The following is a 57,181-nucleotide window of genomic DNA, read 5'->3' as shown; positions in this document are numbered from 1 at the left end:
CCTGCGAACGCACCGGGCGTCGGAACGGCGACTTTGATATCAGACGGGTTGCTTTTCGACATGACGTTCGCTCCTTAAAGCGGCTTCCATCACCTGCTCCTGCGTCAGGTTCTGGTTAATCAGGTTGGCTTTCAGTTTTCCCTCGTGCATGACCAGTACACGGTCGCTCAGGCCGAGCACTTCGGGTAACTCAGACGAAATGACAATGACGGCAATCCCTTGCTGTACAAGCTGATTAATCAGTTTGTAGATTTCATATTTGGCACCGATATCAATTCCGCGCGTCGGCTCATCAAGGATTAATATGCGTGGATTGAGAAGCAGGCAGCGCGCCAGAATCGCCTTCTGCTGGTTGCCGCCGCTCAGGCGGCCAATGGCCAGTTCCGGTGAGGAGGTTTTGACCTTCAATCGGGCGAGTGACTGAAGGATGCACTGCTGCTCGGCGGCATCGTCCAGGCTGCTCAGCGCGCCGGAGAAGCGATCGAGCGCCGCCAGCGTAATGTTTTTCCCCACCGCCATAACCGGCACGATGCCGTCTTTTTTGCGGTCTTCCGGCACCATAGCAATGCCGCGGGCGATCGCCTGCTGGCAGTTGTCGATTTTCACCGGCTGGCCGTCGATATAAATCGTGCCCTCCCAGCGCCCTGGCCACACGCCAAACAGACACTGTACGGCCTCCGTGCGCCCGGCGCCGACTAACCCGGCGATACCGAGGATTTCGCCGCTGTGCAGAGAAAACGAGACGTTATTCACACGCTTGATGTGGCGGTTAACGGGGTGCCACGCGGTCAGATTTTCCACGCGCAACACTTCATCACCTTTGGTGTGAGGCTCATTCGGGTAGAGCGCCGTCAGCTCGCGTCCTACCATCATGGTGATGATGTCATCCTCACTCATGCCCGCGGCTTCACGCGTGCCGATGTGCTGCCCGTCGCGGATCACGCAGATGGTGTCCGAAATGGCTTTAACCTCGTTCAGTTTGTGCGAAATGTAGATGCAGGCGATGCCGTGATTTTGCAGATCGCGAATGATATCGAGCAGTACCGCAGTTTCCTGTTCGGTGAGCGAGGCCGTGGGCTCATCAAGGATCAGCAGCCTGACCTGTTTATTGAGCGCTTTAGCGATTTCAACCAGCTGCTGTTGCCCCAGTCCCAGGTCGCCCACGCGGGTGTCCGGTGAAATGCTGAGGCTCACCTGCGCGAGCAGCTTTTCACAACGTAGCGTCATGGTGTCGTAATCCAGCACGCCGTGGCGGGAAATTTCGGCCCCAAGGAAAATGTTCTCCAGCACGGTGAGATGCTTCACCAGCGCCAGTTCCTGGTGGATGATGGCGATGCCTTTACGTTCGGTATCACGAATGTGAGTCGCCTGGATAACTTCGCCAGCAAAAACGATTTCGCCTTCGTAACTGCCATACGGGTAGATCCCGCACAACACTTTCATCAACGTTGACTTGCCTGAGCCGTTCTCGCCACACAGCGAAACGACTTCGCCGGGGTTCAACCGGAGACTGACGTTATCGACGGCTTTCACCGTGCCGAAGCGCTTGGTGATGCTTTTCATTTCAAGTAAATAAGGCATAACTGCTCCACATAAACCGAGGGAAGAACAGTACAACGTGATGCGCCCCTGCAAAGCAGGGGCCGCGCCGGATTACAGTTCGCTCTTCTTGTGGAAGCCGTCTTTAATGACGGTGGCGTCAATGTTCTCTTTATTGACTTCAATAGGGGTGAGCAGGCGAGCCGGAACGTCTTTCAGCCCGTTATTCAGCGTTGCGTCTGCGTTAGGTTGCTTGCCATTGCCCAGTTCCACGGCGATTTCCGCCGCCGTATTGGCAAGCTCGGTAATCGGTTTGTAGACCGTCATGGTTTGGGTGCCTGCGATAATGCGTTTTACGCCAGCCAGATCGGCATCCTGTCCAGAAATGGCGACTTTACCCGCCAGCCCCTGGGCGCTTAATGCCTGAATCGCACCGCCTGCGGTGGCATCGTTGGAGGCCACAACCGCATCAATTTTGTTGTTGTTGGCCGTCAGCGCATTTTCCATAATCTTCAGCGCGTTTTCTGGCAGCCAGCCGTCGGCCCATTGATCGCCAACCACTTTAATTTTCCCGTTGTCGATGTACGGTTTAAGGACCTTCATTTGCCCTTCGCGGAACAGCTTGGCGTTGTTATCCACCGGAGAGCCGCCCATCAGGAAATAATTGCCCTGAGGCACTTTGTCGATCAGGCTTTGTGCCTGTAATTCGCCGACTTTTTCATTATCGAACGAAATATAATAATCAATGTCCGCATTATTAATCATGCGGTCATAAGCCAGCACTTTTATGCCTTCTTGTTTGGCTTCTTTCACCACGTTACTTAATACCTGGCCGTTATAGGGGATAATGACCAGCACATCGACGCCACGGTTAATCATATTCTCGATCTGCGACATTTGCGTTTCTTCGTTGCCGTTAGCCGACTGAACAAACACGTTGGCGCCGAGGGATTCCGCTTTTTTTACAAAGATATCGCGATCTTTTTGCCAGCGTTCCAGGCGCAGGTCGTCAATCGCCATGCCAATTTTGACCTCTTTGGCATGACCGGCAAAACTGGCAAGCAGGAGCGTAGTGCAGAGCGTTAGGGGCAGGTTCTTTATCTTCATAATTATTAGGCCTTTTTGTAGGGGTATGTGTTGCTGAGATAAAAGAAACATTCACTGCTGAGACGCAGCAAATTTTTAACGCGGAAAGGCGGGCTGGCAATTACAGATTTTTATCTTCTCATTACGATATTTGGTTTATTTCTGAATTTATGACCGCGATCGGATTTTAAAATACGTAACGTCTTAATTACATTTGATTCTGGAATCCGCGCCGAAAAATAGTTTGTCTGCGCATTATTTTGCGAGCCAGCGCACAGTTGTGCATTCTCTCAATAGCAGTGTGAAATAACGTAATTGAGCAACCCAAAATGTCTATTCACTATTACTCCTGTATCAACGACTCGCCGCATACCCTGATTATGGAGCTCAATATGCAAGCTTATTTCGACCAACTCGATCGTGTTCGTTACGAAGGCCCGAAAACGACCAATCCTTTAGCATTTCGTCACTACAACCCGGATGAGCTGGTGCTGGGTAAGCGCATGGAAGATCATCTGCGCTTTGCCGCCTGTTACTGGCATACCTTCTGCTGGAACGGTGCCGATATGTTCGGCGTGGGCTCCTTTGACCGCCCATGGCAGCAGCCGGGTGAGGCCATCGAACTGGCAAAGCGCAAAGCCGATGTGGCGTTTGAGTTCTTCCACAAGCTGAACGTGCCGTACTACTGCTTCCATGACGTCGACGTGTCACCGGAAGGCGCATCGCTGAAAGAGTATCTGAACAACTTTGCGCAGATGGTGGATGTACTGGCGGCAAAGCAGCAGCAAAGCGGCGTGAAGCTGCTCTGGGGCACGGCAAACTGCTTCACTAACCCACGCTACGGCGCGGGTGCGGCAACCAACCCGGATCCGGAAGTGTTTAGCTGGGCAGCCACGCAGGTGGTGACGGCAATGAATGCCACGCATCAGCTGGGCGGCGAAAACTATGTCCTCTGGGGTGGCCGTGAAGGATATGAAACGCTGCTGAACACCGATCTGCGTCAGGAGCGCGAGCAGATTGGCCGCTTTATGCAGATGGTTGTCGACCACAAGCACAAAATTGGCTTCCGCGGCACGCTGCTGATTGAGCCGAAGCCGCAGGAGCCGACGAAGCATCAGTATGACTACGACGTGGCGACGGTGTATGGCTTCCTGAAGCAGTTCGGTCTGGAAAAAGAAATCAAAGTGAACATTGAAGCCAACCACGCCACACTGGCGGGCCACTCTTTCCACCACGAGATCGCGTCTGCGATTGCGCTGGGCATCTTTGGCTCGGTCGATGCTAACCGCGGCGACGCGCAGCTGGGCTGGGACACAGACCAGTTCCCGAACAGCGTGGAAGAGAATGCGCTGGTGATGTACGAAATCATCAAAGCGGGTGGTTTCACTACCGGCGGCCTGAACTTTGACGCCAAAGTGCGTCGCCAGAGCACCGACAAATACGATCTGTTCTACGGCCACATTGGCGCGATGGACACCATGGCGCTGGCGCTGAAAGTGGCGGCACGTATGATTGAAGACGGCGAGCTCGATAAACGCGTGGCGAAGCGTTACAGCGGCTGGAACAGTGAGCTGGGCCAGCAAATTTTGAAAGGTCAGTTATCACTTGCGGACATCGCGAAGTACGCTGAACAACATCAGCTGGCACCGCAGCACCAGAGCGGGCACCAGGAGCTGTTGGAAAATCTGGTCAATCACTACCTGTTCGATAAATAACAGCACGTAGGCCCGGTAAGCGTTAGCGCCACCGGGCATTTCTGTTAAAGGAGTCACCGTAATGTATATCGGGATCGATCTTGGCACATCGGGTGTGAAAGCCATCCTGTTAAGCGAACAGGGCGAGGTGTTAGCAACGCAGACGGAAAAGCTGCAGGTTTCACGTCCGCATCCGCTGTGGTCGGAACAGGACCCGGAGCAGTGGTGGCAGGCAACGGATCGTGCAATCAAGGCGTTAGGTGAACAGCATTCTCTGCGTGACGTGAAAGCGCTGGGGATTGCCGGTCAAATGCACGGTGCTACCTTGCTGGATAGCGAACATTGCGTGTTGCGACCCGCCATTCTCTGGAACGATGGCCGCTGTGCGGAAGAGTGTGCGCTTCTCGAGGCGCGCGTACCCACGTCTCGTGAGATTACCGGCAACCTGATGATGCCCGGCTTTACCGCCCCCAAGCTGCTGTGGGTGCAGCGACACGAGCCGGATATTTTCCGGCAGGTGGCGAAAGTCCTACTACCGAAAGACTATCTGCGCTTTCGTATGACGGGCGATTTTGCTTCCGACATGTCCGATGCCGCCGGCACGATGTGGCTCGACGTGGCGAAACGTGACTGGAGCGAGGCGATGCTGGATGCCTGCCACCTGACCCGTGAACACATGCCCGCGCTGTTCGAAGGTAGCGAGGTAACAGGCACACTGCTGCCAGACGTTGCGGAACGCTGGAATATGCCTGCCGTACCGGTGGTTGCCGGGGGCGGTGACAACGCTGCGGGTGCCGTGGGCGTCGGCATGGTTGAGGCAGGGCAGGCGATGCTGTCTCTGGGAACCTCTGGCGTCTATTTTGCCGTCAGCGACGGCTATCGCAGTAATCCCGAAAGCGCGGTGCACAGTTTCTGTCATGCGCTGCCAGGAAAATGGCATTTGATGTCAGTGATGCTGAGCGCGGCGTCCTGCCTGGACTGGGCGGCGAAACTGACCGGGATGGCTGATGTTCCTGCGTTGATCGCCGCAGCACAGCAGGCGGATGACGCTGCGGGTGCCGTCTGGTTTTTACCGTATCTTTCTGGAGAACGTACGCCGCACAACAACCCGGAAGCGAAAGGGGTGTTCTTTGGCTTAACCCATCAGCATGGCCCGGCAGAACTGGCGCGTGCGGTTCTGGAAGGAGTGGGGTATGCGCTGGCCGACGGAATGGACGTGGTCCATGACTGCGGCCTGAAACCCGCAAGCGTCACCCTGATTGGCGGCGGTGCGCGAAGCCCTTACTGGCGACAGATGCTGTCGGATATCAGCGGGTTGCAGCTGGATTTCCGCACCGGTGGCGATGTTGGCCCCGCGCTCGGCGCCGCGCGTCTGGCGCAGATAGCCATTCATCCGGAACAACCGCTTTCGCAACTGCTGCCGCAACTTACCCTTGAGCAGGCGCATTTCCCTGATGCGGCAAACCATGCGCGGTACGCGGAAAGGCGCGACGTGTTCCGCAAAATCTACCAGCAGCTGCTGCCGCTGATGTCGTAAACACGCTTGTCCGACCGCGGCACGAGGATGTCCTTTTTTGGTCTGTGCGTGCCTTTATTTCCTTGCCAGTATGGTGTCACACCCACTGGCGAGGAGATCCACCATGTCACGCATTGCACTCATCAATATTGATACTCAGCAGTCGTTCCATCATCGCAATTACTGGCAGGAGGACGACATTCCTGCCTTTCAGCAGGCGATGCTGGGGCTGATTGAAGGCTGCCAGGCGCGCGGTATTCCGGTCGTTGATATTTTCCATGTAGATGAAGACGGCCCCTTCACGCTGCAAAGCGGCTTTGTTAAACCCATGGCCTTTTTGCGTCATCAGCCGGATGTGGTTTTCCAGAAACACGTCCATAATGCCTTTACGGATACCGGGCTCGATCGCTGGCTGCGTGAACGTGATATCAACCAGTTGATTATCTGCGGCATTCGCACGGAGCAATGCTGCGAAACCACCGCCCGGGTGGCATCCGATCTGGGTTATGCTGTGACCTTTGTTAGCGAGGCCACGCTGACGTTCCCCATGACGTACAGGGGCATTACCCTGAGTGCAGCGGAAATTCGCCACCGTACCGAAACGGTACTGTCCGGGCGTTTTGCCGACATTAAAACGGTAGCGGAGACGCTGGAGTCACTGTAATGAGCATCGACGTCTGGTTCGTCATGTTGCCCGGGGTGCTGTCATTAGATATGACTGGCCCGGCAGAGACCTTTGTGCTGGCTGGCGACGCGTTTCGTCTGCATTACATTGGGCCGCAACCGGACGTTCCGACGTCGATAGGCCTGACAATGAGCGGCATCCAGCCGCTACCGGAAAGGCTTCCTGAGGGGAGCCTGCTGGTATTACCCGGCGTGAGCGACTCCCGCGCTCAATTTTCGACGCCACAGGCGTTACGGATACAGCACTGGCTGATGCGCCTGCAGCCGGTCATTCAGCGCCGGGGTATCACGGTGATGTGCGTCTGTTCTGGCGCGCTGCTGGCGGCGAAATCGGGCCTGCTGAACAACCGGCAGTGTACAACCCACCATGACGTTATCAGTCGTTTACGCACCGCAGCCCCCACAGCGACGATTAAAGAAAACCGCATCTTTGTGCAGGATGAGAACATCTGGACCAGCGCGGGGATCACGTCTGGCATCGATCTGGCGCTGCATATGATTAACCGCCTGTGCGGTCCCGAAAAGGCGCTGGCCGTGGCGCGCGAGATGGTGGTCTGGTTCCGCCGTTCCGGTGACGATCCCCAGCTCTCCCCGTGGCTGCGCTACCGCAATCATCTTCATCCGGCGATTCATCGGGCGCAGGATGCGCTCACCGCCGAGCCACAAAAAGCCTGGAGCTTGCCTGCTATCGCCGCGCTGGCGCACGTCAGCCCGCGCCATCTCACCCGGCTTTTTCAGTCACATTTAGGGATTAGCGTTCGCGATTATCTGGAGCAGCTGCGTCTGGCGGTGGCGGAGCAGTGGCTATTGCAGGGGCGCGGCGTGGAGCAGGCTTCACTGGCGGCAGGGTTTTCCTCCCCGCGCCAGTACCATCGCGCCCGGCAGCGAAGCATTAGCTGACGAAGCGGCGAGTGTCGATTTTTTGCAGCAGCATCGACAGCAGCAGGCTGATCGCCAGGGTCGCGGAAAAAATCCAGACGATATCCAGCATCGGCCAGCTTTTAAGCTCAACGCCTCTTGTCCGAAGCGCGTGGATCACCAGCGCGTGAAAACCGTAAATCCCGAGAGAGTGTCGTGAAATGACGCTCAGTACAGGAAGGGGACGCGTATTCAGGGTATTTTTAACGAGCATGAGCAGCGATACGGCACAGATAAAGACCATCGGCCCGCAGTAGAGATACCAGGTATCGGCAAAATTGCCGCGCCACTGCAGCTCATGCAGCGTCCCGCGTGAAATCACCGCCACGCCAGCGATAAACAGTGCCCCGCAGAGCCAGTTCAGACCACGTTTTTGCGTGTCCATCATTCCGATGGCGCGCCCCAACATGCCGTAAAGCACGTAATAGAAGGTATCGCCGTTGATATAAAGGTTGACCGGCAACCACTCAAAACCGTCGATTTTCTGCGAGACCGTATTTGGGTTGGCGAAAATGCCAATCACCACCATCAGGGCCAGAAGCATTTTTCCGCTGACGTTTTTCACCTGAATGAGGGGGGAGACCAGATAGATCACGATAATGGCGAAGAAGAACCACAGGTGGTAGAACACCGGCTTTTGCAGCACGTATTTTAGCGATAGTCCGGCGTTTATTGAGGTGAACAGCGTGATATAGAGCAAGGCAACGGCACTGTAGAACCCCAGGCAGGCCGCGATGCGGATGAAGTGCCTTGGCTGCGCGCTGCGTTCACCAAAAAAGAGAAAGCCGGAAATCATAAAGAACAGCGGCACGCTGACCCGCGACGCAGAGTTGAGAATATTGGCGATATCCCAGTTAACGGGGCTGATGCTGTGCGCATTCGTGACGTACCAGGTCGTCGTGTGGATCATGACCACCATCAGACAGGCTATTCCTCGCAGGTTATCAATCCAGTTAATTTTTGACTGCATCAGTTCCTCGTATTCCCTGTAAATTGAGTGTGACTCCCATTGTCCAAATGTCTTCGTTTGGAAAATTCTGAGTTTTATTCCGCAGGCTTGTCGGGAGGCCACGAGATTCGCAGAATGCCGGACCATAATCTATAAAAGCGTTGATACTAAAAATAACAGCCACTGACCAGGGCGGTAATAAAAATGATGATGAAGCGTGTGGCGTCACTCTTTCTGCTGTTCATACTGGCGGGATGCAGTGCGCCACAGGAAGCACCTGTGCAAAAAGCGCAGCAGGGTAAAATGAGCCCGGAACGTTCACTGAATATGGAAGCGCTCTGTAAAGATCGGGCCGCTCGCCGCTATAACTCGGACGTGCAGAAAATTGACGTTACCGGTTTTGAACGTTTTCAGGGCAGCTATGAGCTGCGGGGCCATACGTCGCGTAAAGAGGGCTTTGTCTGCTCGTTTGATGCGGACGGTCAGTTTTTACACCTCTCCATGCGCTAGCCTGCTCGGATAATCAACAGCCAGACGCCGTCAGCGTTCTGGCCGGAAGGCTTATTTCCCAATTTTCCCTAAACAACCCCGTTTCGTACTGTATATCTTGCAGCCAGCGGGTATACTGGTCCCTTCCATTTAAAACCACACGTATCCAGCACGAAATACTATGCAAAAGTTTGATACCAAGACCTTCCAGGGCCTGATCCTGACCTTACAGGATTACTGGGCTCGTCAGGGCTGTACCATTGTTCAACCTTTGGACATGGAAGTCGGCGCCGGCACTTCACACCCGATGACCAGCCTGCGCGCGTTGGGGCCAGAGCCAATGGCGACCGCGTATGTGCAGCCTTCCCGTCGTCCGACCGATGGTCGTTACGGTGAAAACCCGAACCGTCTGCAGCATTACTATCAGTTCCAGGTGGTGATTAAGCCATCACCCGACAATATTCAGGAACTGTACCTCGGGTCGCTGAAAGAGCTGGGTATGGATCCTACCATCCACGACATCCGTTTCGTGGAAGATAACTGGGAAAACCCAACGCTGGGTGCCTGGGGTCTGGGTTGGGAAGTGTGGCTGAACGGCATGGAAGTGACCCAGTTCACCTACTTCCAGCAGGTGGGCGGTCTGGAATGTAAGCCGATCACCGGTGAGATCACCTACGGTCTGGAACGTCTGGCCATGTACATTCAGGGCGTAGACAGCGTTTACGACCTGGTCTGGAGCGACGGCCCGCTGGGTAAAACCACCTACGGCGACGTGTTCCATCAGAACGAAGTGGAGCAATCCACTTATAACTTCGAATACGCGGACGTGGACTTCCTGTTCACCTGCTTCGAGCAGTATGAGAAAGAAGCGCAGCAGCTGCTGGCGCTGGAGACTCCGCTGCCGCTGCCTGCCTACGAGCGTATTCTGAAGGCCGCCCACAGCTTCAACCTGCTGGACGCCCGCAAAGCCATCTCCGTGACTGAACGTCAGCGCTACATTCTGCGTATTCGTACCCTGACCAAAGCCGTTGCAGAAGCTTACTACGCGTCCCGTGAAGCCCTTGGCTTCCCGATGTGCAACCGAAACAAATAAGAGGCGGCCATGTCTGAGAAAACTTTCCTGGTGGAAATCGGCACCGAAGAGCTGCCACCAAAAGCCCTGCGCAGCCTGGCTGAATCTTTTGCTGCGAACGTGACTGCCGAGCTGGATAACGCTGGCCTGGCACACGGTAAAATTGAGTGGTTTGCCGCGCCGCGCCGTCTGGCGCTGAAAGTGGCAAATCTTGCGGCGTCCCAGCCAGATCGCGAAGTCGAAAAACGTGGCCCGGCGATTGCCCAGGCCTTTGACGCGGAAGGCAAGCCGAGCAAAGCGGCGGAAGGCTGGGCGCGTGGCTGCGGCATCACCGTCGATCAGGCCGAGCGTCTGACCACGGATAAAGGCGAGTGGCTGCTGTACCGTGCGCACGTGAAGGGCGAAAGCGCGGAAGCGCTGCTGCCGGACATGATTGCCACGTCTCTGGCGAAGCTGCCTATTCCGAAGCTGATGCGCTGGGGCGCGTCTGACGTGCACTTTGTGCGTCCGGTTCACACAGTGACCCTGCTGCTGGGCGACACCGTTATTCCGGCCACCATTCTGGGCGTGGCGTCCGATCGCGTGATCCGCGGCCACCGCTTTATGGGCGAGCCAGAGTTCACCATCGACAATGCCGACCAGTATCCGCAGATCCTGCTGGAGCGCGGCAAGGTCATTGCTGACTACGAACAGCGTAAAGCCAAAATCAAAGCGGACGCGGAAGACGCGGCGCGCAAGATTGGCGGTAAAGCCGATCTGAGCGACAGCCTGCTGGAAGAAGTGACCTCGCTGGTGGAATGGCCGGTTGTGCTGACTGCGAAGTTCGAAGAGAAATTCCTGGCCGTTCCGGCTGAAGCGCTGGTTTACACCATGAAGGGTGACCAGAAGTATTTCCCGGTCTATGCCAACGACGGCAAACTGCTGCCAAACTTCATCTTCGTGGCAAACATCGAATCGAAAGATCCGATCCAGATTATCTCTGGTAACGAGAAGGTCGTTCGTCCGCGTCTGGCGGATGCCGAGTTCTTCTTCAATACCGACCGTAAAAAGCGTCTGGAAGATCATCTTCCACGCTTGCAGACCGTGTTGTTCCAGCAGCAACTGGGTACGCTGCGCGACAAGACCGACCGTATCGCGGAGCTGTCCGGCTGGATTGCCCGTGAAATCGGTGCGGACGTCAACCACGCAACGCGTGCTGGCCTGCTGTCTAAATGCGACCTGATGACCAACATGGTGTTCGAATTTACCGACACCCAGGGCGTGATGGGTATGCATTACGCGCGTCACGATGGCGAAGCGGAAGACGTGGCCGTGGCCCTGAACGAGCAGTATCAGCCGCGCTTTGCGGGTGACGAACTGCCGTCTAACCCGGTTGCGTGCGCGGTGGCGATTGCCGATAAGATGGACACCCTGGCGGGTATCTTCGGTATCGGTCAGCATCCGAAAGGCGACAAAGACCCGTTTGCGCTGCGTCGTGCTGCGCTCGGCGTGCTGCGTATCATCGTAGAGAAGAACCTGAACCTGGATCTGCAGACCCTGACCGAAGAAGCGGTGCGTCTGTACGGCGACAAGCTGACCAACGCGAACGTGGTGGATGACGTGATCGACTTTATGCTCGGTCGTTTCCGCGCCTGGTATCAGGATGAAGGTTACACCGTCGACACCATTCAGGCGGTGCTGGCGCGTCGTCCGACCCGTCCGGCTGATTTCGATGCGCGTATGAAGGCGGTTTCCCACTTCCGTACGCTGGAAGCGGCATCTGCTCTGGCGGCGGCCAACAAGCGTGTATCCAACATCCTGGCGAAGTCCGACGAGACGCTGAACGAGCGTGTGAACGCCGCGACGCTGAAAGAACCGGAAGAGATCGCCCTGGCGATGCAGGTTGTGGTGCTGCGCGACAAGCTCGAGCCGGTCTTCGCGGAAGGTCGCTACCAGGAAGCGCTGGTGGAGCTGGCTGAGCTGCGTGACGTTATCGACGCCTTCTTCGAGAAAGTGATGGTGAACGTAGAAGATAAAGAGCTGCGTGTTAACCGTCTCTCTATGCTCGAAAAACTGCGTGAGCTGTTCCTGCGCGTGGCGGATATTTCGCTGCTGCAGTAATGTGCCCGTTGTGACAAATGCTAAAAACCCGCTTCGGCGGGTTTTTTTATGGGGCTTTCGTAGGCCGGATAAGCGCAGCGCCATCCGGCAGGTTTAGCCGATCGCGATCAGGCTGGCTTTTAAAGCGTCCGGAACAGGATCCAGAAGCGTGGGTTGCAGAAGATTCAGGCAGGCATAAAGTCTGCCGTAAAGCGCCATTTTTGGGGCGGGTTATTCGCAATCTACCAGTGCGTCGGTAAAACGTTCGCAGTTATCCGCCAGTTCGGTGAAGTCGGTGGCGTGGTTGAAGGGCAGAGTGATTAAAGAATGAACTTGGGTTGGGGTAGCAGCCATATTGGCAGCCTCCGATAAGTGATAAAGCTTCCACCTCCGGAAATGCTAACTTCGCTGGTGGTGGACTGAACAGAGTTAGCATTACCGGCCTTATCGGATACCGGCGCATCTTTCGATGCCCCTGCTCAGCCCACCATTGAGATGTAGCAAAGCATGCTGCACAAAATGTGCCGCCGATAAGATAAGCCAGGATGCTAAACCCGGCACCTGATTTTGCAGGTGCGAAGAGAACTTACTGCTCATCAAAACAGGCGGCAACAGATTTGAGCTATGCCACTGAGGATATTACCATTTCTGGAAAGAGACTCGCAAAATTACCGCAATGAAAAGCATACTGCGGGCAGAGGTCTTACAGCGACGCTATGGTCCGGCTGTAAATCGCTGAGGCGTTTCCTGCAGGCCGGGTAGCCAGGGTGGTGGCGACTGAGCCACCCTGGCACGTTCACGGGTATTGTCGTTACAGAGTAGCAAGGAACATAAAGTGAACGGAATGACCACCAGAGTCGTATGCTTCCCCTCACCCTAACCCTCTCCCCAAAGGGGCGAGGGGATTGTTCACTGCTCGCATTAATTTGTGGGGATCCCTCAGCCCAAAGGGAGAGGGAGTATAAGTCGTCCAAAATTTAACCTTGAAACCGTCAACACATTACCGCTATCCTTATCGCGTTAACTTTCTCGCGCTGGAGCGCCCCCCAAAAATGAACAAACACGACTGATGAATTTCGATCCTTGCTAAACGCTAGCGCGTCGGCAGGGGATGTTTTGATTTCATTCAGGAGTGCTTATGGCTCATTTTGCGCAGTCCCCTTCTTTTATTTTGCATCAGGTCACCTGTCAGTTTCCGACGGGCGATACCCTTTTTGGTCCGCTGAATCTTTCGCTGGAACCCTCCCTGTGCGCGCTGGTTGGCCGCAACGGCAGCGGAAAAACGCGTCTGCTGCGTCTGCTGGCGGGGCTGGACGAACCGGCTACCGGTCATATCGAACGCTTTGGCTCGCATGCCTGGGTGGCGCAGCAGCACGTCATTTCTTCGCAGACGACGCTGGCTGAACTTCTCGGATATGACGCGATTTTTGCGGCGCGTAAGCGCATCGACAGCGGCGATTACCTGCCCGACGATCTGGCGTTGCTCGACGGTTACTGGGATATAGCCGAACGTCTGAGCGAAGCGTTTATCAATGCGAAGCTTCCGCCGTTTGATCCGGATAAACCTGCCGGTGAACTCAGCGGCGGCGAGCGCATTCGTGCTCTGCTGTGCGGGGCGTTTACGGCTGAAGCGGATTTCATGCTGCTGGACGAACCCACTAACCATCTGGATCGACAAGGCCGGGCATGGTTCTACGACCAGTTGAGTCGGTATCAGGGCGGCGTACTGGTGGCCTCCCATGACCGTGAGTTACTGGCTCAGGTACCCCGTATCCTTGAGCTGAGCGCCTCGGGTCTGCGCAGCTACGGCGGAAATTATGCGGATTATCAAGCCCAGCGCGATGCCGAACAGCAGGCGGCCCGCGCGGCGCTGGAACATGCGGCAACCGAGCGCAAACGCACCCGCGCACGCATGCAAAAAGAGCATGATGACAGCCAGCGGCGTTCGGCAAAGACGTTACGCACCGTCGATACCCTGAATATCGCGTCGTTTGAGCGGGTCAAATATAAAGGCGCGGCAAAGGAACGTATCGGCTCCTGGAAAAAACAGCACAGCGAGCAAAATGAAGCGCTGAACGCTGCGGTTAACAAGGCGCGCGAGCGGGTTGAAGACGATAACCCGGTGATGTTCACTCTGCCGGGGAGTCAGGTCCCGGAGGGCAAACAGGTACTGGTGCTGGAGGATCTGGTGCTGCCGCATGTGCCTGTTCCACCGCTTACCTGGCGTATGGACGGACCGATGCGCGTGGCGTTAAAGGGACCGAACGGCTGCGGAAAATCGACGCTGTTAAAAACTATCCTCGGCGAGATGACTCCCCGTTCGGGTACCTGTAAGGTCTCCGTTAGCTGTGCTTATCTCGACCAGCATCTCTCCCGGCTCGATCTCTCGCAGTCGGTCATGACGCATCTCAATTTGAGTCATACCCCTCTGGAAGAAGGGGTATTGCGAACCCGTTTAGCGCAGCTTCAACTGGGGGCTGACAAAGTGATGCTCCCATTGACTGCGCTCAGCGGCGGTGAGCGTTTTAAGGCTGCCCTGGCCTGCGTGCTGTGGCGCGCGGAGGCCACGCAGCTTCTGCTGCTGGATGAACCGACCAACCATCTGGATCTGGCTTCAGTCCAGGCCATTGAAGCGGCGCTGGCCGGTTTCCCTGGGGCACTGCTGGTGGTATCACACGATGAGGCGTTTTTAAGCGGCTTAACGTTAACGCATGAGCTGGTGTGGGAAGAGGCGGGTTGGCGTTGTGATAGCCTGTAAAACACAAGCCCCCGCAAAGGCGGGGGCATTCAATCTTCACTACGCTATCTGTTTGCTGAGTGCAGGGTTGGCCTGAATCAGGCGCATCAGCCTTAACTCGGTTGGGGTGGGTTTCTCACGTTTTGACTCCCACTCCTGCACCATAGCCACGCTGACACCCATCGCTCTGGCGAATTCTTCGGTTTTCAGTCCTGTCCCTTTGCGCAATTGCTCATATTCTGTAAAGGGATTGGATTTTTGTTGCAGGGTAATCGTCTGCGGTACATCTTTAAAAATGATCTGTTCCAGACTGCTCAGCAGTTCAAACTCAGGATCTTTATATTCCATTGAGGACTCCTCTTAAATCTCACATCGTGATCAAGAACATCAGAGAGCCAATTAAGAATAGTCCCTAATACCAACCCAGGATCGTCACGGGTGTGATTAATCGTGCGGTAACGATCGCTGTATCCGATTCAGCAATATGGAGAGTTATGCTAATTCCCTGATTAGTCATATGTCGGCTTCGCCAGGTATTTTTTTGTAAATGATAAGAAATAAATCGGCAATAGCCGTTTTGCATGAAAAGAGTATCTTGCAAGGCTGACCTGGACTATCCTTGTCAGCGTCGGGCACGCGTGTGCCGGTGTGCGCTTTTTTGGGTGAAAGGAGTAATAAAATGGCGACAGGAAAGTCCTGCTCTCGCTGGTTTGCGCCTATTGCGGCGTTGTTGATGGTTGTTAGCCTGAGTGGGTGTTTTGATAAAGAAGGCGATCAGCGCAAAGCGTTTATCGATTTTCTGCAGAATACAGTGATGCGCAGCGGCGAGCGGTTGCCGACGCTGACTGCGGATCAGAAAAAACAGTTTGGCCCCTTCGTGTCCGATTACGCCATTCTTTATGGTTATTCACAGCAGGTGAGCCAGGCGATGGATTCCGGTATCCGCCCGGTAGTGGATAGCGTGAACGCCATCCGCGTTCCACAGGATTATATGACGCAACGTGAACCGCTGCGCCAGTCCAACGGTGCGCTTGGCGTGCTGAGCCAGCAGTTGCAAAATGCGAAAATGCAGGCTGACGCGTCACGTTCTGCGCTGAAGCAGGGCGACGATCTCAAACCGGTCTTCGACAAAGTGTATGAGAAAGTGGTGACCAAACCGTCTGAAGCACTGCAGCCGTTGATTCCAGCCGCGCAAATCTTCACGCAGCAGCTGGTCCAGGTGGGTGACTTTATCGCCCAGCAGAATACGCAGGTGAGCTTTGTTGCCAACGGTATTCAGTTCCCGACCTCGCAGCAGGCAAGCCAGTACAATACGCTGATTGGGCCGCTGGCCTCCCAGCATCAGGCCTTTAGCCAGGCCTGGAGTGCGGCAGTCACTGCCACAGAATAAGACGAAAAACCCCGCTTCTGGCGGGGTTTTTTTATGCATACAGAAAATAACGCTTGTCATTCCTCTACCACATCGGTATAACTGTTCTCGTCGGTTTGTTACACAGACCTAAAGCAGTTTAGTAAAGCAGTCCAGATTGTTATCCATAGATACCCTTCGTAGTGACCCTTCCTTCATCGCTTAAAAATCTGTAACGCAATCCATCAAGCCGGAAGGCACAATATATTTGTTAATAAGGTAATTTCTATGTCTGCTAAAATGACTGGTCTGGTAAAATGGTTCAACGCTGATAAAGGTTTCGGCTTCATCACTCCTGACGATGGCTCTAAAGACGTGTTCGTACACTTCTCTGCTATCCAGAACGATGGCTACAAATCTCTGGACGAAGGTCAGAAAGTGTCCTTCACCATCGAAAGCGGCGCTAAAGGCCCAGCAGCTGGTAACGTTGTAAGCCTGTAAGCTTCCAACCCAGTAGCAAAGAATTTAAAAACCCGCCTTCTGGCGGGTTTTTTCGTTTCTACCGTTGCACCTGCGGGTTCACGCAGTTTATCTCCACCTTTCCACCTAATGCGGCAATCAGATTATCAACCGCGGTGGCCGCCATGTTGTAGCGCGTCTCATGGGTGGCTGAGCCGATGTGGGGCAGGGCAACCACGTTAGGCAGCGAAAGCAGTGGCGAATCCACCGGCAGCGGCTCCTGCTCAAACACGTCCAGACCTGCGGCATGGATCTCACCGTTTTGCAGGGCCTCAATCAGCGCCTTCTCATCCACCACCGGGCCACGACCCGCGTTGATGAAAATGGCGGACGTCTTCATTTTTTCAAACGCCTCTTTGCCGATTAGATGACGGGTTTCGTTCGTCAGCGGCAGAACCAGGCAGACAAAATCGGCTTCCTGCAGCAGGGTATCCAGCTCGCAGTAACGGGCGTTGAAGCGTTCTTCGGCTTCACTGTGATGGCGACGCGCGTTATACAGAATCGGCATGTTAAAACCAAAATGCGCGCGCTGCGCCAGCGCCAGCCCGATACGCCCCATACCGACAATGCCCAGCGTTTTGCCGTGAACATCCACCCCGAACCAGTCCGGACCAATGCTTTTTGTCCACTCGCCCGCTTTGACGCGCTCGGCGACTTCCACTACGCGACGGGCCGTGGTGAGCATGAGCGCCATCAGCGTGTCGGCCACGGTTTCCGTCAGGGCATGCGGCGTATGCATCAGCAGGATCTTGCGGGCGTTTAGGGCATCTACGTCGAAGTTGTCGTAACCCACGGAAACGGTAGAGGTAGCACGAAGCTTCGGCATTTTCTCCAGCAGGGCGACATCCACTTTTTCGCTTGAACCCAGCAGGCCTTCGGCGCTGGCGAACGCGTCGGCGTGCTGTGCCACGGTTTCCGGGCGCAGGTTCTTCACCTGCGTGACGGTAAAGTGCTCTTCAAGACGTTTCTGCAGATCTTCCGGCAGGGCTTTATACAAAATGACGGACGGCTTCATGCTAATCTCCGTTGATTTTTTTAAGGATTCAGGCGTGGCGAGCGCCGACAGGGTGTTGTTGATTATTAGCAGGCTTAACAATCAGAGTAAGCCACACCGAGGCGAAAAGCGCCACCCCCATAAAGATGTACGATGCGGACGGACTGCCGGTGGCACCGTTCAGGTAACCCACGAACCAGGAGCCGCAGAACGAACCCAGTGCACCCATACTGTTAATCAGCGCCATCGCGCCACCCGCAACGTTACGCGGCAGCATCTCGGGGATGATGGCGAAGAACGGTCCGTACGGGGCATACATGGCGGCACCGGCAATCACCAGCAGCGTATAAGAGACCCAGAAGTGGTTTGCGCCCACGGCCCAGGAGCCAATAAAGGCGAAGGCAGCAATCAGCAGCAGCGGCCAGACAAACAGCTTGCGGTTCTGCAGCTTGTCCGACGCCCAGGAGACGATGATCATCGCGATGGTTGCCGCCAGGTACGGTACGGATGACAGCCAGCCTACTTCGACCATGCCGAGGTTTTCACCGCCGCTGCGGATAATGGACGGCAGCCACAGCACAAAGCCGTACACGCCAATGCTCCAGGTAAAATACTGTGCGCAGAGCAGGATCACGTTACGCGAGCGGAAGGCTTCACCATAGTTACGTACCGCCTTCAGACCTTGCTGTTCTTTATCCAGTTGCGCCTGCAGCGCTGCTTTTTCATCTTCGGAAAGCCATTTCGCCTGGGCAGGTTTATCTTTCACCAGCACCCACCAGCAGAAGGCCCAGATAATTGCCGGCACCCCTTCAATAATAAACATCTCGCGCCAGCCGAAGGACTGGATCAGGTAGCCCGACACCACCGACATCCACAGTACCGTGACCGGGTTACCGAGGATCAGGAAGGTATTCGCGCGCGAGCGCTCAGATTTGGTAAACCAGTTGCTGATGTAGATCAGCATCGCGGGCATAACCGCCGCCTCAACGACGCCGAGGATAAAGCGAATGGCGGCCAGGGCAGGAATATTGTTCACCATGCCGGTCAGTGACGCGCAGGCGCCCCACAGGATCAGACAGATGAAGATCAGCTTACGCACGCTGCGGCGTTCCGCATAAATCGCGCCGGGGATCTGGAAGAAGAAGTAACCCAGGAAGAAAAGGGCACCCAGCAGGGAAGAGATACCTTTGGTGATCCCGAGGTCCTCGGTGATCCCTGCTGCGGACGCGAAGCTGAAGTTGGCACGGTCAAGGTACGCCAGGCTGTACGTGATAAACACGATTGGCATGATGTACCACCAGCGTTTTACTGCATTGGTCGAACTGTTCATAGGCTTGCCTCTGTTGTTGAGGTTGTTACCGCCGTTGTCTGTAGGGTACACGGTGGCTTAATTATTTGGTGCGGCTTGCTGGCCTCACCCTGGCCCTCTCCCTGTGGGAGAGGGAATTTAAACGCCGAGCTGTGCTCGCGTTGGTAATCCTTCGCTGTCGCCCTGCACCTGAATGGCCAGCGAGCCAATCTTGTTGCCTCGCGCGACGGCCTGCGGTAGCGTTTTACCTTCCAGCAGGGCGCTAATCACGCCCACGGCAAAGCCGTCGCCCGCGCCAACGGTGTCGACCACGTTCTCGACCTTCACTGCCGCGACCGCACCCTGTTCACCGTTGGCCGTTTTAAACCATGCGCCATCGGCACCGGTCTTCAGCACCACCGCTTTTACCCCTTTATTCAGGTAGAAGTCAGCAATGCCTTCCGGCGTGCTTTCGCCGGTCAGGATCATCCCTTCTTTCAGGCCTGGCAGAACCCAGTCCGCCCTGAACGCCAGACGGTTCAGTTTCTCCACCATTTCCGCTTCGCTTTTCCACAGCACCGGGCGCAAATTCGGATCGAACGAGATCGTTTTGCCCTGGGCTTTCAGGGTAGCTGCCGCATGATCCAGCAGTTCATACGAGCTGGCAGACAGCGCGGCTGCCACGCCGCTCAGATGAAGATGGCGCGCGGAGGCAAAGTAATCGGCGTGGTAATCCGCGACAGAGAGGTGGCTTGCGGCCGAGCCTTTACGGAAATACTCCACGATGGGATCGGTTCCATTTTCAACCTTGGATTTAAGCTGAAAGCCGGTAGGGAAGCGTCCGTCGAGGGTGACGCCAGCGGCATCAATCCCCTCTTTTTTCAGCGAATCGAGAACGAAATGGCCAAAGCTGTCATCCCCCACGCGGCTGACCCAGCCCACGTTCAGGCCGAGACGCGCCAGGCCGGTCGCGACGTTCAGCTCTGCGCCTGCGACGCGTTTGATAAAGTGCTCCACCGCACTCAGCTCGCCCGTTTCGGTGGCGACAAACATGGCCATGGCTTCACCAATCGTGATGACATCCAGCGTCTTGTGCATGGTTTACTCCTCGCGCAGCAGGTTGACGTAATGGCGGGTAACGGCGGTTAAATCCGACCCTTCCAGCGGGAATTCGATACCGCGCGGGGCATCGGCAGGCAGTTGGCCGAGCAGATCCAGCCAGCGTGCATCGGCGCGGTCCGGTGCGACGGCGCGGAAGTTATCTTTATGCGGCACGGCGGCTTTCACGTGGATATAGCTCACTGCAGGGGCCAGATGACGCGCGGCCTCTTCCGGGGAGTCGCCGACCCACAGCCAGTTCCCCATGTCGAAGGTCAGCGTGACGGGGAGCGCCATTTCCCGACAGGCGGCCTGGAAGCGCTGCATGGGCGCGAGCTGTCCGCAGTCGGTCTGATCGTTCTCCACGACCAGCGCCATACCGCTGGTGTTCAATAGCGTACGCAGGGCGTCGAGCGGTTGCGTGTCGCTGAAATGGCCGAGGGAAACCTTCAGCCACAGGGCGTTCAGGGTGTTGGCTTCAGAGAGATAGTGGGGCAGGTCCGGGTTGAGGGTGCCGCCGGGCATAAACAGGGCGGCGGGTGCGGAGTAGCACGCCAGCAGGCCCAGCAGCTCAATGGATTCGCCCAGCGCAGGCAGCGCCAGCAGCTCTTCGCTGTTGAACAGCTCGCGGCGGATCTCCACGCCGTCTGCCCCCGCGCCAGCAATAACAGGGAGCATCGCCCGTTGACCGCCCGCCTGCCGCACCTGTTCCGCACCGTACGCGGCGGTAACCACCATAATTTTCCTGCCCATCTTCGGACTCCATCGCAACATATCAATACTATTACGCTAGATGGAACCGGTTCCAAAGAAAAGGTCAGGATGTTGAATTTATGATCGCTATCACAAGGGAAATTTAACGCGCGGTAGAGCCACGAACGATCAGTTCACCGGAGAAGACCTGCTCGCGAACGGCATCGCTGGTGCCTTCAATACGACGAACCACTTGTTCAACAGCAGCATAGCCAATCTGCCAGGTGGGTTGTTTGAGGGTGGTAATGCCTACGCCAGCCAGTTCCGCCCACTCCAGTTCATCGAATCCCAGCAGACCAATGTCGCTGCCCCAGTGCAGGCCAATGCGCTTGAGCGAGCGGGCAACCTGCAGGGTCAACGCCCCGTTGGCGGAGATAACGGCTTTTCGCATCCCGCGATGGCGCATGTGGAACTGACGCAGGGTGTTGTCGAGCTGCGCGGCTTCGTGCAGCGGCGTTTCGGCATTTTCGGCGATCACGCCGGGATAACGCTCCAGCGTGGCGCGAAATGCGCTCAGGCGTTCACGACGGGTGTTGACCATCCCCAGCGGTTCACTCAGAAACAGAATGGCCTCGAAGCCCTGTTCAATCAGATGTTCGGTGGCGGTTGTCGCGGCCTGGGTGTTGTCCAGCCCGACCACGTCGCAGGCAAATTCCGGGATTTTACGGTCGATGAGGACCATGGGCAGGGAGGGTTGCTGCAGGCGATTTAATCCTTCTTCACGCATGCCTACCGCGTTGACCACAATCCCTTCCACCTGATAGCTGCGCAGCAGGTCGAGATAATGCAGCTCCTGGTCGACTTCGTTGTTGGTATTACAGACCAGCGGCGTAAAGCCTTTCTCGCGACAGGCGGCTTCGATACCGCTGAGCACGTTCACGGAGTAGGGGTTGGTGATATCGGCGATGATCAGCCCGATAAGGCGGGTGCGGCCGCGTTTGAGCCCGCGCGCCATGAGGCTGGGACGGTAGTCGAGATCGGCAATGGCCTGTTCAATACGCGCCAGCAACGCATCGGACAGCAGGTGTTTCTCGCCGTTAAGATAGCGCGAAATGCTGGTTTTACCGGTTTTGGCGGCTTTCGCCACGTCGCTGATGGTGGCCCGGGCTGGTTTGCTCATCACTGATTTCCCTGAATTTAGTGAGAATACCTTAGCGGGAAAATCGGACGAATCAAGTAATTTGCCCGGTGGTGCTGCGCTTACCGGAGGTTGCGGTCTGATGCCCTCACCCCAACCCTCTCCCACGGGAGAGGGCGCAAACACTAAAAACGGCAACGGGGTTGCCGTTTTGCTTTTACCTACTGAATTGGGCTTAACGTAATCTCTACGCGGCGGTTCTGCGCTTTGCCTTCCGCCGTGCTGTTGCTGGCGATAGGGTTGGCAGGGCCCATGCCGCTGGTGCGGATGCGGTTTGCTTCAACGCCCTGGGTGATGAGTGAGCTTGCCACGGCATCGGCGCGCTGCTGGGACAGACGCATGTTCAGATCCTGGCTGCCGGTGCTGTCGGTGTAGCCCATCACGTTCACCGCGGTCTTATTGTACTCTTTCAGCACCATCGCCACGCCGGTCAGGGTATTCGCGCCAGCCGGTTTCAGCGTTGCGCTGCTGCTGTCGAAGGTCACGTTGTTCGGCATGTTCAGGATGATGTTATCGCCGCTGCGCGTCACGCTCACGCCGGTTCCCTTCATTTTGTCGCGCAGCTTCGCTTCCTGCACGTCCATGTAATAGCCTACGCCGCCGCCCAGCGCTGCGCCAATCAGCGCGCCTTTGCCGCGGTCTTTCTTGGAGGAGGAGAGCGCCCCAACGCCTGCGCCGACCAGCGAGCCGATACCCGCGCCAATGCCGGATTTACCCGCTTCGCGTTCACCGGTGTAAGGGTTGGTTGTGCAGCCAGAAACAGCCAGGGCACCGCTCACCAGAGCGGCAATAACGAGTACGCGTTTTTTCATCTTCTTTCCTTAATCCTTTTTATTCTTTGCCACGGCGAGCGTGGCAGTTGATTATGACGTCCAGATACGGAGAAAATTCCGGGTATAACTCTGAAATTTGTGACAAACCATAAACGGCCTCAACAAGAAGGCCGTAAACCTGCACGCAACCAGGAGCGCACGCTTGAGCACCTCAACGAAAACCATTCTGACCGCCGCCCACTGGGGGCCGATGCTGGTCGAAACCGACGGCGAAAACGTTCTGTCATCTCGCGGAGCATTGCCAACACAACATCCCAACTCTTTACAGACCGTCGTTCGCGATCAGGTGCATAGCAAAACGCGCGTGCGCTGGCCGATGGTGCGTAAAGGTTTTCTGGCCTCGCCGGACAAGCCGCAGGGTATTCGCGGGCAGGATGAGTTTGTTCGCGTGAGCTGGGATGACGCGCTGGCGCTGATCCACACCCAGCACAAGCGCATTCGCGACAGTTACGGTCCGTCGTCGATTTTCGCCGGGTCCTACGGCTGGCGCTCTAACGGGGTGCTGCATAAGGCGTCGACGCTGCTGCAGCGCTATATGAGCCTGGCGGGAGGCTATACCGGTCATCTGGGGGATTACTCCACCGGTGCGGCGCAGGCGATCATGCCGTACGTCGTGGGCGGGAACGAAGTGTATCAGCAGCAGACCAGCTGGCCGCTGGTGCTGGCGCATATCGATGTGGTGGTGCTGTGGAGCGCTAACCCTCTTAACACGTTGAAAATTGCCTGGAATGCCAGCGACGAGCAGGGCATTGGCTATTTCGACGCGCTGCGCAAAAGCGGCAAGCGCATCATCTGCATTGATCCGATGCGTTCTGAAACCCTGGATTTCTTCGGCGACAGCGCCGAGTGGGTTGCCCCGCATATGGGCACCGACGTGGCAATGATGCTGGGTATCGCCCATACGCTGGTGGAAAACGGCTGGCACGATGTCGAATTTCTGACGCGCTGTACCACCGGCTTCGATAAGTTCGCCGACTACCTGACGGGCCAGTCCGATGGCGTGGCGAAAACGGCAGAGTGGGCAGCAGAGATTTGTGGCGTTCCTGCGGATAAACTCCGCGAACTGGCGGCGTTATTCCATAAAAATGCCACGATGTTAATGTCCGGCTGGGGGATGCAGCGCCAGCAGTTTGGCGAGCAGAAACACTGGATGCTGGTGACCCTTGCCGCGATGCTTGGGCAGATCGGTACGCCGGGCGGCGGTTTTGGTCTCTCCTATCATTTTGCCAATGGTGGTAACCCCACGCGTAAAGCGGCGGTGCTGGCGTCTTTGCAGGGCTCAGTGCAGGGCGGCGTGGATGCGGTGGATAAAATCCCGGTGGCGCGTATTGTTGAAGCCCTGGAAAATCCGGGCGGGTTCTATCAGCACAATGGTCTGGACCGCCACTTCCCGGATATTAAATTTGTCTGGTGGGCGGGCGGGTCAAACTTCACGCACCATCAGGATACCAATCGCCTGATCCGCGCCTGGCAGAAGCCGGAGCTGGTGGTGATTTCAGAGTGCTTCTGGACCGCTTCGGCGAAACACGCCGATATCGTCCTCCCGGCGACCACCTCGTTTGAGCGTAACGATCTCACCATGACCGGCGACTACAGCAATCAGCATATGGTCCCGATGAAGCGCGTGGTGGCCCCGCGTGATGAAGCGCGTGACGATTTTGACGTGTTTGCTGAACTGAGCGAACTATGGGAAACGGGCGGTCGCACGCGTTTTACTGAAGGGAAAAGCGATCTGCAATGGCTGGAGACCTTCTACCAGATTGCCGGGCAGCGCGGCGCGGCGCAGGGCGTGACGCTTCCGCCATTTGCTGAGTTCTGGGAGGCGAACCAGATTATTGAAATGCCGGAGAGCGAACAGAACGCGCAGTTTGTTCGTTTCGCTGATTTTCGACGCGATCCGGAGAACCATCCGCTGAAAACCGAGAGCGGAAAGATTGTGATCTACAGTGAGCGCATCGCCAGCTTTGGCTATGCTGACTGCCCGCCCCATCCCACGTGGCTCGAACCGGACGAATGGCACGGCAACGCCCGGCCGGATCAGCTGCAGGTGTTGTCTGCCCATCCCGCGCACCGTCTGCACAGCCAGCTTAACTATACCTCCCTGCGCGAGCAGTATGCGGTCGCCGGACGAGAGCCGATCACGCTGAATACCCTCGACGCGAAAGCGCGCGGGATTGCGGACGGCGACGTGGTGCGCGTCTGGAACTCACGCGGGCAGGTGCTGGCAGGGGCGGTGGTGAGCGACGGGATTAAGCCGGGCGTGATCTGCATTCATCAGGGCGCATGGCCTGACCTTGAGCTCGCCGAAGGCGGTATCTGTAAAAACGGGGCGGTTAACGTACTGACCAAAGATCTCCCCAGCTCTAAGCTGGGGAATGGCTGCGCAGGAAACACGGCGCTGGCCTGGGTCGAGAAATATACGGGCCCCGAGCTTACCTTAACGGCGTTTGATCCGCCTGCCAGCTCATGATCCACGTCGGGTGCTGGGTGTCATCCTGCCAGGCGCTGTCTTCAATGCGAAAGCCCTGCGCATGGTAGAAGTTCACCGCCCGGACATTTTTCTGATACACCTCCAGGGTTAAGTGCGGAAAGCGCTGTTGAACATGGTTCAGCAGCGCGCGCCCGATGCCTTTCCCGATGCATGACGGCGCCACAAACAGGGCGCCGACAAACTGAGACTGCATCACGCTGATAAATCCGCAAGGTTCGCCGTCCTGTTCCCAGACCCAGGTTTCAGCGGAGGGTAGGTAAACATCCCGCACCATGGCCTCATTCTCTTTCCAGTAATTCGGCGCGATAAACGGATGCGCTTCTGTGGTGCTTTCAAGCCACAGGCTCAGAAGCGGCGCGGTATTTTCACTTTGCCATTTGCGGATCATGATGGCCTCCCGGATGACAGAAGCAGCCGGTAACGTGGTCGTTGACCAGGCCACAGGCCTGCATAAAGGCGTAGCAGATGGTGGAGCCGACAAACTTAAAGCCGCGTTTTTTCAGGGCCTTCGAGAGCGCATCCGAGGCTGGGGTGGAGGCCGGGATGTCCGCGAGCGTGGCGGCCTGCGTGACTTGCGGAGTGTTGTTCACAAACGTCCAGACAAAATCTGAAAATGATTCGCCGTTTTGCTCCATCGCCAGATAAGCGCGTGCGTTACCGATGATGGCCTGGATCTTACCGCGATGGCGGATGATGCCGGCATCCTGCACCAGTCGCTCGACGTCCTCATCGGTCATCGCGGCGACGGCGACGGGATCGAACTGATGGAAGGCGTTGCGGTAATTTTCGCGTTTCTTCAGTACCGTAATCCATGACAACCCCGCCTGCTGGCCCTCAAGGCAGATCATCTCAAAGAGCTTTTTGCCATCCGTTTCCGGCACGCCCCATTCCCGATCGTGATAGTCGATATAAAGCTGATCCTGGCTTACCCAACCGCAACGTTCCATCCGTCATCTCCCTTATTGATACTGATTTTGCAAAAAATTCGTTCTGACCGGCTTGACGTGTTTACTATAAAGACAATAGTTAATACAGGGCTATAAGCTCTTCCTGAATAACGACAAATATCGCCGAATTCGGCTCTCTCTGGGGTCGCGTTGATGATGATAAAAAAAATCAGTGGTCGCCATGCTGTGTCTGGCCTGGTGGGAATTTCAGCCTGCCTGTTTTTTTGTAATACAGCGTCTGCCTGGCAACAGGAATATATCGTTTCAGACGGCCAAAATAATACGGCGGAACGCTATACATGGGACGCGGATCACCAACCGCGCTATGAGGATATTCTCGCTGAGCGTATTCAGTCTTCGCAAAACGCCCCGGGTCTTGCCCTGAATATACCGTCTGGCAGTACGGCAGAGGGGGCGATGAGCGTGGGCTGGAATTTTCCCGTTTCAGCGCGCATCACCACTGGCCCGGTGGTGGCGTGGCGTTATGACGGCACGGCTCCCATGATGATCAACGAGTTTGGGGATAGCGCGTCGACACAGTCAGTCACGGACCCGCTCTGGCATGCCAGCATCAGCACGCTGGGGTGGCGCGTGAATACCCAGTACGGCGATCTCCGGCCCTGGGCGCAGATCAGCTATAACCAGCAGTTTGGTGAAAATCAGTGGAAATCGCAGTTTGGTATGCCACAAACGCCCGCCCCTGCTCAAAACGGTAGCTGGATGGATGTCACCGTAGGAACGGATATTCCCTTTAATACCCACATGGCGGCCTATGCGTCGCTGGCTCAGGGGGAGCATACCACTACCGGTGAGGAGTTTTTATACACCCTCGGCGTCAGCGCGAATTTCTAGAGTTGTTACTTTTTTAAACGTTACGATAACATCTCGAATACAACAACCTCAGGGTTTACAGCGATAGCAGGTACTAACACGCTATCGCTTTATTCCCGTGCCAGGTCATTCATTCCCGATTCCAGGCATTTCATTCCGTTCCGCCTGCATTTCATGCCGTTTTACCCCAGGCATATTAAGGTTTTGTTTATCGTTGTCCTCAGCGAACTTCCTTAATTTCTCTTGCAGGACAACTGCCATGAACACATCAACCTATAACCGCACGCGCTGGCTCACGCTCTTTGGTACCATCGTCACTCAGTTTGCGCTGGGGTCGGTCTATACCTGGAGCCTGTTTAACAGCGCGCTTTCCGACAAACTCGGCGCGCCGGTCAGTCAGGTCGCGTTCTCCTTTGGTTTGCTGAGCCTGGGTCTGGCGATTTCATCTTCTGTCGCGGGCAAGCTGCAGGAGCGTTTTGGCGTGAAGCGCGTGACCATGGCGTCCGGCATCCTGCTGGGTCTGGGCTTTTTCCTGACCGCGCATTCCAGCAACCTGATGATGTTGTGGCTAAGCGCTGGCGTGCTGGTGGGGCTGGCGGACGGTGCGGGGTATCTGCTGACGCTGTCAAACTGCGTGAAGTGGTTCCCGGAACGTAAAGGCTTAATCTCGGCGTTTGCCATTGGTTCTTACGGTTTGGGCAGCCTCGGGTTCAAATTTATCGACGCCCATCTGCTGGCGTCCGTCGGTCTCGAAAAAACCTTCATGATCTGGGGCGCTATCGTGCTGGTGATGATTCTGTTCGGCGCCACGCTGATGAAAGATGCGCCGCAGCAGGAAGTGAAATCTGTAAACGGCGTGGTGGAGAACGACTTCACCCTCGCGCAGTCCATGCGTAAGCCACAGTACTGGATGCTGGCGGTGATGTTCCTGACGGCCTGCATGAGCGGTCTGTATGTCATCGGCGTGGCGAAAGATATCGCGCAGGGGATGGTGAAGCTGGATGCAGCCACGGCGGCCAACGCGGTGACCGTGATCTCCATTGCTAACCTCTCGGGTCGTCTGGTCCTCGGTATTCTGTCTGACAAAATTGCCCGCATCCGCGTGATTACGATTGGCCAGGTGGTCTCGCTGGTCGGTATGGCGGCGCTGCTGTTCGCTCCGCTGAATGAAGCCACCTTCTTCGCGGCGATTGCCTGCGTGGCCTTTAACTTCGGCGGCACCATTACCGTCTTCCCGTCACTGGTGAGCGAGTTCTTTGGCCTGAACAATCTGGCGAAAAACTATGGGGTTATCTATCTGGGCTTCGGGATTGGCAGTATCTGCGGCTCGCTGATTGCCTCCCTGTTCGGCGGGTTCTACGTGACCTTCTGCGTGATCTTTGCCTTGCTGATTATCTCGCTGGCACTGTCCACGACGATTCGTCAGCCGCAGCGTGAAGTCTTCAAAGAGGTGCATGCCTGAGACGTTAAATAAGGCCGGTTATCCGGCCTGTTTCTTATGTGAAAACCGAGGCTTTGCTGGCGTTGTCAAATTCCTGAAGTGTTTTTTGTAAATAACTGTACCGATCACACACTCTGCTGCCACTTTTCCCTTCCTCTGTGGTCTACTTACCACGCCTGTCGTCGTTTCACTGAACGATCCCCTGTGCGTATATGTAATCTGCCCACGTAATAATCAGCGTGGGCGGTGGTACTGTCCCTTGTTCCGGGTAGCTTGCATGAAATACATTAAATCGATGGCGCAACAAAAGCTCTGCTTTTTGCTGGCGTTGTACATCGGCCTGTTTATGAATGGCGCAGTTTTTTTTCGTCGGTTTGACGGTTATGCGCATGATTTTACCGTCTGGAAAGGAATTGCAGCGGTTGTCGAATTGGTCGCTGCGGTACTGGTCACCTTCTTTTTATTCCGTATTCTTACCCTGTTTGGCCGTCGCGTGTGGCGAGTGCTGGCAACGTTTATCGTGCTGTGCTCGGCGGGTGCCAGCTATTACATGACCTTTATGAACGTGGTAATTGGCTACGGCATTATTGCCTCGGTGATGACCACGGATATCGACCTCTCTAAAGAGGTTGTAGGGCTCCACTTTATTCTCTGGCTGGTGGCCGTCAGCGCCTTGCCGCTGCTGCTCATCTGGAGCAACCGCTGCCGCTACACGCTGGTTCACCAGATCCGCACGCCCGGAAAGCGATTCAGAAGCGTCGCCGTGGTGTTGCTGGCGGGCCTGATGGTCTGGGGGCCGATTCGCCTGCTGGAAGTGAAGCAGAAGAATGATGAACGTACCTCCGGCGTGGATCTGCCAAGCTATGGCGGTGTGGTCGCCAACTCGTATTTGCCGTCTAACTGGATCTCCGCGCTGGGGCTGTATGCGTGGGCGCAGGTGGATGAATCCTCGGATAATAAGTCGCTGATAAACCCGGCGAAGAAATTTACCTATGTTGCGCCAAAGGATATCGACGATACCTACGTCGTCTTTATTATCGGAGAGACCACGCGCTGGGATCATATGGGCATTCTCGGCTATAACCGAGATACCACGCCGAAACTGGCGCAGGAAAAGAACCTGATTGCCTATCGTGGCTATTCCTGTGATACCGCCACCAAGCTCTCCCTGCGCTGCATGTTTGTGCGCGAAGGCGGGGCGAGTGACAACCCGCAGCGTACGCTAAAAGAGCAAAACGTCTTCTCGGTGCTGCATCAGCTTGGATTTACGTCTGACCTCTATGCGATGCAGAGTGAGATGTGGTTCTACAGCAACACCATGGCGCAAAATATTTCCTACCGCGAGCAGATTGGCGCAGAGGCGCGCAACCGCGGAAAACCTGTCGATGACATGCTGCTGATAGATGAGATGAAACTCTCTCTCAACGGTAAGCCTGATGGTAAGCACATGATCATCCTGCATACCAAAGGGTCGCACTTTAATTACACCCAACGCTATCCGCGTAGCTTTGCCAAATGGACGCCGGAATGTGTCGGGGTGGATAAAGACTGCACCAAGGCTCAGCTGATTAACTCCTACGACAACTCCGTGATGTATGTGGATCACTTTATTGATACGGTAATTGACCAGGTTCGTGATAAGAAAGCGATTGTCTTCTATGCGGCGGACCACGGTGAATCCATCAATGAATACGAGCATCTCCACGGTACGCCACGCAAGATGGCGCCGCCGGAGCAGTTCCGCGTGCCAATGATGGTGTGGATGTCCGACAAGTATCTGGAAGACCCGGAGAAAGCGAAGATGTTTGCTCAGCTGAAGAAAGAGGCGGAGATGAAGGTGCCGCGTCGTCACGTTGAGCTGTATGACACCATCATGGGTTGTCTCGGCTATACCTCACCGGATGGTGGAATTAACGAAAACAACAACTGGTGTAAACTCCCCGATAACAGCGCAAAAGCCGCGCAGTAGCTGCTCTGGCGAGAATATCGCCAGTTGAATGGCTTTTTGAAAATAAGGGATTGACGGGGGCGCACCTCAGCAGTAAGATGCGCTCCGCATTCGGCGAGTAGCGCAGCTTGGTAGCGCAACTGGTTTGGGACCAGTGGGTCGGAGGTTCGAATCCTCTCTCGCCGACCACATTCTGAAAAGGGCTAACCGCAAGGTTAGCCCTTTTTGCATTATGACCTTACCCCACCAGAGTATCCAAAATGCCTGTTAGACCGGCTTCTCCCTGTCTGTTAACGATTTTGTGACATAATCCATTGTATTTTTTTATATATAGATTGATCTTTTTTCGCGTTGCTTATGGATAACCTCAGCATTTTTCGCTGTGCGTTTTAACGTTCGCGGTATTTAGTGCTCAGATAATCACCATTCTGCAAGAAAATTTACCCATTCTGAATAAAAGTTAATCACTGATTGTGGCGAAATAGGGAGAGAGTTGTGCTGCAACATGGCGAGTAGCATAAATTTCCCTGCTGAAAACTGGCGCTCATGGTTTTTTTAATCTTTGTTTGCGGTTTCTCACACTCAGCGTAAATCCCCGTCACCTGTATTGACGTTTTCACATTCTGTTGACAGATTGTAGGGCATGAGGGGCATTTCAGGGACGATCTGCGCTGCAACTCAAACGCTCTTCTGAAAGGATTCTCCATCCCTTTAACGCCTTCGGGCACCTCCGACCGGACCGGGTAAAAAATAAATAAAGGTCTGGCGGCGTAACACAACAAAGCAAAACATCACATTGGAGCAGAATAATGAGTATTTCCTTGAAGAAGTCAGGGATGCTGAAGCTTGGTCTGAGCCTGGTGGCTATGACCGTGGCAGCAAGCGTACAGGCAAAAACCCTGGTTTACTGTTCTGAAGGCTCGCCGGAAGGCTTTAACCCACAGCTCTTTACCTCTGGTACGACGTACGACGCAAGCTCTGTACCGATCTATAACCGTCTGGTTGAATTCAAAACCGGTACCACGGAAGTGATTCCGGGTCTGGCTGAGAAGTGGGACGTCAGCGAAGACGGTAAAACCTATACCTTCCACCTGCGCCAGGGCGTGAAGTGGCAGGACAGCAAAGATTTCAAACCAACGCGCGACTTTAATGCCGACGACGTTGTGTTCTCCTTCGACCGTCAGAAAAACGCCCAGAACCCATACCACAAAGTCTCTGGCGGCAGCTATGAATACTTCGAAGGGATGGGCCTGCCGGATCTGATCTCTGAAGTGAAAAAAGTGGACGATAATACCGTTCAGTTCGTGCTGACGCGTCCTGAAGCGCCGTTCCTGGCAGACCTGGCCATGGACTTCGCCTCTATTCTGTCCAAAGAGTACGCGGATAACATGCTGAAAGCCGGTACGCCGGAGAAAGTCGACCTGAACCCAATCGGTACCGGTCCATTCCAGCTGCTGCAGTACCAGAAAGACTCCCGTATTCTGTATAAAGCGTTCGAAGGCTACTGGGGCACCAAGCCGAAGATTGACCGTCTGGTCTTCTCCATCACGCCTGATGCGTCCGTACGTTATGCAAAACTGCAGAAAAACGAATGCCAGGTGATGCCATACCCGAACCCGGCAGACATCGCCCGCATGAAGCAGGACAAGAACATCAACCTGCTGGAGCAGGCTGGCCTGAACGTGGGCTATCTCTCCTTCAACACCGAGAAGAAACCGTTTGATGACGTGAAAGTGCGTCAGGCGCTGACCTACGCGGTGAACAAAGAAGCGATTATCAAGGCGGTTTACCAGGGCGCTGGCGTTGCAGCCAAAAACCTGATCCCACCAACCATGTGGGGCTATAACGACGACGTTAAAGACTACTCCTACGATCCTGAGAAAGCGAAAGCGCTGCTGAAAGAAGCGGGCCAGGATAAAGGCTTCACCGTCGAGCTGTGGGCGATGCCGGTACAGCGTCCGTACAACCCGAACGCACGCCGTATGGCAGAAATGGTTCAGGCTGACTGGGCTAAGATTGGCGTTCAGGCCAAGATTGTGACCTACGAGTGGGGCGAGTACCTGAAGCGCGCCAAAGCGGGTGAGCACCAGGCAGTCATGATGGGCTGGACCGGTGATAACGGGGATCCGGACAACTTCTTCGCCACCCTGTTCAGCTGCGCGGCGGCAAAAGACGGTTCTAACTACTCTCGCTGGTGCTACAAGCCGTTTGAAGACCTGATCCAGCCGGCGCGTGCGACCGACGATCACAACAAACGTATTGAACTGTACAAGCAGGCACAGGTTGTTATGCACGATCAGGCTCCGGCGCTGATTGTGGCTCACTCCACCGTGTACGAGCCAGTGCGTAAAGAAGTGAAAGGCTACGTGGTTGATCCACTGGGCAAACACCACTTCGAAAACGTATCGGTTGAATAATTAAAAGCAACGCCAGGCGGCGCTGCGCTTGCACTGGCCTACGGTCTGTAGGTCGGGTAAGCGTAGCGCCACCCGGCAGCAGTGCTTAATTCTTTCTCTGAAAGGAGAGGGGATAAGATTTGTGAGCAATACAGACGTCACGCCACTGGTCGTGCGTCATCAGAGAGAATCCGGGTTATGTTGCAGTTCATCCTCCGACGTCTGGGACTTGTTATCCCCACGTTTATCGGTATCACCCTTCTCACTTTTGCCTTCGTCCATATGATCCCCGGCGACCCGGTAATGATTATGGCGGGCGAGCGTGGTATTTCCCCTGAGCGCCATGCACAACTGCTGGCTGAACTCGGCCTCGATAAGCCGATGTGGCAGCAGTATCTCCACTATATCTGGGGCGTGCTGCACGGTGATTTAGGGATTTCGTTGAAAAGCCGTCTTCCGGTGTGGGACGAGTTCGTGCCGCGTTTTAAAGCGACACTGGAGCTTGGCGTCTGCGCCATGATTTTCGCCACCGCGGTGGGTATTCCTGTCGGGGTACTGGCTGCCGTCAAGCGTGGCTCTATTTTTGACCATACCGCCGTGGGTCTGGCGCTGACCGGCTACTCCATGCCTATCTTCTGGTGGGGCATGATGCTGATCATGCTGGTCTCGGTGCAGCTTAACCTGACACCAGTTTCCGGGCGCGTCAGCGATATGGTCTTCCTGGACGACTCCAACCCGCTCACCGGCTTTATGCTGATTGATACGGCTATCTGGGGTGAAGAGGGCAACTTCATGGATGCCGTCGCGCATATGATCCTGCCTGCCATGGTGCTGGGCACCATTCCTCTGGCGGTGATCGTCCGTATGACCCGTTCATCGATGCTGGAAGTGCTGGGTGAGGATTACATCCGCACCGCCCGCGCCAAGGGCCTGACGCGTATGCGCGTCATTATCGTCCATGCGCTGCGTAACGCCATGCTGCCGGTAGTGACCGTTATCGGTCTCCAGGTGGGGACGTTGCTGGCGGGGGCGATCCTGACCGAAACCATCTTCTCCTGGCCGGGCCTGGGCCGCTGGCTGATTGACGCGCTGCAGCGCCGTGACTATCCGGTTGTGCAGGGCGGTGTTCTGCTGGTCGCGACGATGATTATCCTCGTCAACCTGCTGGTCGATTTGCTGTACGGCGTGGTGAACCCGCGTATTCGTCATAAGAAGTAAGGGGCCATCATGTCACAGGTTTCTGAAAACAAAGTTGTTGCTGCACCGGTTCCGATGACGCCGATGCAGGAGTTCTGGCACTACTTCAAGCGCAACAAAGGCGCGGTGGTGGGGCTGGTGTATGTCGCTATCATGATCCTGATTGCGGTGTTCGCAAACGTGCTGGCGCCGTATAACCCGGCGGATCAGTTCCGCGATGCGCTGCTCGCCCCGCCTGCCTGGCAGGACGGCGGTAGCCTGGCGCACCTGCTGGGGACCGATGATGTGGGCCGCGATGTGCTGTCGCGTCTGATGTACGGTGCGCGCCTGTCGCTGCTGGTCGGCTGTCTGGTGGTGGTGTTATCCCTGATTATGGGGATCGTACTGGGTCTGGTTGCCGGTTACTTCGGCGGCATTGTTGATAACATCATCATGCGTATCGTCGACATCATGCTGGCGCTGCCAAGCCTGCTGCTGGCGCTGGTGCTGGTGGCGATCTTCGGGCCGTCGATCGGTAACGCCGCCCTGGCGCTGACGTTCGTGGCGCTTCCTCACTACGTGCGTTTAACCCGCGCGGCGGTGCTGGTGGAAGTGAACCGCGACTACGTCACGGCGTCTCGCGTAGCGGGGGCCGGTGCGATGCGCCAGATGTTTGTCAATATCTTCCCGAACTGCCTTGCGCCGCTGATTGTTCAGGCGTCGCTCGGTTTCTCTAACGCCATTCTTGATATGGCCGCTCTTGGCTTCCTGGGCATGGGTGCGCAGCCGCCAACACCGGAGTGGGGCACCATGCTCTCCGACGTGTTGCAGTTCGCACAAAGCGCCTGGTGGGTTGTCACCTTCCCGGGTCTGGCAATCCTGCTGACGGTGCTGGCATTTAACCTGATGGGTGATGGCCTGCGTGATGCGCTTGATCCCAAACTGAAGCAGTAAGAGGCACGAGATGGCGTTATTAAATGTAGATAAATTATCGGTGCACTTCGGCGATGAAGGCACCCCGTTTCGCGCCGTGGACCGCATCAGCTACAGCGTCAATCAGGGCGAAGTGGTGGGTATCGTTGGGGAGTCCGGTTCCGGTAAGTCCGTCAGCTCGCTGGCGATCATGGGGCTGATTGATTACCCGGGCCGCGTGATGGCGGAAAACCTGCAGTTCAACGGTCAGGACCTGAAGCGCATTTCTGAAAAACAGCGCCGCCAGCTGGTGGGCGCGGAAGTGGCGATGATTTTCCAGGATCCGATGACCAGCCTGAACCCGTGTTACACCGTCGGTTTCCAGATTATGGAAGCGATTAAGGTGCACCAGGGCGGGAATAAGAAAACCCGTCGTCAGCGGGCGATCGATCTGCTGAATCAGGTGGGTATTCCTGACCCGGCTTCGCGTCTGGACGTTTACCCGCATCAGCTTTCCGGCGGGATGAGCCAGCGCGTGATGATCGCCATGGCGATTGCCTGTCGGCCAAAGCTGCTGATTGCGGATGAACCGACGACGGCGCTGGATGTGACCATTCAGGCACAAATCATCGAGCTGCTGCTGGAGCTGCAGCAGAAAGAGAATATGGCGCTGGTGCTGATTACGCACGATCTGGCGCTGGTGGCCGAAGCCGCGCACAAAATCATCGTGATGTATGCCGGCCAGGTGGTCGAGACCGGAAATTCGCACGATATCTTCCGCGCGCCGCGTCACCCGTATACCCAGGCGCTTTTACGCGCGCTGCCGGAGTTTGCTCAGGATAAAGCGCGTCTGGCATCGCTGCCGGGTGTGGTGCCGGGTAAATATGACCGTCCGCAGGGCTGTCTGCTCAATCCGCGCTGTCCGTATGCGACGGACAAATGCCGGGCGGAAGAGCCAGAGCTGAACCAGCTGGCTGACGGTCGTCAGTCGAAATGCCACTACCCACTCGATGATGCCGGGAGGCCAACACTATGAGTACGCAACAGGCCACCACGCAACAGCCGCTGTTGCAGGCCATCGACCTGAAAAAATATTACCCGGTGAAGAAGGGACTGTTTGCCCCTGAACGCCTGGTGAAAGCGCTGGATGGCGTCTCCTTTAACCTCGAACGCGGTAAAACGCTGGCGGTGGTGGGAGAGTCAGGCTGCGGGAAATCGACGCTGGGCCGTCTGCTGACGATGATTGAAGTGCCGACCGGCGGTGAGCTCTATTATCAGGGCCAGGATCTGCTCAAGCACGATCCGCAGGCGCAGAAGCTGCGTCGCCAGAAAATCCAGATTGTGTTCCAGAACCCGTATGGTTCTTTGAACCCGCGTAAAAAAGTGGGGCAGATTCTGGAGGAACCGCTGCTGATTAACAGCAATCTGAGCAAAGAGCAGCGCCGTGAAAAAGCGCTGGCGATGATGGCGAAGGTCGGCCTCAAAACCGAGCATTACGACCGCTATCCGCACATGTTCTCCGGCGGCCAGCGTCAGCGTATCGCCATCGCGCGCGGTCTGATGCTTGACCCGGACGTGGTGATTGCCGACGAGCCGGTGTCGGCGCTCGACGTCTCCGTGCGTGCGCAGGTGCTGAACCTGATGATGGATCTGCAGCAGGAGCTGGGACTCTCTTACGTGTTCATCTCCCACGACCTGTCGGTGGTGGAGCATATTGCCGATGAAGTGATGGTGATGTACCTGGGGCGCTGCGTGGAGAAGGGGACCAAAGACCAGATCTTTAATAACCCTCGCCACCCGTACACCCAGGCGCTGCTGTCCGCGACGCCGCGTCTGAACCCGGACGATCGTCGTGAGCGTATTAAGCTGACGGGAGAGCTGCCAAGCCCGCTGAATCCGCCGCCGGGATGTGCATTCAACGCCCGCTGCAGCCGCCGCTTTGGCCCCTGCACCCAGCTACAGCCGCAGCTGAAGGATTATGGCGGCCAGCTGGTGGCCTGCTTCGCGGTCGATCAGGATGAAAATGGCGAGAAGCCACACGCATAATGAAAAAAACCGGCGCTAAGCCGGTTTTTTTATGTCTGCTTTATTATTTCCGCAGGCGAATCTGGTCGACGGCGTGCTTCTCGCTCTTGGTGAGGATCAGGCTCGCACGCTCGCGCGTCGGCAGGATGTTCTCTTTGAGGTTCACGTAGTTGATCTCATTCCACAGCCCCGTCGCCACATTGATCGCTTCTTCTTCAGAAAGCTGAGCATAGTGGTGGAAATAGGAGTCCGGATCGGTGAACGCCCCTTCGCGGAACTTCAGGAAGCGGTTGATGTACCAGTTCTGCAGCAGGTCTTCCGGCGCATCGACGTAAATAGAGAAATCGACGAAATCCGAGACAAAGACGTGATGCGGGTCGTGAGGATAGTCCATGCCGCTTTGCAGCACGTTCAGACCTTCCAGAATGAGAATATCCGGCTGGACCACCGTTTTATCCCCACCCGGGATGCGATCGTAGATCAGGTGCGAATAGACCGGCGCTGTTACGTGAGGCACGCCGGATTTCAGGTCGGAGACAAATTTCACCAGACGGTGCATATCATAAGAGAGCGGGAAGCCTTTCTTCTTCATCAGCCCGCGTTCTTTTAAGACTTCGTTTGGATGCAGGAAGCCGTCGGTCGTGATCAGCTCCACGCTGCGGTGTTCCGGCCAGCGGCTCAACAGCGCCTGCAAAACGCGTGCGGTGGTACTTTTACCCACGGCCACGCTGCCTGCGATACTAATGATATAAGGAATGCGTTGACCGTTCGTCCCGAGAAACTGCTCCAGCACCGCCTGACGACGCAGGTTCGAGCTGATATAGAAGTTAAGCAAGCGAGAGAGGGGGAGATAAATTTCTGCCACCTCTTCAAGGGACAGATCTTCGTTTATCCCTTTTAACCGTGCGATTTCACCTTCCGTCAGCGTCATAGGGACGGAATCACGCAGGGCAGCCCACTGGCTGCGGTTAAAGTGAAGATAAGGCGTCATTAACGTTTGCTCTTTTTTGCTCATAAGCATGCTTCAGTGAGCCAGCGCTATACTGCCGGATCGTGGCTCATCACACAGTTAATTTTGGACAATGGGCAGGAGGTTAACACCAGATGGCAGGAATAATAAGAAAAAAGATGGATAGCGCTGCGTTACGCGGAAGCCGTCACGCTATGGTGTATATAGTGTAAATCACGCGTGCATGTTGATTATTTGACCCGCAATGACTACTTTTACAGCGCTTAGCGCTTCGTTCGCATAAAATGTGAGCGAAAGAACGTTTTATGCAAATTTTTAGTTGCATGACCGCGCAGGTATCCATAGAATGCGCGCTACTTGATGCCGACTTAGCTCAGTAGGTAGAGCAACTGACTTGTAATCAGTAGGTCACCAGTTCGATTCCGGTAGTCGGCACCATCAAGTCCGGTGGGGTTCCCGAGCGGCCAAAGGGAGCAGACTGTAAATCTGCCGTCACAGACTTCGAAGGTTCGAATCCTTCCCCCACCACCACTTTCTGGCAGCGTAAATGCCGCCGGAGCTGGTTGGAAAAATTAGCCAGCTCAAACTGAAAAAGAGAGAAATCTCTTTTTTTGTTACAGAAAGAACTGGGTAGCCGAGTTTCAGGATGCGGGCATCGTATAATGGCTATTACCTCAGCCTTCCAAGCTGATGATGCGGGTTCGATTCCCGCTGCCCGCTCCAATACGTGCTGATATGGCTCAGTTGGTAGAGCGCACCCTTGGTAAGGGTGAGGTCCCCAGTTCGACTCTGGGTATCAGCACCACTTCACTTCTCCTTCCCGTTTCTCTCTGTTTCAATTTTACTGTATTCAACAATTCAGGCATTTCGCCTGGTTGATGTGGTGATATCACCGATTTATCCGTGTCTTAGAGGGACAATCGATGTCTAAAGAAAAGTTTGAACGTACAAAACCGCACGTTAACGTCGGTACTATCGGCCACGTTGACCATGGTAAAACAACGCTGACCGCTGCAATCACTACCGTTCTGGCAAAAACCTACGGTGGTTCTGCTCGTGCATTCGACCAGATCGATAACGCACCAGAAGAAAAAGCTCGTGGTATCACCATCAACACCTCTCACGTTGAGTACGACACCCCGACTCGCCACTACGCACACGTAGACTGCCCAGGCCACGCCGACTATGTTAAAAACATGATCACCGGTGCTGCGCAGATGGACGGCGCGATCCTGGTTGTTGCTGCGACTGACGGCCCAATGCCTCAGACTCGTGAGCACATCCTGCTGGGTCGTCAGGTAGGCGTTCCTTACATCATCGTGTTCCTGAACAAGTGCGACATGGTTGATGACGAAGAGCTGCTGGAACTGGTAGAGATGGAAGTTCGTGAACTGCTGTCTCAGTACGATTTCCCAGGCGACGATACCCCAATCGTTCGTGGTTCTGCTCTGAAAGCGCTGGAAGGCGACGCAGAGTGGGAAGCGAAAATCATCGAACTGGCTGGCTTCCTGGATTCTTACATCCCAGAACCAGAGCGTGCGATTGACAAGCCATTCCTGCTGCCAATCGAAGACGTATTCTCCATCTCCGGTCGTGGTACCGTTGTTACCGGTCGTGTAGAGCGCGGTATCATCAAAGTTGGTGAAGAAGTTGAAATCGTTGGTATCAAAGAGACTGCGAAGTCTACCTGTACTGGCGTTGAAATGTTCCGCAAACTGCTGGACGAAGGCCGTGCTGGTGAGAACGTTGGTGTTCTGCTGCGTGGGATCAAACGTGAAGAAATCGAACGTGGTCAGGTTCTGGCTAAGCCAGGCTCAATCAAGCCACACACCAAGTTCGAATCTGAAGTGTACATCCTGTCCAAAGACGAAGGCGGCCGTCATACTCCGTTCTTCAAAGGCTACCGTCCACAGTTCTACTTCCGTACTACTGACGTGACCGGTACCATCGAACTGCCAGAAGGCGTTGAGATGGTAATGCCAGGCGACAACATCAAGATGGTTGTGACGCTGATCCACCCAATCGCGATGGACGACGGTCTGCGTTTCGCAATCCGTGAAGGTGGCCGTACCGTTGGCGCGGGCGTGGTTGCTAAAGTTCTCGGCTAATTGCTGATAACATTTGACGCAATGCGCAATAAAAGGGCATCATTTGATGCCCTTTTTGCACGCTTTCACGTCAGAACCTGGCTCATCAGTGATTATTTTTGTCATAATCATTGCTGAGACAGGCTCTGCAGAGAGCGTATAATTCGAAAAGCGAATTAGCATTTCGATTTGGTTTGCCTCGCAATCGCGGGGTGAAAATGTTTGTAGAATACTTCTGACAGGTTGGTTTATGAGTGCGAATACCGAAGCTCAAGGGAGCGGGCGCGGCCTGGAAGCGATGAAATGGGTAGTAGTAGCCGTTCTGCTGATCGTAGCGATTGTCGGCAACTACCTTTATCGTGACATGATGCTGCCGCTACGCGCGCTTGCAGTGGTAATTCTGATTGCTGCAGCGGGTGGTGTCGCGCTGTTGACGACGAAAGGCAAAGCGACTGTCGCTTTTGCTCGCGAAGCGCGTACCGAAGTCCGTAAGGTAATTTGGCCGACTCGCCAGGAAACATTGCACACCACGCTGATCGTAGCGGCGGTTACCGCTGTAATGTCACTGATCCTGTGGGGACTGGATGGTATTCTGGTTCGCCTGGTATCCTTTATCACTGGCCTGAGGTTCTGAGATGTCTGAAGCCCCTAAAAAGCGCTGGTACGTCGTTCAGGCGTTTTCCGGTTTTGAAGGCCGCGTAGCAACGTCGCTGCGTGAGCATATCAAATTACACAACATGGAAGAGTTATTTGGCGAAGTTATGGTTCCGACCGAAGAAGTGGTCGAGATCCGTGGCGGCCAGCGTCGCAAAAGCGAACGCAAATTCTTCCCGGGTTACGTGCTGGTTCAGATGGTGATGAACGACGCGAGCTGGCACCTGGTGCGCAGCGTACCGCGCGTGATGGGCTTTATCGGCGGCACGTCTGACCGTCCGGCGCCAATCAGCGACAAAGAAGTGGATGCGATTATGAACCGCCTGCAGCAGGTTGGTGATAAGCCGCGTCCGAAAACGCTGTTTGAACCGGGTGAAATGGTGCGTGTTAATGACGGTCCGTTTGCTGACTTTAACGGCGTCGTTGAAGAAGTGGACTACGAGAAGTCCCGCCTGAAAGTTTCTGTATCTATCTTCGGTCGTGCGACCCCGGTAGAACTGGACTTTGCTCAGGTCGAAAAAGCCTAAGCAGCGATCAAAAAAGCGACGATTTAATCGTTGCACAGGGCGCGAGATTGGAATACAATTTCGCGCCTTTTGTTTTTATGGGCCCGGCCCGTAAAACGAATTTTATTCACGGGGAGCCTCACTGAGGCGCTATTACCCAATCAGAGGATTTTAGAATGGCTAAGAAAGTACAAGCCTACGTCAAGCTGCAGGTTGCAGCTGGTATGGCGAACCCAAGTCCACCAGTTGGTCCAGCTCTGGGTCAGCAGGGTGTGAACATCATGGAATTCTGTAAAGCGTTCAACGCAAAAACTGAATCCCTGGAAAAAGGTCTGCCAATCCCAGTCGTAATCACTGTTTACGCTGACCGTTCTTTCACTTTCGTTACCAAAACCCCTCCAGCAGCAGTTCTGCTGAAGAAAGCGGCTGGTATCAAGTCTGGTTCCGGTAAACCGAACAAAGACAAAGTGGGTAAAATTTCCCGCGCTCAGCTGCAGGAAATCGCGCAGACCAAAGCTGCCGACATGACTGGTGCCGACATTGAAGCGATGACTCGCTCAATCGAAGGTACTGCACGTTCCATGGGCCTGGTAGTGGAGGACTAAGAAATGGCTAAACTGACCAAGCGCATGTCCGTGATCCGTGACAAAGTTGATGCGACCAAACAGTACGACATCAACGAAGCTATCGCTCTGCTGAAAGAACTGGCAACTGCTAAGTTCGTTGAAAGCGTTGACGTTGCCGTTAACCTGGGCATCGACGCGCGTAAATCTGATCAGAACGTTCGTGGCGCAACTGTACTGCCACACGGTACTGGCCGTTCCGTTCGTGTAGCTGTATTTGCTCAGGGTGCAAACGCTGAAGCTGCTAAAGCTGCCGGCGCTGAACTGGTAGGTATGGAAGATCTGGCTGATCAGATCAAGAAAGGCGAAATGAACTTTGACGTTGTTATTGCTTCTCCAGATGCAATGCGCGTTGTTGGCCAGCTGGGCCAGGTTCTGGGTCCACGCGGCCTGATGCCAAACCCGAAAGTGGGTACTGTAACGCCTAACGTTGCTGAAGCGGTTAAGAACGCTAAAGCAGGTCAGGTTCGTTATCGTAACGACAAAAACGGCATCATCCACACCACCATCGGTAAAGTGGACTTTGACGCTGACAAACTGAAAGAAAACCTGGAAGCTCTGCTGGTTGCGCTGAAAAAAGCAAAACCAACTCAGGCGAAAGGCGTGTACATCAAGAAAGTTAGCATCTCCACCACCATGGGTGCAGGTGTTGCAGTTGACCAGGCTGGCCTGAGCGCTGCTGCAAACTAATGCCTTTACGTGGGCGGTGATTTTGTCTACAATCTTACCCCCACGTTTGCTAACAAAAGTTAGCGGCTAAAAGATTTGTTCGTTGGAGCCTGGCCTAATCCAGGCCTCCGTCGAAGACCGCAGGTGTTTCGCAAGAGACTTAATCCCCTGCGTAGACGGTGACAGAACGCTAAGATTATTTTTGGATACTCTGGCTTGTTTCTGCTCACCGTATTAAGACGCTCTTTCCGTTGGGAAGAGTGAAGTGAGTTCCGGAACATGAGTTCCGGCAAACATCCAGGAGCAAAGCTAATGGCTTTAAATCTTCAAGACAAACAAGCGATTGTTGCTGAAGTCAGCGAAGTAGCCAAAGGCGCGCTGTCTGCAGTAGTTGCGGATTCCCGTGGCGTTACTGTAGACAAAATGACTGAACTGCGTAAAGCAGGTCGTGAAGCTGGCGTATACATGCGTGTTGTTCGTAACACCCTGCTGCGCCGCGTAGTTGAAGGTACTCAGTTCGAGTGCCTGAAAGACACGTTTGTTGGTCCGACCCTGATTGCATACTCTATGGAACACCCGGGCGCTGCTGCTCGTCTGTTCAAAGAGTTCGCGAAAGCGAATGCAAAATTTGAGGTCAAAGCTGCAGCCTTTGAAGGTGAGTTGATCCCGGCATCGCAAATCGATCGCCTGGCAACCCTGCCGACCTACGAAGAAGCAATTGCACGCCTGATGGCAACCATGAAAGAAGCTGCGGCTGGCAAACTGGTTCGCACTCTGGCTGCTGTACGCGATGCGAAAGAAGCTGCTTAATCGCAGTTATCTTTATAAAGCATTTGCTTACGTATAAACTTATTCTGATTTTCAGGAACAATTTAAATGTCTATCACTAAAGATCAAATCATTGAAGCAGTAGCAGCTATGTCCGTAATGGACGTTGTAGAGCTGGTTTCTGCAATGGAAGAAAAATTCGGTGTTTCTGCTGCTGCTGCTGTAGCTGTAGCTGCGGGCCCGGCTGAAGCTGCTGAAGAAAAAACTGAATTCGACGTAATTCTGAAAGCTGCTGGCGCGAACAAAGTTGCTGTTATCAAAGCAGTACGTGGCGCAACTGGCCTGGGTCTGAAAGAAGCTAAAGACCTGGTAGAATCTGCTCCAGCTGCGCTGAAAGAAGGCGTGAGCAAAGACGACGCAGAAGCACTGAAAAAATCTCTGGAAGAAGCTGGCGCTGAAGTTGAAGTTAAATAAGCCAACTTTTCTGGTTGCAGCCTAAGTCATTAGGCTGATGGCTGGTGACTTTTTAGTCACCAGCCTTTTTGCGCTGTAAGGCATCAGTAGCATTTCACACTGTTTGACTGCTGATTGTCCTGACAATGCATGTTTCTATCGACGACTTAATATATTGCGACAGGGTGCTCGCTCTGTGTAAATCGCGACGAAATGATTTAAGCGTGATAGCAACAGGTATTGCGGAAAGTATTCAATTTTCCGGTCCACAAAATGGTGTTGCACAAACTGTCCCTTCGTCGGACAGATGGGTCGACTTGTCAGCGAGCTGAGGAACCCTATGGTTTACTCCTATACCGAGAAAAAACGTATTCGTAAGGATTTTGGTAAACGTCCACAAGTTCTGGACATTCCATATCTCCTTTCTATCCAGCTTGACTCGTTCCAGAAGTTTATCGAGCAAGATCCTGAAGGGCAGTACGGTCTGGAAGCAGCCTTCCGCTCCGTGTTCCCGATTCAGAGCTACAGCGGTAACTCCGAGCTGCAGTACGTCAGCTACCGCCTTGGCGAACCGGTGTTTGACGTTCAGGAATGTCAGATCCGTGGCGTGACCTATTCCGCACCGCTGCGCGTAAAACTGCGTCTGGTGATCTACGAGCGCGAAGCGCCGGAAGGCACCGTAAAAGACATTAAAGAACAAGAAGTCTACATGGGTGAAATTCCACTCATGACTGACAACGGTACTTTCGTTATCAACGGTACTGAGCGTGTTATCGTTTCCCAGCTGCATCGTAGCCCGGGCGTCTTCTTCGACAGCGATAAAGGTAAAACACACTCTTCCGGTAAAGTACTGTATAACGCACGCATCATTCCTTACCGTGGTTCCTGGCTGGACTTCGAGTTCGATCCAAAAGACAACCTGTTTGTCCGTATCGACCGTCGTCGTAAACTGCCTGCAACCATCATTCTGCGTGCACTGAACTATACCACTGAGCAGATCCTGGACCTGTTCTTTGAGAAAGTGATCTTTGAAATCCGCGACAACAAGCTGCAGATGGAGCTGGTGCCGGAACGTCTGCGTGGTGAGACCGCGTCGTTCGACATCGAAGCCGACGGCAAAGTGTATGTGGAAAAAGGTCGCCGTATCACCGCGCGCCACATCCGCCAGCTGGAAAAAGATGATATCAAACACATCGAAGTTCCGGTTGAATACATTGCAGGAAAAGTAGCCGCGAAAGATTACGTTGATGAATCAACTGGCGAGCTGATCTGCCCGGCGAACATGGAGCTGAGCCTGGATCTGCTGGCTAAGCTGAGTCAGGCTGGCCACAAACGTATCGAAACGCTGTTCACCAACGATCTGGACCACGGTCCGTACATCTCTGAGACTGTACGCGTCGACCCAACGACCGATCGTCTGAGTGCGCTGGTTGAAATCTACCGCATGATGCGTCCAGGTGAGCCACCAACTCGCGAAGCGGCGGAAAGCCTGTTCGAGAATCTGTTCTTCTCCGAAGACCGCTACGATCTGTCTGCGGTTGGTCGTATGAAGTTCAACCGTTCTCTGCTGCGCGACGAAATTGAAGGTTCCGGTATCCTGAGCAAAGACGACATCATCGAAGTGATGAAGAAGCTCATCGATATCCGTAACGGTAAAGGCGAAGTGGACGATATCGACCACCTCGGCAACCGTCGTATCCGTTCCGTCGGCGAAATGGCGGAAAACCAGTTCCGCGTTGGCCTGGTGCGTGTAGAGCGTGCGGTGAAAGAGCGTCTGTCTCTGGGCGATCTGGATACCCTGATGCCTCAGGATATGATCAACGCCAAGCCGATTTCTGCAGCAGTGAAAGAGTTCTTTGGTTCCAGCCAGCTGTCTCAGTTCATGGACCAGAACAACCCGCTGTCTGAGATTACGCACAAACGTCGTATCTCTGCACTCGGCCCAGGCGGTCTGACCCGTGAACGTGCAGGCTTTGAAGTTCGAGACGTACACCCGACGCACTACGGTCGCGTATGTCCAATCGAAACGCCTGAAGGTCCAAACATCGGTCTGATCAACTCCCTGTCCGTGTACGCACAGACGAACGAATACGGTTTCCTTGAGACGCCGTACCGTAAAGTGACTGACGGTGTTGTAACCGACGAAATTCACTACCTGTCTGCTATCGAAGAAGGCAACTACGTTATCGCTCAGGCGAACTCCAACCTGGATGACGAAGGCCACTTTGTAGAAGATCTGGTGACCTGCCGTAGCAAAGGCGAATCCAGCTTGTTCAGCCGTGACCAGGTTGACTACATGGACGTATCCACCCAGCAGGTGGTATCCGTCGGTGCGTCCCTGATCCCGTTCCTGGAACACGATGACGCCAACCGTGCATTGATGGGTGCGAACATGCAACGTCAGGCCGTTCCAACTCTGCGCGCTGATAAGCCGCTGGTTGGTACCGGTATGGAACGTGCTGTTGCCGTTGACTCCGGTGTTACTGCAGTTGCTAAGCGTGGCGGTACCGTTCAGTACGTCGACGCATCCCGTATCGTTATCAAAGTTAACGAAGACGAGATGTATCCGGGCGAAGCAGGTATCGACATTTATAACCTGACCAAATACACCCGTTCTAACCAGAACACCTGTATCAACCAGATGCCTTGCGTATCTCTGGGTGAGCCAGTTGAGCGCGGCGACGTGCTGGCAGACGGTCCGTCCACCGACCTCGGTGAACTGGCGCTCGGTCAGAACATGCGCGTAGCGTTCATGCCGTGGAACGGTTACAACTTCGAAGACTCCATCCTCGTCTCCGAGCGTGTGGTTCAGGAAGATCGTTTCACCACCATCCACATTCAGGAACTGGCATGTGTGTCCCGTGACACCAAGCTGGGGCCAGAAGAGATCACCGCTGACATCCCTAACGTGGGTGAAGCTGCGCTCTCCAAACTGGATGAATCCGGTATCGTTTACATCGGTGCGGAAGTGACCGGCGGCGACATTCTGGTAGGTAAGGTTACGCCTAAAGGTGAAACCCAGCTGACGCCAGAAGAGAAACTGCTGCGTGCCATCTTCGGTGAGAAAGCGTCTGACGTTAAAGACTCTTCTCTGCGCGTACCAAACGGTGTTTCCGGTACGGTTATCGACGTTCAGGTCTTCACTCGTGACGGCGTTGAGAAAGATAAGCGTGCGCTGGAAATCGAAGAGATGCAGCTCAAACAGGCTAAGAAAGACCTGTCTGAAGAACTGCAGATCCTCGAAGCGGGTCTGTTCAGCCGTATCTATGCGGTGCTGGTTGCCGGTGGCGTTGAAGCTGAGAAGCTCGACAAACTGCCACGCGATCGCTGGCTGGAACTGGGCCTGACCGACGAAGAGAAACAAAATCAGCTGGAACAGCTGGCTGAGCAGTATGACGAACTGAAACACGAGTTCGAGAAAAAACTCGAAGCGAAACGCCGCAAAATCACTCAGGGCGACGATCTGGCACCAGGCGTGCTGAAGATTGTTAAGGTGTATCTGGCTGTTAAACGTCAGATCCAGCCTGGTGATAAGATGGCAGGTCGTCACGGTAACAAGGGTGTTATCTCTAAGATCAACCCGATCGAAGATATGCCGCACGATGCTAACGGTACGCCGGTAGATATCGTACTGAACCCACTGGGCGTACCGTCTCGTATGAACATTGGTCAGATCCTGGAAACTCACCTGGGTATGGCTGCGAAAGGCATCGGCGACAAGATTAACGCCATGCTGAAACAGCAGCAGGAAGTCGCGAAACTGCGCGAATTCATCCAGCGTGCCTACGATCTGGGTACCGACGTGCGTCAGAAAGTCGACCTGAACACCTTCAGCGATGAAGAAGTGCTGCGTCTGGCAGAGAACCTGCGCAAAGGTATGCCAATTGCAACGCCGGTATTCGACGGTGCAAAAGAAGCTGAAATTAAAGAGCTGCTGCAACTGGGTGGTCTGCCAACGTCTGGTCAGATTACGCTGTTTGACGGCCGTACCGGTGAACAGTTCGAACGTCCGGTAACCGTAGGTTACATGTACATGCTGAAACTGAACCACCTGGTCGACGACAAGATGCACGCTCGTTCTACCGGTTCTTACAGCCTGGTTACTCAGCAGCCGCTGGGTGGTAAGGCACAGTTCGGTGGTCAGCGCTTCGGGGAGATGGAAGTGTGGGCGCTGGAAGCATACGGCGCGGCATACACCCTGCAGGAAATGCTCACCGTTAAGTCTGATGACGTGAACGGTCGTACCAAGATGTATAAAAACATCGTGGACGGCAACCATCAGATGGAACCGGGCATGCCAGAATCCTTCAACGTACTGTTGAAAGAGATTCGTTCGCTGGGTATCAACATCGAACTGGAAGACGAGTAATTCTCGCTCAAACAGGTCACTGGTGCCGGGTTAATCCCCGGCACCGGATTGTGCTAACTCCGACGGGAGCAAATCCGTGAAAGATTTATTAAAGTTTCTGAAAGCGCAGACTAAAACCGAAGAGTTTGATGCGATCAAAATTGCTCTGGCTTCGCCAGACATGATCCGTTCATGGTCTTTCGGTGAAGTTAAAAAGCCGGAAACCATCAACTACCGTACGTTCAAACCTGAGCGTGACGGCCTTTTCTGTGCGCGTATTTTCGGGCCAGTAAAAGATTACGAGTGCCTGTGCGGTAAGTACAAGCGCCTGAAACACCGTGGTGTGATCTGTGAGAAGTGCGGCGTTGAAGTGACCCAGACCAAAGTACGCCGTGAGCGTATGGGCCACATCGAGCTGGCGTCTCCGACTGCTCACATCTGGTTCCTGAAATCCCTGCCGTCCCGTATCGGTCTGCTGCTGGATATGCCGCTGCGTGATATCGAACGTGTTCTGTACTTCGAATCTTATGTGGTTATCGAAGGCGGGATGACGAACCTGGAACGTCATCAGATCCTGACTGAAGAGCAGTATCTGGACGCGCTGGAAGAGTTCGGTGACGAATTCGACGCGAAGATGGGTGCGGAAGCTATTCAGGCCCTGCTGAAGAGCATGGATCTGGAGCAAGAGTGCGAGCAGCTGCGTGAAGAGCTGAACGAAACCAACTCCGAAACCAAGCGTAAAAAGCTGACCAAGCGTATCAAACTGCTGGAAGCGTTCGTTCAGTCTGGTAACAAGCCAGAGTGGATGATCCTGACCGTTCTGCCGGTTCTGCCGCCAGATCTGCGTCCACTGGTTCCGCTGGATGGTGGTCGTTTCGCAACGTCCGATCTGAACGATCTGTATCGTCGCGTGATCAACCGTAACAACCGTCTGAAACGTCTGCTGGATCTGGCTGCGCCGGACATCATCGTACGCAACGAAAAACGTATGCTGCAGGAAGCGGTAGATGCCCTGCTGGATAACGGTCGTCGTGGTCGTGCGATCACCGGTTCTAACAAACGTCCTCTGAAATCTTTGGCCGACATGATCAAAGGTAAACAGGGTCGTTTCCGTCAGAACCTGCTCGGTAAGCGTGTTGACTACTCCGGTCGTTCTGTAATCACCGTAGGTCCATACCTGCGTCTGCATCAGTGCGGTCTGCCGAAGAAAATGGCACTGGAGCTGTTCAAACCGTTCATCTACGGCAAGCTGGAACTGCGTGGCCTGGCCACCACCATCAAAGCCGCGAAGAAAATGGTTGAGCGTGAAGAAGCTGTCGTTTGGGATATCCTGGACGAAGTGATCCGCGAACACCCGGTACTGCTGAACCGTGCACCAACCCTGCACCGTCTGGGTATCCAGGCATTTGAGCCGGTCCTGATCGAAGGTAAAGCTATCCAGCTGCACCCGCTGGTTTGTGCGGCATATAACGCCGACTTCGATGGTGACCAGATGGCTGTTCACGTACCGCTGACGCTGGAAGCCCAGCTCGAAGCGCGTGCGCTGATGATGTCTACCAACAACATCCTGTCTCCAGCGAACGGTGAGCCAATCATTGTTCCTTCTCAGGACGTTGTACTGGGTCTGTACTACATGACCCGTGACTGTGTTAACGCCAAAGGCGAAGGCATGGTGCTGACTGGCCCGAAAGAAGCTGAGCGTATTTATCGCGCTGGCCTGGCCTCTCTGCATGCGCGCGTTAAAGTGCGTATCACCGAATACGAAAAAGATGCAAACGGCGAATTCGTTGCGAAAACCAGCCTGAAAGACACGACCGTTGGCCGTGCCATTCTGTGGATGATCGTACCGAAAGGTCTGCCTTTCTCCATCGTCAACCAGGCGCTGGGCAAGAAAGCGATCTCCAAAATGCTGAACACCTGTTACCGCATTCTGGGTCTGAAGCCGACCGTTATCTTCGCTGACCAGACAATGTACACCGGCTTTGCGTATGCAGCGCGTTCAGGTGCATCTGTTGGTATCGATGACATGGTCATCCCAGAGAAGAAACACGAGATCATCTCTGAAGCGGAAGCCGAAGTTGCTGAGATCCAGGAGCAGTTCCAGTCTGGTCTGGTTACCGCGGGCGAACGCTATAACAAAGTTATCGATATCTGGGCCGCGGCGAACGATCGTGTATCCAAAGCGATGATGGATAACCTGCAGACCGAAACCGTGATTAACCGTGACGGCGTAGAAGAGCAGCAGGTTTCCTTCAACAGCATTTACATGATGGCCGACTCCGGTGCGCGTGGTTCTGCAGCACAGATTCGTCAGCTGGCAGGTATGCGTGGTCTGATGGCGAAGCCAGATGGCTCCATCATCGAAACGCCAATCACCGCGAACTTCCGTGAAGGTCTGAACGTACTCCAGTACTTCATCTCCACGCACGGTGCGCGTAAAGGTCTGGCGGATACCGCACTGAAAACAGCGAACTCCGGTTATCTGACGCGTCGTCTGGTTGACGTTGCGCAGGACCTGGTTGTGACCGAAGACGATTGTGGCACCCTCGAAGGTATCACCATGACCCCGGTTATCGAGGGTGGTGATGTTAAAGAGCCACTGCGCGATCGCGTTCTGGGTCGTGTAACCGCGGAAGACATTCTGAAGCCGGGTACGGCAGACATTCTGGTTCCACGCAACACGCTGCTGCATGAGCACTGGTGTGACCTGCTGGAAGCGAACTCTGTTGACTCCGTGAAAGTCCGTTCCGTTGTATCCTGTGACACCGACTTTGGTGTATGTGCACACTGCTACGGTCGTGACCTGGCGCGTGGCCACATCATCAACAAAGGTGAAGCCATCGGCGTTATCGCGGCACAGTCCATCGGTGAGCCGGGTACACAGCTGACGATGCGTACGTTCCACATCGGTGGTGCGGCATCTCGTGCGGCTGCTGAATCCAGCATCCAGGTGAAAAACAAAGGTAGCATCAAGCTCAGCAACGCGAAGTCGGTTGTGAACTCCAGCGGTAAACTGGTTATCACTTCCCGTAACACCGAGCTGAAGCTGATCGACGAATTCGGTCGTACCAAAGAGAGCTATAAAGTGCCTTACGGTGCGGTTATGGCGAAAGGTGATGGCGAGCAGGTTGCCGGCGGTGAAACCGTTGCAAACTGGGATCCACACACCATGCCGGTTATCACCGAAGTAAGTGGTTTCATCCGCTTCACTGACATGATTGACGGCCAGACCATTACTCGTCAGACCGACGAGCTGACCGGTCTGTCTTCTCTGGTGGTTCTGGATTCTGCTGAACGTACTACCGGTGGTAAAGATCTGCGTCCTGCACTGAAAATCGTTGATTCTCAGGGTAACGACGTTCTGATCCCAGGTACCGATATGCCTGCGCAGTACTTCCTGCCGGGTAAAGCGATTGTACAGCTGGAAGATGGCGTACAGATCAGCTCTGGTGACACCCTGGCGCGTATTCCTCAGGAATCCGGCGGTACCAAGGACATCACCGGTGGTCTGCCACGCGTTGCGGACCTGTTCGAAGCGCGTCGTCCGAAAGAGCCTGCAATCCTGGCTGAAATCAGCGGTATCATCTCCTTCGGTAAAGAGACCAAAGGTAAACGCCGTCTGGTTATCACACCAGTAGATGGCAGCGAACCGTACGAAGAGATGATTCCTAAGTGGCGTCAGCTCAACGTGTTCGAAGGTGAACGTGTAGAACGTGGTGACGTGGTTTCCGATGGTCCAGAAGCACCGCACGACATTCTGCGTCTTCGTGGCGTACACGCGGTAACGCGTTACATCACCAACGAAGTACAGGACGTTTACCGTCTGCAGGGCGTTAAGATTAACGATAAGCACATTGAAGTTATCGTTCGTCAGATGCTGCGTAAAGCAACCATCGAAAACGCGGGCAGCTCCGAGTTCCTGGAAGGCGAGCAGGTTGAATACTCACGCGTCAAGATCGCTAACCGCGAACTGGAAGCGAACGGCAAAATCGGTGCGACCTTCTCGCGCGATCTGCTGGGTATCACCAAAGCGTCTCTGGCAACCGAGTCCTTCATCTCTGCAGCATCGTTCCAGGAAACGACTCGTGTCCTGACCGAAGCCGCTGTTGCAGGTAAACGTGATGAACTGCGCGGTCTGAAAGAGAACGTTATCGTGGGTCGTCTGATCCCGGCTGGTACCGGTTATGCGTACCATCAGGATCGTATGCGTCGTCGTGCTGCGGGCGAACTGCCAGCTGCACCGCAGGTGACTGCTGAAGATGCATCCGCGAGCCTGGCAGAACTGCTGAACGCAGGTCTGGGTGGTTCCGACAACGAGTAATCGTTGAGCCGCTAATAAAAAACCCGCCTCGGCGGGTTTTTTTATATCTACATGTTTTCAATTCACCAACGGGATCCGGCGATAAAGCTCAATCATATCGCCTGCCAGGTCCTGAATGACCATGGCGTTCATCAGGTGATCCTGAGAGTGAACGGTGATCAGGTTAACCGGAAGCTTCCCGGTCCCCTCATCAAGACCAATAAGCTGCGTCTGTATGGTGTGCGCATGCTTCACATATTCACGCGACTCTTCCATCGCTTTTTCAGCTTCGTCAAACTCACCTTTACGCGCCATCTGCAACGCCGTCAGGGCCGCACTGCGCGCCGCGCCTGCGTTAACAAGCAGTTCCATAATCGTGGTTTCTAAGTCTTCCATTATGACTCCAGAAGTTTGAGCGCTTTATCCAGTACGGCATCACCTTTCATCATGCCGTAATCCATCATGTCGATCACCGCGACCTTTTTACCTAACGGGTCGGCCTGTGCCTGTAATTTAGCCTGCTCGTATTTAACCTGTGGCCCCAGTAATACGATGTCGGCCGTCGCGATGTTGTCTTTAAACTCCGCAACCGGAACGGCTTTAATGGTGACTTCAACCCCTTTTTTCTGCGCGGCGTCTTTCATACGTTGAACCAGCATGCTGGTTGACATTCCCGCTGCACAGCATAAAACGATGTTCTTCATAATCAGCCTCGATCTACATGTGTTTATTGATAATTATCCCGTGCAGACCGCTTCAACAACCGCTTTACCGCGATTGTGTGTCAGGCATCACAAAGAAACAGGCGATTTTCTGAAACCGGTTACAATTTTACACTGGCGGGTACCCGGCCCGTCGAAACGGGCAGGGTGAAGGAGAGAGGATTAGCTGATGGATGTGCGAATGATGCGGTTTTTTCCCTGCTGTTTGGCGCTGTAGAGGGCGTTATCAACGCTTCCGACGAATTGTTCCAGCGGCTCAAAATGCCACTCTCCAAGACCACCGCTGAACGTAACGCGCAGGTTTTCTTCCCGCCAGACGCGATTTTCAACGGCGGTACGCCACGCTTCCAGCAAGGAGAGCGCGGAAGACATCTGCTCCGCCTGGAAGATGACCGCGAACTCTTCTCCACCATAACGGTAAACCGAAACATGATGTGGCTGCATAATCTGGATCCCTTCCCGAGCCACGTTGCGCAGAACGATATCACCGGTCAGGTGACCCAGCGTGTCGTTAATTGACTTGAAGTTATCGATATCCACCAGCGCCATCGCGAAAGGCTGCTGGGTATTCAGCAGCTCTGCGACATCGCTGTCGAACGCGCGGCGGTTTTTACAGCCCGTCAGCGCATCGTGGGTGGCCTGGCGCACATACGCCATTTCGCGCTCTTTATTGGACTGAATCGTGTGGCTCAGCATCGCTTCCAGGCGCGGCGCCTCGCTGACATCGCCGGTTTTGATGGCATTGATAATGTGCATCAGCACGCTACGCGAGGCGTGGCGGAGGTATAAGCCGAAAAGGATGATGATGATGGCCGCCAGCGCAAACCCCCAGCCAACGATCGTCGTTTCGTGGCGGGTAATATCGGTGAGCGTCGCGCCGGATACCCGGTAGATGACAAACCAGTCCGGGTTGGTAAACGAGTAGTAGTAATACCAGGCGTTGCTTTTCTTGTCGTAAAGATGACCTTCGCCGCTGGTCATTTTGTCCATCAGCGCTTCGCTCACATACTGCTTGAAGAGCGCGCCGGTATCCGGATGCAGCACCACAGCACCATCGCGTTCGACGACGAAGAATTCCCCCTGAACGGGCGCCACCATCTGGCGCAAGGTGAAGCCCATGGAGGTCAAATCGAGATGGAAAGCGAGCGTTCCCTTCAGTCTCCCTTCAGGCGAAATCAAAGGTTTATAAAGGGTCACCGTCGGATGACCGGTGAAGTAGTCCATGTAAGGACGGGTATAGTGGCTGAAGATGCTGGCTTCCGCCTGAGCGACAAACCACGGTCGCGTCCGGGGATCGAAGGTTTTACTCGTCTCCGTGGGGAGCACTTCCGGTGCGCGGAGATAATGCCCCTGCGTGTCCGCCAGCGAGATGGAGGAGACGGTCGGCATCAGGTTTTGCAGATGCATCATCATCTGCAGTCCTTGCGTCGGGTTGACGTTGAGCGTCTCGTTTAGCCTGTCGTCGCGCGCAAAGTACATCGCGGAACGGCCCAGGATATAGTCGTTTTCACGCAGGATAGATTCGGTGTAGTTCACCGCCAGGTTGTGCGTGAAGTTGCTATTGATCTTATGATAATCCTCAAGAAAATCCTTCCGTTGCGAAAGCGTCACCGCGATCGCGATCACCGCAAAACTGCAGAGGATCCCCGCGAAGCTGAGCATAATGGGCCGGGTAAAAGAGAGCTTTTTGCTGTGAAGTGCCATGAGCTGTACATCGTTCCTGATGGTGAATACTTTTCGTCTGCCGATATCCTCTCAGCATAGTCGCTGTCCTGCGGTTAGCGGTGAATTATACGGCACACGATTTCTGACGGGATGATTTATCTTAAGAACCATTAAGAAAATACTTATTAAACTGGCTGGGACCGTTTGTGCAATGCACCAGAGGCAGGGCGAAACGAGGAAGAAGCTTTTCGCCCTGGTCAGCATCCGTTGCTGACCGTGTGACAATAAAAAACCGGACGATCGCTGACAATCCTCCGGTTTTGCCTTTTCGTTGCGCCTCGACAATTTTTTAACGTGTTGCAGTGCGTTTCAACGTCACTGCGAGGCTCTTCCCAGCCAGCTGTCCCAGTCTTTCCAGACAGGCTGCAGACCCTGCGCCGTCAGGGCGGCAGCGACCGCTTCCGGACGTCGGCCATCATGCGGTACAAACTGTTCCAGCTCCGGACGATCGTCGGCGTAGCCGCCTGGCTGCGTTTTGGAAAATGCGCTGACGTTGTTAATCGCAAGCGGGATAACGCGATCGCGAAACGCCGGGGACTCGCGCGTTGAGAGCGATAATTCCACTTCCGGGGCAAGCAGGCGAAACGCGCAGATGGTCTGCACCAGCTGGCGTTCATCCATCAGAGAAGCCGGTTCAATTCCTCCCGCGCAGGGACGCAGGCGCGGGAAGGAGATGGAATAACGGCTCTGCCAGTAGCGTTGTTGAAGCCACAGCAGATGTTCCGCCACCATGTAACAATCCACCCGCCAGCTGTCGGAGAGCCCGATCAGCGCACCCAGACCGATTTTGTCGATGCCGGCGCGACCCAGCCTGTCGGGCGTTTCCAGGCGGAAAAAGAAATCCTGTTTCTTGCCTTTCAGGTGGTGCCGGGCGTACGTCGCCTCGTGGTAGGTTTCCTGATAGACCATAACGCCGTCCAGCCCGAGCGTTTTGAGCTCCGCGTACTCCTCCTGCGACAGAGGCTGCACTTCCATCTGCAACGACGCAAACTGACGGCGAATGGCGGGAAGGTGTTGACGGAAATAGTCCATTCCTACCTTCCCCTGATGCTCGCCCGTGACCAGCAGAAGATGTTCAAAGCCCATTTCACGGATGGCTGCACACTCACGGGCAATCTCGCCCGCATCAAGAGTTTTACGCCTGATGCGGTTGCTCATGGAGAAGCCGCAGTAGGTGCAGTCATTGGCGCACAGGTTGGAGAGATAGAGCGGCACGTAGAAGCTTACCGTGTTGCCAAAACGCTGGCGGGTGAGCCGCTGCGCTCGCTGAGCCATCGGTTCGAGGTACGCGCTGGCCGCCGGGGAGAGCAGGGCCATCAGATCCTCGCGGGTCAGCTGACGGGCATGCAGCGCGCGCTCCACGTCTGCCGCCGTTTTGCTGTTAATGCGCAGGGCAATGTCGTCCCAGTTAAGCTGTCGCCAGCGCTCGGTAAACGTGCTCATGAGATCGCCTCCAGAAAACCGGTCAGCGGGCTGGTGGCCTGCGCCTGGAAACTGCGCGAGCCGGGGCCGGATCCCCTTGCCAGCAGGCCGGCCTCCACGGCCAGGCGGAATGCCCGCGCCATCATGACCGGATCGTCGGCAACCGCGATAGCCGTATTGACCAGCACCGCGTCAGCCCCCATTTCCAGCGCCTGCGCGGCATGGCTGGGCACGCCAATGCCCGCATCCACCACCACCGGTACGGTAGCCTGCTCAATAATGATTTCCAGCATCGCGCGGGTCTCCAGCCCCTGGTTGGAGCCAATGGGGGCCCCCAACGGCATGACGGCGGCGCAGCCGACCTCTTCTAGACGTTTGCACAGCACCGGGTCGGCCCCGCAGTAAGGCAGAACGGTAAATCCTTGCTGAACCAGCTTTTCAGCCGCTTTCAGCGTTTCAATCGGATCGGGCAGCAGCCAGCGGGCATCCGGATGGATTTCCAGCTTCAGCCAGCCGGTGCCGAGCGCTTCACGCGCCAGCTGTGCGGCAAAAATCGCCTCTTCGGCGGTTTTCGCTCCGGAGGTGTTGGGCAGCAGCGTCACGCCTGCTTCCAGCAACGGAGCCAGAATGGCATCGCTGTGATGGCGCAGATCCACGCGCTTGAGCGCCAGCGTCACCAGCTGGCTGCCGCTTTCACGAATGGCATCCACCATCAGCTGCGGCGAGGCGAATTTTCCGGTTCCGGTAAACAGATGCGAATCAAAAACCTTATCGGCAATACGTAACATCTCAGCCCCCTGCGATAACCTGAAACAGCAGGATCTGGTCGCCTTCATTGACCTGCTGATGTTCCCACTGCTCGCGCGGCAGGATCTGTTGATTGAGCGCCAGCGCCGTTCCCGGCTTGAGCTGACGCAGCTTGTCGAGCAGTGCGGCAACGGTAAGCCCGTCGTCGCATCTCATCGGCTCATCGTTAAACAGAATGCGCATCGCGGCCTCCGCATACCGGGCAGCGGCTGGCGCGGCGTAACGC

The 57,181-nt window shown here is 55.1% G+C and carries 48 protein-coding genes, 5 tRNA genes and 2 pseudogenes (1 of these 55 only partly in view); 33 read left to right on the top strand and 22 right to left on the bottom strand.

What is annotated here, in order from left to right; genetic code table 11:
- The 3 genes from xylH to xylF form a co-directional block, all read right to left on the bottom strand.
- Window positions 1-62: the 5' end (the start) of a xylose ABC transporter permease XylH gene (xylH, locus tag ACMWJS_RS14850; protein ID WP_229226531.1), read on the bottom strand. It extends 1,120 nt beyond the left edge of the window; the window shows 62 of its 1,182 coding nt (coding positions 1-62); it begins with the start codon at window positions 60-62; its stop codon lies beyond the left edge, outside the window.
- A complete protein-coding gene (locus ACMWJS_RS14845; RefSeq protein ID WP_111967672.1) occupies window positions 40-1,581 on the bottom strand; it encodes a xylose ABC transporter ATP-binding protein in 1,542 nt (513 codons plus the stop codon). The genes xylH and ACMWJS_RS14845 overlap by 23 nt, the downstream gene beginning before the upstream one ends.
- A gap of 72 nt (window positions 1,582-1,653) precedes the next feature.
- Window positions 1,654-2,646 (bottom strand): D-xylose ABC transporter substrate-binding protein, encoded by a 993-nt coding sequence (xylF, locus tag ACMWJS_RS14840; protein ID WP_414747246.1) that lies wholly within the window; start codon window positions 2,644-2,646, stop codon window positions 1,654-1,656.
- 371 nt (window positions 2,647-3,017) lie between these two features.
- Between xylF and xylA the strand changes: the two genes are divergently transcribed.
- The 4 genes from xylA (at window position 3,018) to ACMWJS_RS14820 (ending at window position 7,419) form a co-directional block, all read left to right on the top strand.
- Window positions 3,018-4,340 (top strand): xylose isomerase, encoded by a 1,323-nt coding sequence (xylA, locus tag ACMWJS_RS14835; RefSeq protein WP_086374966.1) that lies wholly within the window; start codon window positions 3,018-3,020, stop codon window positions 4,338-4,340.
- Window positions 4,341-4,401: 61 nt separating this feature from the next.
- Window positions 4,402-5,856: a xylulokinase gene (xylB, locus tag ACMWJS_RS14830; RefSeq protein WP_414747245.1), complete on the top strand. Its 1,455-nt coding sequence runs from the start codon at window positions 4,402-4,404 to the stop codon at window positions 5,854-5,856.
- 103 nt (window positions 5,857-5,959) lie between these two features.
- Window positions 5,960-6,499 (top strand): cysteine hydrolase family protein, encoded by a 540-nt coding sequence (locus tag ACMWJS_RS14825; protein WP_063622830.1) that lies wholly within the window; start codon window positions 5,960-5,962, stop codon window positions 6,497-6,499.
- A complete protein-coding gene (locus tag ACMWJS_RS14820) occupies window positions 6,499-7,419 on the top strand; it encodes a GlxA family transcriptional regulator (protein WP_414747244.1) in 921 nt (306 codons plus the stop codon). Before ACMWJS_RS14825 ends, ACMWJS_RS14820 begins: the two co-directional genes overlap by 1 nt.
- Here the strand turns inward: ACMWJS_RS14820 and ACMWJS_RS14815 are convergent.
- The gene (locus ACMWJS_RS14815; protein WP_414747243.1) at window positions 7,412-8,407 is read right to left on the bottom strand and encodes an acyltransferase; all 996 of its coding nucleotides are present in this window, start codon (window positions 8,405-8,407) and stop codon (window positions 7,412-7,414) included. The two genes, ACMWJS_RS14820 and ACMWJS_RS14815, sit on opposite strands and share 8 nt — an antisense overlap.
- Before the next feature lie 183 nt (window positions 8,408-8,590).
- Between ACMWJS_RS14815 and ACMWJS_RS14810 the strand changes: the two genes are divergently transcribed.
- The 3 genes from ACMWJS_RS14810 to glyS all read left to right on the top strand — a co-directional run bounded on the left by ACMWJS_RS14810 (window position 8,591) and on the right by glyS (window position 12,047).
- Window positions 8,591-8,896, top strand: a complete 306-nt coding sequence (locus tag ACMWJS_RS14810) for a YsaB family lipoprotein (RefSeq protein WP_045907868.1) — start codon at window positions 8,591-8,593, stop codon at window positions 8,894-8,896.
- A gap of 160 nt (window positions 8,897-9,056) precedes the next feature.
- On the top strand, window positions 9,057-9,968 hold the full coding sequence (gene glyQ, locus ACMWJS_RS14805) for a glycine--tRNA ligase subunit alpha (RefSeq protein ID WP_003860141.1): 912 nt from the start codon (window positions 9,057-9,059) through the stop codon (window positions 9,966-9,968).
- A 9-nt stretch (window positions 9,969-9,977) separates the two neighbouring features.
- On the top strand, window positions 9,978-12,047 hold the full coding sequence (gene glyS / locus ACMWJS_RS14800; RefSeq protein WP_126534950.1) for a glycine--tRNA ligase subunit beta: 2,070 nt from the start codon (window positions 9,978-9,980) through the stop codon (window positions 12,045-12,047).
- A gap of 108 nt (window positions 12,048-12,155) precedes the next feature.
- Here glyS and ACMWJS_RS14795 read toward each other — a convergent pair.
- Together ACMWJS_RS14795 and ACMWJS_RS14790 are read right to left on the bottom strand one after the other, a co-directional pair.
- Window positions 12,156-12,380: pseudogene (locus tag ACMWJS_RS14795) on the bottom strand (hypothetical protein); the annotation flags it as partial.
- Window positions 12,347-12,493, bottom strand: a pseudogene (locus tag ACMWJS_RS14790) (hypothetical protein); the annotation flags it as partial. The pseudogenes ACMWJS_RS14795 and ACMWJS_RS14790, both read right to left, overlap by 34 nt.
- Before the next feature lie 671 nt (window positions 12,494-13,164).
- Between ACMWJS_RS14790 and ACMWJS_RS14785 the strand changes: the two are divergent.
- On the top strand, window positions 13,165-14,784 hold the full coding sequence (locus tag ACMWJS_RS14785) for an ABC-F family ATP-binding cassette domain-containing protein (RefSeq protein ID WP_414747242.1): 1,620 nt from the start codon (window positions 13,165-13,167) through the stop codon (window positions 14,782-14,784).
- A 39-nt stretch (window positions 14,785-14,823) separates the two neighbouring features.
- Here the strand turns inward: ACMWJS_RS14785 and ACMWJS_RS14780 are convergent, their stop codons facing one another.
- Complete coding sequence (locus tag ACMWJS_RS14780; protein WP_008502755.1) at window positions 14,824-15,111, bottom strand: HTH-type transcriptional regulator; 288 nt, start codon at window positions 15,109-15,111, stop codon at window positions 14,824-14,826.
- 331 nt (window positions 15,112-15,442) lie between these two features.
- On the opposite strand from ACMWJS_RS14780, the gene ACMWJS_RS14775 reads away from it, so the two are divergent.
- Window positions 15,443-16,153 carry a DUF3053 domain-containing protein gene (locus ACMWJS_RS14775; protein ID WP_024909075.1) on the top strand — a complete coding sequence of 237 codons (711 nt, stop codon included), beginning with the start codon at window positions 15,443-15,445 and terminating at the stop codon, window positions 16,151-16,153.
- A gap of 246 nt (window positions 16,154-16,399) precedes the next feature.
- A complete protein-coding gene (gene cspA / locus ACMWJS_RS14770) occupies window positions 16,400-16,612 on the top strand; it encodes an RNA chaperone/antiterminator CspA (RefSeq protein ID WP_003860775.1) in 213 nt (70 codons plus the stop codon).
- 58 nt (window positions 16,613-16,670) lie between these two features.
- Here cspA and ghrB read toward each other — a convergent pair whose 3' ends face one another.
- The 6 genes from ghrB to ACMWJS_RS14740 form a co-directional block, all read right to left on the bottom strand.
- Window positions 16,671-17,645, bottom strand: coding sequence for a glyoxylate/hydroxypyruvate reductase GhrB (gene ghrB, locus ACMWJS_RS14765; protein WP_069720483.1), 975 nt, complete (start codon window positions 17,643-17,645; stop codon window positions 16,671-16,673).
- A 28-nt stretch (window positions 17,646-17,673) separates the two neighbouring features.
- Window positions 17,674-18,954, bottom strand: coding sequence for an MFS transporter (locus ACMWJS_RS14760; protein WP_045907864.1), 1,281 nt, complete (start codon window positions 18,952-18,954; stop codon window positions 17,674-17,676).
- A gap of 117 nt (window positions 18,955-19,071) precedes the next feature.
- Window positions 19,072-20,010 carry a sugar kinase gene (locus tag ACMWJS_RS14755; RefSeq protein ID WP_126534947.1) on the bottom strand — a complete coding sequence of 313 codons (939 nt, stop codon included), beginning with the start codon at window positions 20,008-20,010 and terminating at the stop codon, window positions 19,072-19,074.
- A gap of 3 nt (window positions 20,011-20,013) precedes the next feature.
- The gene (locus ACMWJS_RS14750) at window positions 20,014-20,763 is read right to left on the bottom strand and encodes a sugar phosphate isomerase/epimerase family protein (RefSeq protein ID WP_406915864.1); all 750 of its coding nucleotides are present in this window, start codon (window positions 20,761-20,763) and stop codon (window positions 20,014-20,016) included.
- A gap of 103 nt (window positions 20,764-20,866) precedes the next feature.
- Entirely contained in the window at window positions 20,867-21,883 is a 1,017-nt protein-coding gene (locus ACMWJS_RS14745) for a LacI family DNA-binding transcriptional regulator (RefSeq protein WP_414747241.1), read from the bottom strand.
- A gap of 179 nt (window positions 21,884-22,062) precedes the next feature.
- A complete protein-coding gene (locus tag ACMWJS_RS14740) occupies window positions 22,063-22,713 on the bottom strand; it encodes an OmpA family lipoprotein (protein WP_414747240.1) in 651 nt (216 codons plus the stop codon).
- Between the two features lie 211 nt (window positions 22,714-22,924).
- Between ACMWJS_RS14740 and ACMWJS_RS14735 the strand changes: the two genes are divergently transcribed.
- The gene (locus ACMWJS_RS14735; RefSeq protein WP_414747291.1) at window positions 22,925-25,204 is read left to right on the top strand and encodes a molybdopterin guanine dinucleotide-containing S/N-oxide reductase; all 2,280 of its coding nucleotides are present in this window, start codon (window positions 22,925-22,927) and stop codon (window positions 25,202-25,204) included.
- Here ACMWJS_RS14735 and ACMWJS_RS14730 read toward each other — a convergent pair.
- Together ACMWJS_RS14730 and tag are read right to left on the bottom strand one after the other, a co-directional pair.
- Entirely contained in the window at window positions 25,167-25,613 is a 447-nt protein-coding gene (locus ACMWJS_RS14730; protein ID WP_045907860.1) for an N-acetyltransferase, read from the bottom strand. The two genes, ACMWJS_RS14735 and ACMWJS_RS14730, sit on opposite strands and share 38 nt — an antisense overlap.
- Complete coding sequence (tag, locus tag ACMWJS_RS14725; protein ID WP_045907859.1) at window positions 25,591-26,172, bottom strand: DNA-3-methyladenine glycosylase I; 582 nt, start codon at window positions 26,170-26,172, stop codon at window positions 25,591-25,593. Before tag ends, ACMWJS_RS14730 begins: the two co-directional genes overlap by 23 nt.
- Before the next feature lie 153 nt (window positions 26,173-26,325).
- Between tag and ACMWJS_RS14720 the strand changes: the two genes are divergently transcribed.
- The 9 genes from ACMWJS_RS14720 to dppF all read left to right on the top strand — a co-directional run bounded on the left by ACMWJS_RS14720 (window position 26,326) and on the right by dppF (window position 36,922).
- Entirely contained in the window at window positions 26,326-27,024 is a 699-nt protein-coding gene (locus ACMWJS_RS14720) for an autotransporter domain-containing protein (protein WP_414747239.1), read from the top strand.
- Between the two features lie 238 nt (window positions 27,025-27,262).
- The gene (locus ACMWJS_RS14715; RefSeq protein ID WP_008502767.1) at window positions 27,263-28,465 is read left to right on the top strand and encodes an MFS transporter; all 1,203 of its coding nucleotides are present in this window, start codon (window positions 27,263-27,265) and stop codon (window positions 28,463-28,465) included.
- A gap of 256 nt (window positions 28,466-28,721) precedes the next feature.
- The gene (gene eptB / locus ACMWJS_RS14710) at window positions 28,722-30,413 is read left to right on the top strand and encodes a kdo(2)-lipid A phosphoethanolamine 7''-transferase (protein ID WP_045907857.1); all 1,692 of its coding nucleotides are present in this window, start codon (window positions 28,722-28,724) and stop codon (window positions 30,411-30,413) included.
- Window positions 30,414-30,504: 91 nt separating this feature from the next.
- Window positions 30,505-30,581 (top strand) — tRNA-Pro (locus ACMWJS_RS14705).
- 620 nt (window positions 30,582-31,201) lie between these two features.
- Complete coding sequence (dppA, locus tag ACMWJS_RS14700) at window positions 31,202-32,809, top strand: dipeptide ABC transporter periplasmic-binding protein DppA (protein ID WP_045907856.1); 1,608 nt, start codon at window positions 31,202-31,204, stop codon at window positions 32,807-32,809.
- Window positions 32,810-32,986: 177 nt separating this feature from the next.
- A complete protein-coding gene (gene dppB, locus ACMWJS_RS14695) occupies window positions 32,987-34,006 on the top strand; it encodes a dipeptide ABC transporter permease DppB (protein WP_008502770.1) in 1,020 nt (339 codons plus the stop codon).
- Between the two features lie 9 nt (window positions 34,007-34,015).
- The gene (gene dppC / locus ACMWJS_RS14690) at window positions 34,016-34,918 is read left to right on the top strand and encodes a dipeptide ABC transporter permease DppC (RefSeq protein ID WP_008502771.1); all 903 of its coding nucleotides are present in this window, start codon (window positions 34,016-34,018) and stop codon (window positions 34,916-34,918) included.
- A gap of 10 nt (window positions 34,919-34,928) precedes the next feature.
- Window positions 34,929-35,912 (top strand): dipeptide ABC transporter ATP-binding protein, encoded by a 984-nt coding sequence (gene dppD / locus ACMWJS_RS14685; RefSeq protein WP_008502772.1) that lies wholly within the window; start codon window positions 34,929-34,931, stop codon window positions 35,910-35,912.
- Window positions 35,909-36,922: a dipeptide ABC transporter ATP-binding subunit DppF gene (gene dppF, locus ACMWJS_RS14680; protein ID WP_032644494.1), complete on the top strand. Its 1,014-nt coding sequence runs from the start codon at window positions 35,909-35,911 to the stop codon at window positions 36,920-36,922. The genes dppD and dppF overlap by 4 nt, the downstream gene beginning before the upstream one ends.
- A gap of 43 nt (window positions 36,923-36,965) precedes the next feature.
- Here dppF and coaA read toward each other — a convergent pair whose 3' ends face one another.
- Complete coding sequence (coaA, locus tag ACMWJS_RS14675) at window positions 36,966-37,916, bottom strand: type I pantothenate kinase (RefSeq protein WP_021242480.1); 951 nt, start codon at window positions 37,914-37,916, stop codon at window positions 36,966-36,968.
- 317 nt (window positions 37,917-38,233) lie between these two features.
- Here coaA and ACMWJS_RS14670 point away from each other — a divergent pair.
- The 13 genes from ACMWJS_RS14670 (at window position 38,234) to rpoC (ending at window position 52,300) form a co-directional block, all read left to right on the top strand.
- Window positions 38,234-38,309: transfer RNA gene (locus ACMWJS_RS14670), tRNA-Thr, on the top strand.
- Between the two features lie 8 nt (window positions 38,310-38,317).
- Window positions 38,318-38,402: transfer RNA gene (locus tag ACMWJS_RS14665), tRNA-Tyr, on the top strand.
- A 117-nt stretch (window positions 38,403-38,519) separates the two neighbouring features.
- A tRNA-Gly gene (locus ACMWJS_RS14660) sits at window positions 38,520-38,594 on the top strand.
- 6 nt (window positions 38,595-38,600) lie between these two features.
- Window positions 38,601-38,676: transfer RNA gene (locus ACMWJS_RS14655), tRNA-Thr, on the top strand.
- A gap of 118 nt (window positions 38,677-38,794) precedes the next feature.
- A complete protein-coding gene (tuf, locus tag ACMWJS_RS14650) occupies window positions 38,795-39,979 on the top strand; it encodes an elongation factor Tu (protein WP_014830236.1) in 1,185 nt (394 codons plus the stop codon).
- A 229-nt stretch (window positions 39,980-40,208) separates the two neighbouring features.
- Entirely contained in the window at window positions 40,209-40,592 is a 384-nt protein-coding gene (gene secE / locus ACMWJS_RS14645; protein WP_003862342.1) for a preprotein translocase subunit SecE, read from the top strand.
- Between the two features lies 1 nt (window position 40,593).
- Window positions 40,594-41,139, top strand: coding sequence for a transcription termination/antitermination protein NusG (gene nusG, locus ACMWJS_RS14640; RefSeq protein ID WP_003862341.1), 546 nt, complete (start codon window positions 40,594-40,596; stop codon window positions 41,137-41,139).
- 155 nt (window positions 41,140-41,294) lie between these two features.
- Window positions 41,295-41,723: a 50S ribosomal protein L11 gene (gene rplK / locus ACMWJS_RS14635; protein ID WP_008503452.1), complete on the top strand. Its 429-nt coding sequence runs from the start codon at window positions 41,295-41,297 to the stop codon at window positions 41,721-41,723.
- Window positions 41,724-41,726: 3 nt separating this feature from the next.
- On the top strand, window positions 41,727-42,431 hold the full coding sequence (gene rplA / locus ACMWJS_RS14630) for a 50S ribosomal protein L1 (RefSeq protein WP_006810530.1): 705 nt from the start codon (window positions 41,727-41,729) through the stop codon (window positions 42,429-42,431).
- Between the two features lie 291 nt (window positions 42,432-42,722).
- Entirely contained in the window at window positions 42,723-43,220 is a 498-nt protein-coding gene (gene rplJ / locus ACMWJS_RS14625; RefSeq protein WP_003862338.1) for a 50S ribosomal protein L10, read from the top strand.
- Window positions 43,221-43,286: 66 nt separating this feature from the next.
- Window positions 43,287-43,652, top strand: a complete 366-nt coding sequence (rplL, locus tag ACMWJS_RS14620; RefSeq protein WP_002445276.1) for a 50S ribosomal protein L7/L12 — start codon at window positions 43,287-43,289, stop codon at window positions 43,650-43,652.
- A 319-nt stretch (window positions 43,653-43,971) separates the two neighbouring features.
- A complete protein-coding gene (gene rpoB / locus ACMWJS_RS14615) occupies window positions 43,972-48,000 on the top strand; it encodes a DNA-directed RNA polymerase subunit beta (protein WP_045909524.1) in 4,029 nt (1,342 codons plus the stop codon).
- 76 nt (window positions 48,001-48,076) lie between these two features.
- Complete coding sequence (gene rpoC, locus ACMWJS_RS14610) at window positions 48,077-52,300, top strand: DNA-directed RNA polymerase subunit beta' (RefSeq protein WP_414747238.1); 4,224 nt, start codon at window positions 48,077-48,079, stop codon at window positions 52,298-52,300.
- A gap of 57 nt (window positions 52,301-52,357) precedes the next feature.
- On the opposite strand, the gene ACMWJS_RS14605 is transcribed toward rpoC, so the two are convergent.
- From ACMWJS_RS14605 to thiS, 6 genes are all read right to left on the bottom strand, one after another.
- Window positions 52,358-52,675, bottom strand: a complete 318-nt coding sequence (locus ACMWJS_RS14605) for a PTS lactose/cellobiose transporter subunit IIA (RefSeq protein WP_008503455.1) — start codon at window positions 52,673-52,675, stop codon at window positions 52,358-52,360.
- Window positions 52,675-52,983 (bottom strand): PTS sugar transporter subunit IIB, encoded by a 309-nt coding sequence (locus tag ACMWJS_RS14600; protein ID WP_008503456.1) that lies wholly within the window; start codon window positions 52,981-52,983, stop codon window positions 52,675-52,677. Before ACMWJS_RS14600 ends, ACMWJS_RS14605 begins: the two co-directional genes overlap by 1 nt.
- A gap of 180 nt (window positions 52,984-53,163) precedes the next feature.
- Complete coding sequence (locus ACMWJS_RS14595; protein ID WP_048030764.1) at window positions 53,164-54,705, bottom strand: sensor domain-containing diguanylate cyclase; 1,542 nt, start codon at window positions 54,703-54,705, stop codon at window positions 53,164-53,166.
- A 336-nt stretch (window positions 54,706-55,041) separates the two neighbouring features.
- Window positions 55,042-56,169, bottom strand: a complete 1,128-nt coding sequence (thiH, locus tag ACMWJS_RS14590; RefSeq protein ID WP_196365538.1) for a 2-iminoacetate synthase ThiH — start codon at window positions 56,167-56,169, stop codon at window positions 55,042-55,044.
- Complete coding sequence (thiG, locus tag ACMWJS_RS14585) at window positions 56,166-56,936, bottom strand: thiazole synthase (RefSeq protein WP_063622995.1); 771 nt, start codon at window positions 56,934-56,936, stop codon at window positions 56,166-56,168. Before thiG ends, thiH begins: the two co-directional genes overlap by 4 nt.
- Window position 56,937: 1 nt before the next feature.
- Window positions 56,938-57,138 carry a sulfur carrier protein ThiS gene (thiS, locus tag ACMWJS_RS14580; protein ID WP_032644502.1) on the bottom strand — a complete coding sequence of 67 codons (201 nt, stop codon included), beginning with the start codon at window positions 57,136-57,138 and terminating at the stop codon, window positions 56,938-56,940.
- Window positions 57,139-57,181 lie beyond the last annotated feature (43 nt).

It is taken from the genome of Enterobacter sp. HK-058-C-ECC, from assembly GCF_047531125.1.
In the GTDB taxonomy this organism is placed as follows: domain Bacteria; phylum Pseudomonadota; class Gammaproteobacteria; order Enterobacterales; family Enterobacteriaceae; genus Enterobacter; species Enterobacter quasiroggenkampii.
The sequence above is the reverse complement of the archived record's forward strand: the minus strand, read 5'-3'. Positions and strand labels throughout refer to the sequence as shown.

What these genes read in the sequence shown, in the direction of transcription:
- dppC (WP_008502771.1), top strand. Translation starts at nt 34,016, where the DNA reads ATGTCACAGGTTTCTGAAAACAAAGTTGTTGCTGCACCGGTTCCGATG.
- eptB (WP_045907857.1), top strand. Translation starts at nt 28,722, where the DNA reads ATGAAATACATTAAATCGATGGCGCAACAAAAGCTCTGCTTTTTGCTG.
- ACMWJS_RS14730 (WP_045907860.1), bottom strand. Translation starts at nt 25,613, where the DNA reads ATGATCCGCAAATGGCAAAGTGAAAATACCGCGCCGCTTCTGAGCCTG.
- rplK (WP_008503452.1), top strand. Translation starts at nt 41,295, where the DNA reads ATGGCTAAGAAAGTACAAGCCTACGTCAAGCTGCAGGTTGCAGCTGGT.
- ACMWJS_RS14775 (WP_024909075.1), top strand. Translation starts at nt 15,443, where the DNA reads ATGGCGACAGGAAAGTCCTGCTCTCGCTGGTTTGCGCCTATTGCGGCG.
- ACMWJS_RS14825 (WP_063622830.1), top strand. Translation starts at nt 5,960, where the DNA reads ATGTCACGCATTGCACTCATCAATATTGATACTCAGCAGTCGTTCCAT.
- tag (WP_045907859.1), bottom strand. Translation starts at nt 26,172, where the DNA reads ATGGAACGTTGCGGTTGGGTAAGCCAGGATCAGCTTTATATCGACTAT.
- tuf (WP_014830236.1), top strand. Translation starts at nt 38,795, where the DNA reads ATGTCTAAAGAAAAGTTTGAACGTACAAAACCGCACGTTAACGTCGGT.
- ACMWJS_RS14715 (WP_008502767.1), top strand. Translation starts at nt 27,263, where the DNA reads ATGAACACATCAACCTATAACCGCACGCGCTGGCTCACGCTCTTTGGT.
- xylB (WP_414747245.1), top strand. Translation starts at nt 4,402, where the DNA reads ATGTATATCGGGATCGATCTTGGCACATCGGGTGTGAAAGCCATCCTG.
- xylF (WP_414747246.1), bottom strand. Translation starts at nt 2,646, where the DNA reads ATGAAGATAAAGAACCTGCCCCTAACGCTCTGCACTACGCTCCTGCTT.
- glyQ (WP_003860141.1), top strand. Translation starts at nt 9,057, where the DNA reads ATGCAAAAGTTTGATACCAAGACCTTCCAGGGCCTGATCCTGACCTTA.
- thiG (WP_063622995.1), bottom strand. Translation starts at nt 56,936, where the DNA reads ATGTTACGTATTGCCGATAAGGTTTTTGATTCGCATCTGTTTACCGGA.
- ACMWJS_RS14845 (WP_111967672.1), bottom strand. Translation starts at nt 1,581, where the DNA reads ATGCCTTATTTACTTGAAATGAAAAGCATCACCAAGCGCTTCGGCACG.
- ghrB (WP_069720483.1), bottom strand. Translation starts at nt 17,645, where the DNA reads ATGAAGCCGTCCGTCATTTTGTATAAAGCCCTGCCGGAAGATCTGCAG.
- rplA (WP_006810530.1), top strand. Translation starts at nt 41,727, where the DNA reads ATGGCTAAACTGACCAAGCGCATGTCCGTGATCCGTGACAAAGTTGAT.
- ACMWJS_RS14755 (WP_126534947.1), bottom strand. Translation starts at nt 20,010, where the DNA reads ATGCACAAGACGCTGGATGTCATCACGATTGGTGAAGCCATGGCCATG.
- ACMWJS_RS14745 (WP_414747241.1), bottom strand. Translation starts at nt 21,883, where the DNA reads ATGAGCAAACCAGCCCGGGCCACCATCAGCGACGTGGCGAAAGCCGCC.
- ACMWJS_RS14815 (WP_414747243.1), bottom strand. Translation starts at nt 8,407, where the DNA reads ATGCAGTCAAAAATTAACTGGATTGATAACCTGCGAGGAATAGCCTGT.
- ACMWJS_RS14595 (WP_048030764.1), bottom strand. Translation starts at nt 54,705, where the DNA reads ATGGCACTTCACAGCAAAAAGCTCTCTTTTACCCGGCCCATTATGCTC.
- rplL (WP_002445276.1), top strand. Translation starts at nt 43,287, where the DNA reads ATGTCTATCACTAAAGATCAAATCATTGAAGCAGTAGCAGCTATGTCC.
- ACMWJS_RS14735 (WP_414747291.1), top strand. Translation starts at nt 22,925, where the DNA reads ATGCTGGTCGAAACCGACGGCGAAAACGTTCTGTCATCTCGCGGAGCA.
- ACMWJS_RS14605 (WP_008503455.1), bottom strand. Translation starts at nt 52,675, where the DNA reads ATGGAAGACTTAGAAACCACGATTATGGAACTGCTTGTTAACGCAGGC.
- ACMWJS_RS14810 (WP_045907868.1), top strand. Translation starts at nt 8,591, where the DNA reads ATGATGATGAAGCGTGTGGCGTCACTCTTTCTGCTGTTCATACTGGCG.
- glyS (WP_126534950.1), top strand. Translation starts at nt 9,978, where the DNA reads ATGTCTGAGAAAACTTTCCTGGTGGAAATCGGCACCGAAGAGCTGCCA.
- ACMWJS_RS14785 (WP_414747242.1), top strand. Translation starts at nt 13,165, where the DNA reads ATGGCTCATTTTGCGCAGTCCCCTTCTTTTATTTTGCATCAGGTCACC.
- ACMWJS_RS14600 (WP_008503456.1), bottom strand. Translation starts at nt 52,983, where the DNA reads ATGAAGAACATCGTTTTATGCTGTGCAGCGGGAATGTCAACCAGCATG.
- ACMWJS_RS14820 (WP_414747244.1), top strand. Translation starts at nt 6,499, where the DNA reads ATGAGCATCGACGTCTGGTTCGTCATGTTGCCCGGGGTGCTGTCATTA.
- ACMWJS_RS14720 (WP_414747239.1), top strand. Translation starts at nt 26,326, where the DNA reads ATGATGATAAAAAAAATCAGTGGTCGCCATGCTGTGTCTGGCCTGGTG.
- nusG (WP_003862341.1), top strand. Translation starts at nt 40,594, where the DNA reads ATGTCTGAAGCCCCTAAAAAGCGCTGGTACGTCGTTCAGGCGTTTTCC.
- dppB (WP_008502770.1), top strand. Translation starts at nt 32,987, where the DNA reads ATGTTGCAGTTCATCCTCCGACGTCTGGGACTTGTTATCCCCACGTTT.
- ACMWJS_RS14740 (WP_414747240.1), bottom strand. Translation starts at nt 22,713, where the DNA reads ATGAAAAAACGCGTACTCGTTATTGCCGCTCTGGTGAGCGGTGCCCTG.
- ACMWJS_RS14750 (WP_406915864.1), bottom strand. Translation starts at nt 20,763, where the DNA reads ATGGGCAGGAAAATTATGGTGGTTACCGCCGCGTACGGTGCGGAACAG.
- coaA (WP_021242480.1), bottom strand. Translation starts at nt 37,916, where the DNA reads ATGAGCAAAAAAGAGCAAACGTTAATGACGCCTTATCTTCACTTTAAC.
- xylA (WP_086374966.1), top strand. Translation starts at nt 3,018, where the DNA reads ATGCAAGCTTATTTCGACCAACTCGATCGTGTTCGTTACGAAGGCCCG.
- dppA (WP_045907856.1), top strand. Translation starts at nt 31,202, where the DNA reads ATGAGTATTTCCTTGAAGAAGTCAGGGATGCTGAAGCTTGGTCTGAGC.
- cspA (WP_003860775.1), top strand. Translation starts at nt 16,400, where the DNA reads ATGTCTGCTAAAATGACTGGTCTGGTAAAATGGTTCAACGCTGATAAA.
- dppD (WP_008502772.1), top strand. Translation starts at nt 34,929, where the DNA reads ATGGCGTTATTAAATGTAGATAAATTATCGGTGCACTTCGGCGATGAA.
- dppF (WP_032644494.1), top strand. Translation starts at nt 35,909, where the DNA reads ATGAGTACGCAACAGGCCACCACGCAACAGCCGCTGTTGCAGGCCATC.
- thiH (WP_196365538.1), bottom strand. Translation starts at nt 56,169, where the DNA reads ATGAGCACGTTTACCGAGCGCTGGCGACAGCTTAACTGGGACGACATT.
- ACMWJS_RS14760 (WP_045907864.1), bottom strand. Translation starts at nt 18,954, where the DNA reads ATGAACAGTTCGACCAATGCAGTAAAACGCTGGTGGTACATCATGCCA.
- ACMWJS_RS14780 (WP_008502755.1), bottom strand. Translation starts at nt 15,111, where the DNA reads ATGGAATATAAAGATCCTGAGTTTGAACTGCTGAGCAGTCTGGAACAG.
- thiS (WP_032644502.1), bottom strand. Translation starts at nt 57,138, where the DNA reads ATGCGCATTCTGTTTAACGATGAGCCGATGAGATGCGACGACGGGCTT.
- rplJ (WP_003862338.1), top strand. Translation starts at nt 42,723, where the DNA reads ATGGCTTTAAATCTTCAAGACAAACAAGCGATTGTTGCTGAAGTCAGC.
- rpoB (WP_045909524.1), top strand. Translation starts at nt 43,972, where the DNA reads ATGGTTTACTCCTATACCGAGAAAAAACGTATTCGTAAGGATTTTGGT.
- secE (WP_003862342.1), top strand. Translation starts at nt 40,209, where the DNA reads ATGAGTGCGAATACCGAAGCTCAAGGGAGCGGGCGCGGCCTGGAAGCG.